The sequence below is a fragment of the Cytobacillus sp. SAFR-174 genome, from assembly GCF_051964675.1.
Classification (GTDB): Bacteria; Bacillota; Bacilli; order Bacillales; family Cytobacillaceae; genus Cytobacillus.
The window spans coordinates 173,015-229,203 of record NZ_JBQCMZ010000004.1 but is presented as its reverse complement, the minus strand read 5'-3'; the positions used below and the strand labels follow the sequence as shown (position 1 = coordinate 229,203).

The 56,189-nt window shown below is 43.2% G+C and carries 62 protein-coding genes and 1 pseudogene (2 of these 63 running past the window's edge); 49 read left to right on the top strand and 14 right to left on the bottom strand.

Annotated features, from left to right (window positions below):
• Positions 1-7, bottom strand: partial view of a GNAT family N-acetyltransferase gene (locus ACTHRG_RS06445; protein WP_076257759.1) — the beginning only. The gene continues 506 nt to the left of window position 1, outside the view; 7 of the gene's 513 nt are visible here — the first part of the coding sequence; it begins with the start codon at positions 5-7; its stop codon lies off the left edge, out of view.
• A gap of 76 nt (positions 8-83) precedes the next feature.
• Here ACTHRG_RS06445 and ACTHRG_RS06440 point away from each other — a divergent pair, with 76 nt between their 5' ends.
• Both ACTHRG_RS06440 and ACTHRG_RS06435 read left to right on the top strand, forming a co-directional pair.
• The gene (locus tag ACTHRG_RS06440; protein ID WP_076257758.1) at positions 84-680 is read left to right on the top strand and encodes a YitT family protein; all 597 of its coding nucleotides are present in this window, start codon (positions 84-86) and stop codon (positions 678-680) included.
• Positions 681-763: 83 nt separating this feature from the next.
• Positions 764-958: a hypothetical protein gene (locus ACTHRG_RS06435; RefSeq protein ID WP_076257757.1), complete on the top strand. Its 195-nt coding sequence runs from the start codon at positions 764-766 to the stop codon at positions 956-958.
• Positions 959-1,112: 154 nt separating this feature from the next.
• On the opposite strand, the gene ACTHRG_RS06430 is transcribed toward ACTHRG_RS06435, so the two are convergent.
• A complete protein-coding gene (locus ACTHRG_RS06430; RefSeq protein WP_076257756.1) occupies positions 1,113-2,030 on the bottom strand; it encodes a DNA-3-methyladenine glycosylase family protein in 918 nt (305 codons plus the stop codon).
• Between the two features lie 119 nt (positions 2,031-2,149).
• Here ACTHRG_RS06430 and ACTHRG_RS06425 point away from each other — a divergent pair, with 119 nt between their 5' ends.
• The 8 genes from ACTHRG_RS06425 (at position 2,150) to ACTHRG_RS06390 (ending at position 7,096) form a co-directional block, all read left to right on the top strand.
• Complete coding sequence (locus ACTHRG_RS06425; protein ID WP_076257755.1) at positions 2,150-2,725, top strand: bifunctional transcriptional activator/DNA repair enzyme AdaA; 576 nt, start codon at positions 2,150-2,152, stop codon at positions 2,723-2,725.
• Complete coding sequence (locus tag ACTHRG_RS06420; RefSeq protein ID WP_076257754.1) at positions 2,715-3,212, top strand: methylated-DNA--[protein]-cysteine S-methyltransferase; 498 nt, start codon at positions 2,715-2,717, stop codon at positions 3,210-3,212. The genes ACTHRG_RS06425 and ACTHRG_RS06420 overlap by 11 nt, the downstream gene beginning before the upstream one ends.
• Positions 3,213-3,345: 133 nt before the next feature.
• The gene (locus ACTHRG_RS06415; RefSeq protein ID WP_076257753.1) at positions 3,346-3,774 is read left to right on the top strand and encodes a DUF4181 domain-containing protein; all 429 of its coding nucleotides are present in this window, start codon (positions 3,346-3,348) and stop codon (positions 3,772-3,774) included.
• Between the two features lie 92 nt (positions 3,775-3,866).
• The gene (locus tag ACTHRG_RS06410) at positions 3,867-4,352 is read left to right on the top strand and encodes a nitroreductase family protein (RefSeq protein WP_076257752.1); all 486 of its coding nucleotides are present in this window, start codon (positions 3,867-3,869) and stop codon (positions 4,350-4,352) included.
• A gap of 107 nt (positions 4,353-4,459) precedes the next feature.
• Entirely contained in the window at positions 4,460-4,801 is a 342-nt protein-coding gene (locus ACTHRG_RS06405; protein WP_076257751.1) for a hypothetical protein, read from the top strand.
• Positions 4,802-4,816: 15 nt separating this feature from the next.
• Positions 4,817-5,335 (top strand): hypothetical protein, encoded by a 519-nt coding sequence (locus ACTHRG_RS06400; RefSeq protein ID WP_286148207.1) that lies wholly within the window; start codon positions 4,817-4,819, stop codon positions 5,333-5,335.
• A 94-nt stretch (positions 5,336-5,429) separates the two neighbouring features.
• Positions 5,430-6,104, top strand: coding sequence for a response regulator transcription factor (locus ACTHRG_RS06395; RefSeq protein ID WP_440230855.1), 675 nt, complete (start codon positions 5,430-5,432; stop codon positions 6,102-6,104).
• Positions 6,101-7,096, top strand: coding sequence for a sensor histidine kinase (locus tag ACTHRG_RS06390; RefSeq protein WP_076257748.1), 996 nt, complete (start codon positions 6,101-6,103; stop codon positions 7,094-7,096). Before ACTHRG_RS06395 ends, ACTHRG_RS06390 begins: the two co-directional genes overlap by 4 nt.
• A gap of 3 nt (positions 7,097-7,099) precedes the next feature.
• Here the strand turns inward: ACTHRG_RS06390 and ACTHRG_RS06385 are convergent, their stop codons facing one another.
• Positions 7,100-9,055 (bottom strand): ABC transporter permease, encoded by a 1,956-nt coding sequence (locus ACTHRG_RS06385; protein ID WP_076257747.1) that lies wholly within the window; start codon positions 9,053-9,055, stop codon positions 7,100-7,102.
• Positions 9,052-9,798 (bottom strand): ABC transporter ATP-binding protein, encoded by a 747-nt coding sequence (locus tag ACTHRG_RS06380; protein ID WP_076257746.1) that lies wholly within the window; start codon positions 9,796-9,798, stop codon positions 9,052-9,054. The genes ACTHRG_RS06385 and ACTHRG_RS06380 overlap by 4 nt, the downstream gene beginning before the upstream one ends.
• Positions 9,799-10,288: 490 nt before the next feature.
• Here ACTHRG_RS06380 and ACTHRG_RS06375 point away from each other — a divergent pair, with 490 nt between their 5' ends.
• The 6 genes from ACTHRG_RS06375 to ACTHRG_RS06350 all read left to right on the top strand — a co-directional run bounded on the left by ACTHRG_RS06375 (position 10,289) and on the right by ACTHRG_RS06350 (position 15,590).
• The gene (locus ACTHRG_RS06375) at positions 10,289-10,492 is read left to right on the top strand and encodes a hypothetical protein (RefSeq protein ID WP_440230854.1); all 204 of its coding nucleotides are present in this window, start codon (positions 10,289-10,291) and stop codon (positions 10,490-10,492) included.
• 73 nt (positions 10,493-10,565) lie between these two features.
• Complete coding sequence (locus ACTHRG_RS06370) at positions 10,566-11,255, top strand: response regulator transcription factor (protein WP_076257745.1); 690 nt, start codon at positions 10,566-10,568, stop codon at positions 11,253-11,255.
• A 14-nt stretch (positions 11,256-11,269) separates the two neighbouring features.
• Positions 11,270-12,271: a sensor histidine kinase gene (locus ACTHRG_RS06365; protein WP_076257744.1), complete on the top strand. Its 1,002-nt coding sequence runs from the start codon at positions 11,270-11,272 to the stop codon at positions 12,269-12,271.
• 87 nt (positions 12,272-12,358) lie between these two features.
• Positions 12,359-13,123 carry an ABC transporter ATP-binding protein gene (locus tag ACTHRG_RS06360; protein ID WP_076257743.1) on the top strand — a complete coding sequence of 255 codons (765 nt, stop codon included), beginning with the start codon at positions 12,359-12,361 and terminating at the stop codon, positions 13,121-13,123.
• Positions 13,098-14,960: an ABC transporter permease gene (locus tag ACTHRG_RS06355; protein ID WP_076257742.1), complete on the top strand. Its 1,863-nt coding sequence runs from the start codon at positions 13,098-13,100 to the stop codon at positions 14,958-14,960. The genes ACTHRG_RS06360 and ACTHRG_RS06355 overlap by 26 nt, the downstream gene beginning before the upstream one ends.
• Before the next feature lie 429 nt (positions 14,961-15,389).
• Positions 15,390-15,590: a cold-shock protein gene (locus tag ACTHRG_RS06350; protein ID WP_009335135.1), complete on the top strand. Its 201-nt coding sequence runs from the start codon at positions 15,390-15,392 to the stop codon at positions 15,588-15,590.
• 95 nt (positions 15,591-15,685) lie between these two features.
• Here ACTHRG_RS06350 and ACTHRG_RS06345 read toward each other — a convergent pair whose 3' ends face one another.
• Positions 15,686-16,513: a MerR family transcriptional regulator gene (locus ACTHRG_RS06345; protein ID WP_076257741.1), complete on the bottom strand. Its 828-nt coding sequence runs from the start codon at positions 16,511-16,513 to the stop codon at positions 15,686-15,688.
• Between the two features lie 99 nt (positions 16,514-16,612).
• Here ACTHRG_RS06345 and norA point away from each other — a divergent pair, with 99 nt between their 5' ends.
• Complete coding sequence (norA, locus tag ACTHRG_RS06340; protein ID WP_076257740.1) at positions 16,613-17,797, top strand: multidrug efflux MFS transporter NorA; 1,185 nt, start codon at positions 16,613-16,615, stop codon at positions 17,795-17,797.
• Between the two features lie 38 nt (positions 17,798-17,835).
• On the opposite strand, the gene ACTHRG_RS06335 is transcribed toward norA, so the two are convergent.
• Positions 17,836-17,985, bottom strand: a complete 150-nt coding sequence (locus ACTHRG_RS06335; RefSeq protein ID WP_175609073.1) for a hypothetical protein — start codon at positions 17,983-17,985, stop codon at positions 17,836-17,838.
• 339 nt (positions 17,986-18,324) lie between these two features.
• On the opposite strand from ACTHRG_RS06335, the gene ACTHRG_RS06330 reads away from it, so the two are divergent.
• The 6 genes from ACTHRG_RS06330 (at position 18,325) to ACTHRG_RS06305 (ending at position 23,204) form a co-directional block, all read left to right on the top strand.
• Positions 18,325-19,077 carry a GNAT family N-acetyltransferase gene (locus ACTHRG_RS06330; protein ID WP_076257810.1) on the top strand — a complete coding sequence of 251 codons (753 nt, stop codon included), beginning with the start codon at positions 18,325-18,327 and terminating at the stop codon, positions 19,075-19,077.
• A gap of 56 nt (positions 19,078-19,133) precedes the next feature.
• Positions 19,134-19,511: a VOC family protein gene (locus ACTHRG_RS06325; protein ID WP_076257739.1), complete on the top strand. Its 378-nt coding sequence runs from the start codon at positions 19,134-19,136 to the stop codon at positions 19,509-19,511.
• Between the two features lie 180 nt (positions 19,512-19,691).
• Entirely contained in the window at positions 19,692-20,132 is a 441-nt protein-coding gene (locus ACTHRG_RS06320) for a GreA/GreB family elongation factor (RefSeq protein ID WP_076257738.1), read from the top strand.
• Between the two features lie 171 nt (positions 20,133-20,303).
• The gene (locus ACTHRG_RS06315) at positions 20,304-21,425 is read left to right on the top strand and encodes an NADH-dependent flavin oxidoreductase (protein WP_076257737.1); all 1,122 of its coding nucleotides are present in this window, start codon (positions 20,304-20,306) and stop codon (positions 21,423-21,425) included.
• 194 nt (positions 21,426-21,619) lie between these two features.
• A complete protein-coding gene (locus tag ACTHRG_RS06310; protein ID WP_076257736.1) occupies positions 21,620-22,087 on the top strand; it encodes an NUDIX hydrolase in 468 nt (155 codons plus the stop codon).
• Positions 22,088-22,412: 325 nt separating this feature from the next.
• A complete protein-coding gene (locus ACTHRG_RS06305) occupies positions 22,413-23,204 on the top strand; it encodes a phosphotransferase (RefSeq protein WP_076257809.1) in 792 nt (263 codons plus the stop codon).
• A gap of 115 nt (positions 23,205-23,319) precedes the next feature.
• On the opposite strand, the gene ACTHRG_RS06300 is transcribed toward ACTHRG_RS06305, so the two are convergent.
• On the bottom strand, positions 23,320-23,937 hold the full coding sequence (locus ACTHRG_RS06300) for a TetR/AcrR family transcriptional regulator (RefSeq protein WP_076257735.1): 618 nt from the start codon (positions 23,935-23,937) through the stop codon (positions 23,320-23,322).
• A gap of 114 nt (positions 23,938-24,051) precedes the next feature.
• On the opposite strand from ACTHRG_RS06300, the gene kynU reads away from it, so the two are divergent.
• From kynU to ACTHRG_RS06270, 6 genes are all read left to right on the top strand, one after another.
• Entirely contained in the window at positions 24,052-25,320 is a 1,269-nt protein-coding gene (gene kynU / locus ACTHRG_RS06295) for a kynureninase (RefSeq protein ID WP_076257734.1), read from the top strand.
• Positions 25,317-25,946 carry an arylformamidase gene (gene kynB / locus ACTHRG_RS06290; protein WP_076257733.1) on the top strand — a complete coding sequence of 210 codons (630 nt, stop codon included), beginning with the start codon at positions 25,317-25,319 and terminating at the stop codon, positions 25,944-25,946. The genes kynU and kynB overlap by 4 nt, the downstream gene beginning before the upstream one ends.
• A 72-nt stretch (positions 25,947-26,018) precedes the next feature.
• Positions 26,019-26,873: a tryptophan 2,3-dioxygenase gene (gene kynA, locus ACTHRG_RS06285; protein ID WP_175609072.1), complete on the top strand. Its 855-nt coding sequence runs from the start codon at positions 26,019-26,021 to the stop codon at positions 26,871-26,873.
• Between the two features lie 247 nt (positions 26,874-27,120).
• Positions 27,121-28,464, top strand: a complete 1,344-nt coding sequence (locus ACTHRG_RS06280) for a sodium-dependent transporter (RefSeq protein WP_076257732.1) — start codon at positions 27,121-27,123, stop codon at positions 28,462-28,464.
• A 198-nt stretch (positions 28,465-28,662) separates the two neighbouring features.
• Complete coding sequence (locus ACTHRG_RS06275; protein WP_076257807.1) at positions 28,663-29,502, top strand: STAS domain-containing protein; 840 nt, start codon at positions 28,663-28,665, stop codon at positions 29,500-29,502.
• A gap of 67 nt (positions 29,503-29,569) precedes the next feature.
• A complete protein-coding gene (locus ACTHRG_RS06270) occupies positions 29,570-30,157 on the top strand; it encodes a class I SAM-dependent methyltransferase (RefSeq protein WP_076257731.1) in 588 nt (195 codons plus the stop codon).
• 37 nt (positions 30,158-30,194) lie between these two features.
• On the opposite strand, the gene ACTHRG_RS06265 is transcribed toward ACTHRG_RS06270, so the two are convergent.
• Both ACTHRG_RS06265 and htpX read right to left on the bottom strand, forming a co-directional pair.
• Complete coding sequence (locus ACTHRG_RS06265; protein ID WP_076257730.1) at positions 30,195-30,428, bottom strand: DUF378 domain-containing protein; 234 nt, start codon at positions 30,426-30,428, stop codon at positions 30,195-30,197.
• A 283-nt stretch (positions 30,429-30,711) separates the two neighbouring features.
• Positions 30,712-31,593, bottom strand: a complete 882-nt coding sequence (gene htpX / locus ACTHRG_RS06260; protein ID WP_076257729.1) for a protease HtpX — start codon at positions 31,591-31,593, stop codon at positions 30,712-30,714.
• A gap of 178 nt (positions 31,594-31,771) precedes the next feature.
• Between htpX and ACTHRG_RS06255 the strand changes: the two genes are divergently transcribed.
• On the top strand, positions 31,772-32,503 hold the full coding sequence (locus ACTHRG_RS06255) for a DUF1836 domain-containing protein (protein WP_076257728.1): 732 nt from the start codon (positions 31,772-31,774) through the stop codon (positions 32,501-32,503).
• Between the two features lie 172 nt (positions 32,504-32,675).
• A complete protein-coding gene (locus tag ACTHRG_RS06250) occupies positions 32,676-33,983 on the top strand; it encodes a uracil/xanthine transporter (RefSeq protein ID WP_076257727.1) in 1,308 nt (435 codons plus the stop codon).
• A gap of 27 nt (positions 33,984-34,010) precedes the next feature.
• Here the strand turns inward: ACTHRG_RS06250 and ACTHRG_RS06245 are convergent, their stop codons facing one another.
• The 3 genes from ACTHRG_RS06245 to ACTHRG_RS06235 form a co-directional block, all read right to left on the bottom strand.
• A complete protein-coding gene (locus tag ACTHRG_RS06245; RefSeq protein ID WP_076257726.1) occupies positions 34,011-34,889 on the bottom strand; it encodes an aminoglycoside 6-adenylyltransferase in 879 nt (292 codons plus the stop codon).
• A gap of 103 nt (positions 34,890-34,992) precedes the next feature.
• A complete protein-coding gene (locus tag ACTHRG_RS06240; RefSeq protein ID WP_076257725.1) occupies positions 34,993-36,477 on the bottom strand; it encodes a class I adenylate-forming enzyme family protein in 1,485 nt (494 codons plus the stop codon).
• Positions 36,478-36,505: 28 nt separating this feature from the next.
• Positions 36,506-36,895 (bottom strand): MerR family DNA-binding protein, encoded by a 390-nt coding sequence (locus ACTHRG_RS06235; RefSeq protein WP_076257724.1) that lies wholly within the window; start codon positions 36,893-36,895, stop codon positions 36,506-36,508.
• Between the two features lie 92 nt (positions 36,896-36,987).
• Between ACTHRG_RS06235 and ACTHRG_RS06230 the strand changes: the two genes are divergently transcribed.
• From ACTHRG_RS06230 to ACTHRG_RS06215, 4 genes are all read left to right on the top strand, one after another.
• On the top strand, positions 36,988-38,604 hold the full coding sequence (locus tag ACTHRG_RS06230; RefSeq protein WP_076257723.1) for an acyl-CoA dehydrogenase family protein: 1,617 nt from the start codon (positions 36,988-36,990) through the stop codon (positions 38,602-38,604).
• 86 nt (positions 38,605-38,690) lie between these two features.
• On the top strand, positions 38,691-39,068 hold the full coding sequence (locus ACTHRG_RS06225; protein ID WP_076257722.1) for a hypothetical protein: 378 nt from the start codon (positions 38,691-38,693) through the stop codon (positions 39,066-39,068).
• Positions 39,055-39,585, top strand: coding sequence for an RNA polymerase sigma factor (locus tag ACTHRG_RS06220; RefSeq protein ID WP_076257721.1), 531 nt, complete (start codon positions 39,055-39,057; stop codon positions 39,583-39,585). The genes ACTHRG_RS06225 and ACTHRG_RS06220 overlap by 14 nt, the downstream gene beginning before the upstream one ends.
• Positions 39,582-39,836 (top strand): hypothetical protein, encoded by a 255-nt coding sequence (locus ACTHRG_RS06215; protein ID WP_076257720.1) that lies wholly within the window; start codon positions 39,582-39,584, stop codon positions 39,834-39,836. Before ACTHRG_RS06220 ends, ACTHRG_RS06215 begins: the two co-directional genes overlap by 4 nt.
• A gap of 23 nt (positions 39,837-39,859) precedes the next feature.
• Here the strand turns inward: ACTHRG_RS06215 and ACTHRG_RS06210 are convergent, their stop codons facing one another.
• Positions 39,860-40,120, bottom strand: coding sequence for a DUF3949 domain-containing protein (locus ACTHRG_RS06210; protein ID WP_076257719.1), 261 nt, complete (start codon positions 40,118-40,120; stop codon positions 39,860-39,862).
• A gap of 156 nt (positions 40,121-40,276) precedes the next feature.
• Between ACTHRG_RS06210 and ACTHRG_RS06205 the strand changes: the two genes are divergently transcribed.
• Positions 40,277-40,651 (top strand): hypothetical protein, encoded by a 375-nt coding sequence (locus tag ACTHRG_RS06205; protein WP_076257718.1) that lies wholly within the window; start codon positions 40,277-40,279, stop codon positions 40,649-40,651.
• Positions 40,652-40,698: 47 nt separating this feature from the next.
• On the opposite strand, the gene ACTHRG_RS06200 is transcribed toward ACTHRG_RS06205, so the two are convergent.
• Positions 40,699-40,863, bottom strand: coding sequence for a gallidermin family lantibiotic (locus ACTHRG_RS06200; protein WP_206698159.1), 165 nt, complete (start codon positions 40,861-40,863; stop codon positions 40,699-40,701).
• 226 nt (positions 40,864-41,089) lie between these two features.
• On the opposite strand from ACTHRG_RS06200, the gene ACTHRG_RS06195 reads away from it, so the two are divergent.
• The 13 genes and pseudogenes from ACTHRG_RS06195 to ACTHRG_RS06135 all read left to right on the top strand — a co-directional run.
• Positions 41,090-41,302 (top strand): class II lanthipeptide, LchA2/BrtA2 family, encoded by a 213-nt coding sequence (locus tag ACTHRG_RS06195; protein WP_061791363.1) that lies wholly within the window; start codon positions 41,090-41,092, stop codon positions 41,300-41,302.
• A gap of 76 nt (positions 41,303-41,378) precedes the next feature.
• A complete protein-coding gene (locus ACTHRG_RS06190) occupies positions 41,379-44,498 on the top strand; it encodes a type 2 lanthipeptide synthetase LanM family protein (protein ID WP_076257717.1) in 3,120 nt (1,039 codons plus the stop codon).
• Positions 44,495-46,660, top strand: coding sequence for a peptidase domain-containing ABC transporter (locus ACTHRG_RS06185; protein WP_076257716.1), 2,166 nt, complete (start codon positions 44,495-44,497; stop codon positions 46,658-46,660). The genes ACTHRG_RS06190 and ACTHRG_RS06185 overlap by 4 nt, the downstream gene beginning before the upstream one ends.
• 147 nt (positions 46,661-46,807) lie before the next feature.
• A pseudogene (locus ACTHRG_RS06180) lies at positions 46,808-47,488 on the top strand (ABC transporter ATP-binding protein); the annotation flags it as partial.
• A gap of 224 nt (positions 47,489-47,712) precedes the next feature.
• Positions 47,713-48,531 (top strand): hypothetical protein, encoded by an 819-nt coding sequence (locus ACTHRG_RS06175; protein ID WP_076257714.1) that lies wholly within the window; start codon positions 47,713-47,715, stop codon positions 48,529-48,531.
• Between the two features lie 15 nt (positions 48,532-48,546).
• Complete coding sequence (locus ACTHRG_RS06170; protein WP_076257713.1) at positions 48,547-49,308, top strand: ABC transporter permease; 762 nt, start codon at positions 48,547-48,549, stop codon at positions 49,306-49,308.
• Positions 49,309-49,337: 29 nt separating this feature from the next.
• On the top strand, positions 49,338-50,675 hold the full coding sequence (locus ACTHRG_RS06165; protein WP_076257712.1) for a lanthionine synthetase C family protein: 1,338 nt from the start codon (positions 49,338-49,340) through the stop codon (positions 50,673-50,675).
• Between the two features lie 74 nt (positions 50,676-50,749).
• Positions 50,750-51,457, top strand: a complete 708-nt coding sequence (locus ACTHRG_RS06160) for a response regulator transcription factor (RefSeq protein WP_076257711.1) — start codon at positions 50,750-50,752, stop codon at positions 51,455-51,457.
• The gene (locus ACTHRG_RS06155) at positions 51,454-52,380 is read left to right on the top strand and encodes a sensor histidine kinase (RefSeq protein ID WP_083675319.1); all 927 of its coding nucleotides are present in this window, start codon (positions 51,454-51,456) and stop codon (positions 52,378-52,380) included. The genes ACTHRG_RS06160 and ACTHRG_RS06155 overlap by 4 nt, the downstream gene beginning before the upstream one ends.
• Positions 52,381-52,495: 115 nt before the next feature.
• Positions 52,496-53,407, top strand: coding sequence for an ATP-binding cassette domain-containing protein (locus tag ACTHRG_RS06150; RefSeq protein ID WP_076257710.1), 912 nt, complete (start codon positions 52,496-52,498; stop codon positions 53,405-53,407).
• A complete protein-coding gene (locus ACTHRG_RS06145; RefSeq protein WP_076257709.1) occupies positions 53,404-54,150 on the top strand; it encodes an ABC transporter permease in 747 nt (248 codons plus the stop codon). The genes ACTHRG_RS06150 and ACTHRG_RS06145 overlap by 4 nt, the downstream gene beginning before the upstream one ends.
• A 63-nt stretch (positions 54,151-54,213) precedes the next feature.
• Entirely contained in the window at positions 54,214-54,831 is a 618-nt protein-coding gene (locus ACTHRG_RS06140; RefSeq protein ID WP_440230850.1) for a winged helix-turn-helix domain-containing protein, read from the top strand.
• Positions 54,832-54,847: 16 nt separating this feature from the next.
• On the top strand, positions 54,848-56,189 hold the 5' end (the start) of the coding sequence (locus ACTHRG_RS06135; protein ID WP_076257707.1) for a lantibiotic dehydratase. The gene runs 1,898 nt beyond the window's last position; only the first 1,342 of its 3,240 coding nucleotides appear in the window; the start codon lies at positions 54,848-54,850; its stop codon lies beyond the right edge, outside the window.

The window sequence follows — 56,189 nt, the reverse complement described above, 5'->3', positions numbered from 1 at the left end:
GTGGCATATTGAACACCTTTCATTTCGTATTTTGTGAGTTTATTATAAGATAGAGTGAGGAAAAAAGGTTAGGAGAATTTGTTATGTACCTGCTATATAAGTCTATCATTTTGGGAATCGCTGCAGCAATCCAGGGGGCGGCGATGACCTTTTTCTTGTTTCCGCATTTTATCCCGTCCGGCGGCGCGGCGAGTCTGGCGGTCGTATTCAATTACATAGTGGACACGCCTTATTCGGTCACATTGTGGGTTTTGAATGCGGGCCTGCTGCTGGCAGCAGCCAAATGGCTCGGAAAAAGCAGTGTGATCTGGACGCTGTTTTGTGTTTCGGTTACTTCGGTTACGATTGATATTCTGACTCCATACATAACTGAACCGCTGAATCCGGTTCTACTGGATCTTTTGCTTGGAGCTGTAGTCTTTGGAATAGGAGTCGGAATTTTATTCCGGATGGGCGCATCGTCAGGGGGCATGGATATCCTTGCGTTAATCATTTCAAAAGCAAGAGGAAGTGCGCCGGGACGGACATTATTTTACATAAATGGCAGCCTGCTTTTGCTTACAGGGGTTGTCGTGGACTGGAAGGTTATTGTTTATGCGGTGATCTGCCAGATGATCGGGACGCGGATGATTGATCTCATTTACAAGCTTGATGTAAGAATACTTGTGGAGAAGTACTGAAGAAAGGGCCGTGCTGGCCTTTTCTTTTTTATGGAAAATAATTTACTATTATTCTAGGGTAATATCAGGAAAGTGGGGATACTATGATTCAACTGCAGGAAGATAAGGAGAATAGCAAGAAGAATAATGAAGAAGAGGATAATGGCTGGGATGTTGGCGAGAATATGTATGAAGCAGGGGAGCAGCTGGCGGATGAGGGCTGTCTTGGCTGTGCAGGCGGGTGTTTTTTTCAGGCTCTATTTCTTGTAATGACACCACTATATTTTTTCCTGACATAGAAAGGACAGGGGAACCTGTCCTCTATCAGTTATCGGCCAAAAGGGTAAGGGTAGCGGCCGGATTTTTTATTTTATCGGTCATTTTCAAAAGTATATCGGCCAGAAACTAATTTTATCGGTCGCTCCGGGTCACGTCAGCTTTTTGGCAAATAATTTAATATAATACTCTCCACAAATAAAAAGTAGCATATGCTTCCCAATTCTCCCAGCGAGCAGAATATGTCAGAATTTCCTCTCTTGATGGTTTTTTCTCTGAGTCTAAGATCACTTTAATCGCATTATGCAGTCCGACATCATCGATTGGAAAAGCGTTCGGGAAGCGAAGGCACCGCATGAGGACATAGTGTGCGGTCCAGGGGCCGATGCCGCGAATTCTCGTTAGTTTTCTTTCTGCAGCTTTTACATCTCCTTTGAGCAGGTCCTCTTTTGAAAGCTCGCCGTTAGCAATTAAGCATGCCACTTCAGTGAGATATTCACACTTTTTCACCGTCATTTTTAAGTCAGCCAGATCTTCGATGGTTAACCCGGCAATCGTTTCTGCTGCAGGGAAGAGCCAGTATTTACTCCCTCCGTACTCCAGCGCCTCCCCATATATTTCAACGAGCCTCCGCTTCAGTGTATACGCATATGTAAGGTTAATCTGCTGCCCGAGGATTCCCCAGGCAAAAGCCTCGAATAAATCGGGAATTCCCATGACTCTCAGTCCGAAAAATTGCTCTGCAGGCTTTTTCAGCAAGGGATCTGTTTGTGCCATCTCATAAAATGGGGTCAGACTGGCTCCGAGGTCAAACCAATCATGGATATATTCTGCAATCTCCGCTTTCATTTGATGCGTGACAGGCTTATGAATCCTGACGGTCAGGAACTGATCTGACTCACCGCTTATTTCAAGAAGCAGCTTTTCATCTCTGATAGAAATGGCGCGTCTAATTGCCTCGCCGGAAATCTCATAAAGGCATTCATTTGTTGATCGTGACAAGTATCGCAGGTTTTCGGAGAAGCTAAATTCAGACGGAGTGAAAAGCACCAGGCCATTTTCAGCATCTTTCCAGTTAACAGATGGACAGCTCATTTGGATTCCTCCTTTTCTTTATTGTAAGTCCTCAGGATTACGTTATCTTGCGTTTATATTTTGGAAATCGCTGATGATGAATCTTTTTTGTGTATACTTTTTAGCAGAGGTGAGCGCATGTGGATTATGAACAGATTCCGAAAGAATATTGGACTGCAATAAAGGATTGCGACAAATCCTATGATGATCTCTTTCTTTATGGCGTTAAAACGACAGGGATATTCTGCAGGCCATCGTGCCGGTCGAGAGTCCCGAATATCGGCAATGTCGCTATTTTTAAAAATGCGTCTCAAGCACTGGCGCAAAATTTCAGACCGTGCAAGCGCTGTAAACCGGATGGCCTCTGCCTGCCAGCAGAAGAATGGATTAAGCAAATAACCGGGTGGATCGATCAGCATTATAAAGACCCAATTACCTTACATCAATTGGGGGACTTGTTTCATGGAAGTCCCTATCATTTGCAGCGGGTGTTCAAGCGGCTCACCGGGAAGTCGCCTACAGAATATATCCAGGATATTCGGCTCGAAAAAGCCGTTCATCTGCTGAAGTCCGGGGAGCAATCCATAGCCGATGTCGGTGCATCAGCAGGATTCCCCAGCACCCCTTATTTTATCTCTTTATTTAAAAAGAAGCTGGGCACAACACCTGCCGCATATAGAAATAAAACAAGAGAGGAGCGGAAGAATGAACATTGAATGGGCGAACATGCAGGAAGGGGAATGGAGCCTGTACCTGGCGAAAACAGAAAAGGGTCTCTGCTATATTGGATCTGACCCGGAATTTAAGGATTTTGAAAGATCGCTGAAAAAATATATTCCAGCTGCAGTGCTTGTGGAAAATAAAGAAGCATTGCAGCCATACATGATGGAAATACTGGAATTTCTGCTGGGAAGAAGACAAGTTTTTTCAATGAACCTGGATGTGAAAGGCACTCCGTTCCAAGAAGGCGTCTGGGAGGCATTAGCACAGATTCCCTACGGAAAAACAGTCTCTTATTCGGACATTGCAGAGAAAATCAACAGGCCGCAGGCAGTAAGGGCAGCAGGGAAAGCAATCGGTGCCAATCCGCTGTTAATCGCGGTCCCGTGCCATCGTGTCATCGGCAAAAATGGTGCGATAACCGGCTATCGCGGGGGCATTGAAATGAAGCAGGCTCTGCTTGAATTGGAGAAACAAGGCTGAAGAGATTGCCTCTTCGGCTTTTATTTTTTCTGCAGCTGGAACATCAATAGATTAAAGGGAACTTTTTCCTTCTATACCCGTAGAAATAGACAAGAGAACACAGTGTTCGTGCAAAGGCGGAGGAGGGAAGGGTATGTATGTAATGGATCCAATGTTCGGGCCTAAGTTATTGATTTTAGCCACGATTGTCGGAGCATCTATGTATTTCTTCGAATTGGGTTTAAGAAAATGGCTGAGGGTTGAGAAAAAGAAATTTTTTTCTTATAACCATATCAATAATAAACATAAAAAGGTGGATTGGACCATTCGAATAGGGTTTTTAGTGGCTATCCTGGCCGGAGGCATTTTTAACATGACGAGGGATCCGATGGAGTGGCTATGGTTTTTAGAACCATGGTTCCTGCTCTTTGTTTTTATCGGTGTTTCAGAAAGCGCCAGGGCTTTTATGGAGTGGAAATATGCCGAAAACCGCAGGGCTTATATGGTGACCATTATTCATTTGGTCTTTGTTTTAATTTTGTTATTCACAGTTATTAAGACTGATTTTTTCTGGATGTTATAGACTTAGAATGGGATCATCGAATAATTTTCAAAGATGAAATCCAATTAATCTAGTATTATATATAGTAAATAAACAAAAAGGGGAATTACACAGTGGATATACAGAAAATCATTACAACACGACGCAACATTAAAAAGTTCAAATCTGATGAAGTGGATCATAATTTAATTAAAACCTGGCTGGAGGCTGCGACCATGGCACCCAACCATAAAATGACGGAGCCATGGGAAGTATTATTTGCTGGTCCGGAAACAAGGGCTAAGCTGAATCATAAAACCGATTTCGGCGGTGCCCCCGTTGTGCTTGCGATTCTGTCCAAACATGGAGCAACAGCTCTGGAACGAACAGAGAATATGGCTGCCGTATCCTGCTTTATCCAGAACTTTATGCTGATGGCGTGGGAATCAGGCGTGGGAACTTTCTGGTCTTCTCTTGGGACTTCTGCGAAAGCCAGACTGACGTTAAATGTCCCTGAAGATTACGATGTCGTTGGTATTTTCGGCGTAGGGTATCCTGAAGAAGTGCCGGAAGCGAAGCCGCGCACACAGATCAATAGCAAAATACGGCATTTATCATAAGTATTTTTTATAGGGCGCCTATCCACTGGAGGGCGCTTTTTTTGTTATTGTTAGAATATGGTATAATTTTGAGGTGTTAGATTAATAGAATGGCGAGAGGAGTTCATATGTTTTTCTTCCAGGCCATAGTAATCATATTTATATGGGTGGCTCCCTTTTTCTTCTTTAAAAATGCTTATAAAAAAATGGACAAAAAGGAACAGCAGGATGTGAAAATAGAGCTGAAGAACCCTTTCTTTTTACTGATTTTTGGAGGCTGCTGCATAGGTTTTCAAGTCTTTATTACCGGCAGCATTTCAGAAATCAAAATCATTCAGCATATAGGTGCAGGCTTAGGGTTCATCGGCTTTGTTTCAGGATGCATGGCGGCTTTCAGACGGAGGCTGGTTATAAAGGGTCTGGCCTTACTGATTGTTGGAATAATTAGCATAATTGTTTATATTATCTAGGCAGAGGTGATGAGTATGACAAGAGAGATTTCTTACATATTGCTAATTTTAACTATTTTACTATCAGCTTGCACTCAAACCCTTGACCTCGAGCCGTATGATGGAAAAGCATTAAGGATTGCGGTCGTTGGAGACCCGCCAAGAGTGGATGCAGACCAAGTGAAGTTTAATGAACTATCTATTGATGAGCTTACAGATGAGGAATTAAGCTCTTATGAAGCAGTTATCATAACCGAAAAAAATCTTGCTCAAGCGGCTGAAGCCAAATATGCAGATACATATGCAGAGTCATCCATTCCGTTCTTTTTTGTATCGGCAAGCAGTCATATCCCGTTTATTGGTGAAGACACAGAATATAGTGATTCATGGAAATGGAAGGCTGGCAAAAGCTATGCTGTGGGAGTTTTAGCATCCGAAGAAAATGATTCCCTTCAAACTTGGGAGTATGGGCTGTATAATGACGAATTGACCGACGAATCCATTCGTGATGTATATTTGAGAATGTTTAAGACTCTTGATGAGCTCAAGCAATAAGGTGATCATTTCAATTCAGGATTACAGTATGGAATAATAGCAGTATCTTAAAAATTTTGAACAAATTCCATTCTTCCAGCAAAGAGGGATAGTAATGTATAGAATCATGATGATCGAAGACGATGAAAAAATAAGACGGATTGTCGCTGATACGCTTAAAAAGTGGCAATATGATGTGGTAGAGGTAACTCAGTTTGATCAAGTGCTGACGGAATTTGAGCAGACAAGTCCACACCTGATTTTATTGGATATCAATCTTCCTGTTTTTGATGGATACTACTGGTGCCAGCAAATACGCTCGGTTTCAAAGGTGCCGATTATTTTCCTTTCCTCCAGAAATCAGAATATGGATATCATAATGGCAATTAATATGGGCGGGGATGATTTTATCCAGAAGCCCTTTGATTTGGATATCCTTCTTGCCAAAATAAGTGCGCTCATCCGCCGGAAGTATACCTATCAGGAAGAGGAGAATATCCGTCTGATCCATCGCGGCCTGAAATTAAATGTAACCAATTCAACGATTGAATTGAATGGGGAAAGCAATGAGCTAAGCCGGAATGAATTTATCCTTTTGCAGCTGATGATGCGGAATATCGGGAAAATTGTGTCCAGGGATGACTTAATGCAGGCGCTGTGGAATGAGGAGCAGTTTGTTGATGATAATACACTTACCGTGAATGTGAATCGGATGCGCAGGAAAATTGCCGCACTTGGACTAGAGGACTTCATTGTCACTCGGAAAGGGTTAGGGTATATAATTGAATGACTTTCCTTCGCTATCTATCCTATGAAAAGCCTTATATCGTCCTCTATCTGATCAGCTTCCTGGTTTCAGCCGCCATCTTTTTTACTGATATCCATGGCAGGCTGGCATGGGGGACATTCCTCTATGCCTTTACCTTATCTTCGATTGTCTTAATCGGGTTTTTATTATACCGGTATCAGCAAAATCTGCGTGTGATCCGGCAAATGGAAAAGGCCGATTATGACAGCCTGTCTCTGGAAGGGGAATTTGCAAAGGCCCACATCGATGAGCTGAGGCGGGAACATATCCGGGAGATGAATCGGATTCAGGACAGACAGAAGGAACATTATGATTTTATTGTCAGCTGGTTTCATGAAATCAAAACACCGATTGCGGTTCTTCGCCTGCTGCAGCAGACTGATATGGATGCAGACAGTTTAAGGGAAGAAATCGCCAAAGTTGAAAATTATGTTGATCAAGCACTCTATTACGCTAAACTGGACAGCTTTAATCAGGATTACGATATCCGGAAATGCGATATAATCAAGATTACGAAGGATATTGTAAAGTCCCACTCCATAACGTTTATTTCAAAAAACATCCGCCTGCACATACAGGCAGATAAGCTTGAAGTTCAAAGTGATCCTAAATGGCTCCATTTCATTGTCAATCAGTTTCTGACAAACAGTTTGAAATATACGGAACCTGGTGGAGAAATCACCATTTCCGTTGTGGAAACCCCGCAGGAAAAACAGCTCGTGATTCGCGATAATGGGATTGGCATCAGCGGGAAAGATCTTCCGAGAGTATTTAATCGCGGTTTTACAGGAGAAACGGGGCGGCTGCATTCGAAGTCAACCGGGATGGGTTTATATTTAGCCCAGCAGCTGTGCAACAAACTGGGACATTATATTAGCTGCACGTCGAAAGTGAATGAATACACCCAATTTATCGTTCACTTCCCGCTTGATAGCGATCCCTTTTTACTAATAAAAAAAACACACGATGAGTAAAGCTCATCGTGTGTTTTTTTCGCTGACAATTTTGTAGTAAATAGATACAGATGATGCGTAAAAGATTAAATATGTTAGCACATATAATCCCATGACGGAAAAAATAATGGTCGTTAAAGAAGGCAAATCTTTGATAACCAGGATGACGGTGTAATATAAAAGGAACCAGCTGTGCAGCAATCCCAGCAGGAGCGGAGGCAAAAATACGAACAGCAATTGCTTGCGGATAATTTTTTTCATGTCTTTGTCGTCCACACCGATTTTTCGCAGAATGGCGTAGTGTTCCCGTTCTTCTGTAGCTTCTCGCAGCTGTTTAAAATAAATGACACTCCCTAAAGCAAACAACGCAATAACAGCAAAAAAGGCAACGGAGAATAAGATTAAAGAAGATGACTCCGTATCTATGGAATACATATCAATATAGGCCGAATAATAGGCTCCTTCTGTTTTCATCACGATGTCATGGATTTCCCGTGATACATCATTGGATGTTTTTGGATCTTCAATTTGATAAATTTCAAATGAAGAAAGGGTGCGTCCTTTTCTTAGTTCCTCAAAAGCCTCGTCTGAAACAATGAGTACTGAAGGCTGGGGATCGGTTTTTCCGCCAGGCATCGTTGGGATGGTTAACAGCGGGTACCGTATTTTTTCCGCTATACGAAATGTATGGTCTTTCAAAACGGTTATTTCAGGCTGAGAACCTTTATATTTTACCGGTTCATCAATCCCCCTTGTTAATAGGATGGCCTCCTCCCCGGCAATTTCTACTTTTTCTCCAGTTCCTCTCAAATCAACAATGGCATTTAATTGGGACTCCGGGAAAAGGTGAAATTCCTCGGTGTAATATTCAGGATAGCTAAAGAATGCCTTTCTGTTTTGGATCTTTTCTGTTTGAATTCCTGTAAGGGTTTCATGAGCAAGGATGGGATGTGACTCATTCATCATTTTTTCAATATGTCTTTGAGTTTCATCATCCTGGGTCGAAAAGGCAAAATGATTCGGGTATTCTTTTTTTACCACTTCGCTTTTCATGGCATAGTCAACAGCAAGAAATCCGACTGTAAAGATGACAATCGCACTAATCAGTGAATTGAAGGTGAAATTGACTGTATTTCCTCGAATGGAAAAACGGAGAGAAGAGATCCATAACATTTTACTGCCCATAAAATAGTTTTTCTGCTGGCTCAGCTTTTGGAGCATCCATCCAGAGAACTGCCGGAAAAATAAATAGGTCCCGGCAATCAAAGCTGCCGCTACAGCTGTTAAGGTTTCATTAAAATGATTTTTCCAAATGTCCGTATCTCCTATGGTAATCATATAGTATGATCCGGAAATCAATAGAATGGACAGCAGCGCGAAGGCAAAAGAAAATCTAAATGGCTTTTCTATCTTTTCCTTTGCATGAAACAATTCCACTAACTGGACACGCCGGACAGTTACATAACTTTGAATGGTAATGATGACTATTAATAAGGCAAATAACAGAACAGTTGATCCAATCGCCTCTAATGGAAAAGCAAAAGAAATTTCCTCATTGTAGCGCATTAAGTTCATTAATACTGCACCGAAAAACTTCGATAGCAGTCCACCGATTAAAATCCCGCTGGAAACCGAAATGGCGCTCAAGAATAAGGTTTCAAAGAAGACCATTGCGGCAATTTGTCTCTCCTTCATGCCGTAAAGCAAATACATGCCGAATTCCTTTTTTCGCTGCTTCATGAAAAAAGAGTTCGCATATAAAATAAAGAAGACAATAAACAAAAAGACAATCACCGAAGCCAGGGAAATAACCATTTTGTAGTTTTCCTTATTTTGAATGGCTTCGACTACATCTTTATTAAACATGAGACCCGAGAAAGTAAAGTAAATGACAACGCCGACAAACATCGAGATGAAATAAATGGAATACAAGCGGAAGTTCCGTTTCATATTCCTCCATGATAAATCCACTAAGTTCATCGCCGGTCACTTCCTAAAGCACTTTGAATCGTCAGGATGCGATCAAAGAATTCCTTTTCCGTCTGCTCGCCTTTAAACATTTCATTGACGATTCTTCCATCACGGAGAAAAATAACCCGCTGACAGTAGCTGGCTGCATAGGGGTCATGTGTAATCATCAGAACAGTAGTCCTGAAGGTTTCATTGAGCAATTGAATTTGTTCCAGCAGCTGGGTAGCAGACCGGGAGTCGAGTGCACCCGTTGGTTCATCAGCAAATACAATGGCGGGATTTGTAATGATTGCCCTTGCGGCAGCTGTCCGCTGTTTCTGACCGCCTGATATCTCAGAAGGATATTGATGTAAAATGGATTCAATCGTTAAGGCATCAACCAATCTGGCTAACCGCTTTTCCATTTCATCAACAGGTGTTTTTTGAAGAGAAAGCGGGAGGAGGATGTTCTCCTTCACCGTTAAGGTATCCAGCAGGTTATAATCCTGAAAAATAAATCCCATTCTTTTTTGGCGGAACGACCGCAGATCCTTCTTTTTCATATGTAAAAGGGAACTTCCCTCTATCCATACATTCCCCCCGCTAAAGTCATCAATGGTGGACAGGGTGTTCATTAAGGTGGTTTTTCCGGATCCGGACGGACCCATAATGGCAGTCAATTCCCCTTGTTCAACAGTCAAATCAATATTTTTTAAGACCTGTGTTTTTCCATATGATTTTGATAGGTTTTTGGTTTGTATCATTTTGGTCATGTTTTCGACCTCCTTCACTATCACACTATACCGGCTATACTTCCCGCCAGCCATCGATGTAACAGAATGTAAAGTGACATTTTTGTCATGTTGGGGGAGAACAGTCTAACTTTTCACTATCCATGTTCAATTTGTATATGAGGGAAACTGGTCCCTAAGTGAGCATCAAGAAGGGATTGAATCCCCGCAAACTGCAAATACTATCAAAAAAAGTTCCGGAGTGGAAAATGATTTTACAAATTGCTTCAGTAGTTCTGTTTAATTTGATCATATATAAGACCATTAAAGGAATATCGGCCAATAAAATTGTCCATATCTGGGTTTTTCAATAGCCTTCCAATTATTCTTTGATATTTTTGTGGATTTCAAGTACAAAGGATACTGGTACTTTACTCAAGGAATAGACTGGGAGGCACTTCCGGCCTACACCATTTTAATCCCGCCTGTAAATTTGATGTTTATTAATTGGTATCCTTTTTCGGGCTCTTTCATGAAAAAGGTGGGCTACTTTATTATTTGGGAGATCTTCCTGCTGAGCTATGAAGCGGCAACCCTGCTGCCACATCCATTTGGTTTCTTTCATTATGGATGGTGGAATTTATGGTATTCTGCCTTTGTAAATCCGATTCTATTAATAATCCTAATGGGGTATTACAAATGGATCAGTACATTAGAAAAGAAAGCTTGCATCTAGAAGGGCTGCTGAGGCAGCTCTTTTTTTCCTATAAATCGTATGGCATAATTTTCTAAGACAAAGGAGTGAGAGGATGAAGAAAATATTCATTATTGAGGATGACCCGAAGATCGCAGAGCACCTGAAGTCACACTTAGTGAAGTATGGCTATGAAGCTGCGGCTGCGGAACAATTCGATCATGTGATGGAAGAGTTTCATAAGCATAAACCGGATCTTGTGCTCCTCGATATTAATCTGCCGAGCTTTGATGGGTATTACTGGTGCAGGCAAATCCGGAAGGAATCGATCTGTCCGGTTATTTTCATTTCGGCTCGGGTAGGGGAGATGGATCAGGTAATGGCGCTCGAGAATGGCGGCGATGATTTCATTACTAAGCCGTTTCATCCGGAAATTGTGATGGCGAAAATCCGCAGCCAGCTGCGACGGGCTTACGGGGAATATGCTACACAGGCCCAGGAGAGGGTACTTGAGGCAGAAGGATTAAAGCTGTTTCCGGAAAGAATGGAACTCGCATTTCGTGATAAAACGGTCCAGCTGTCCAAAAAAGAAGCGGACATTATCGAAAGTCTCCTGGAGCGGCACCCGCGTGTGGCCGGGCGTGAGGATCTTCTTGAAAAGCTGTGGGATGAGCTGGTTTATGTGGATGAAAATACACTGAATGTAAATATGGCGAGGGTAAGAAAAAAATTTGAGGCAATCGGGCTTTCAGGAGCGGTCGAAACCGTGAGAGGGGCAGGCTATCGTTTGATTGTTACCTGGTGAAAGGCTGGAGGGACATGAAATTATTTTTTAAAGAGCACGCGCTATTAATTGCTGTACAGATTGTTCAATTTTTTATGGTTCTGGCTATCTACTGGCTTGATGGCTACCAGCGTCTATTGCCGGCTCTCTATGGCATATTTCTCGGCCTATTCTTTCTCAAGGCTTACCTGTCCTACCACTATTTTAGCCGCCGCAAGTTTTATAAAAGGCTGACAAATGAGCTTTCTTCTCTTGACGATTCCTTTCAAACAACAGAAAACTCCCCCATTTCAAGGGCGCTTGATGAACTGCTGAAGAACCAGTATAAACATTATCAAACGAGAATAAAGGCGCTGGAATCCAGGCAGGATGAGCACCTGAAGTTCATGGATCAATGGGTCCATCAGATGAAAACACCGCTTTCTGTCATTGAACTGATTGCGCAAAACCTGGATGAACCGGATTCATCCAGCATCCGGGAAGAAACAGACCGGATGAAAACGGGGCTGAACACGATCCTTTATATGGCGAGACTCCGGACAATCGAACAGGATTTTCATATCAAACCTGTACACTTGTCGAAAATCATTCATGAAGTAAATGGCGAAAACAAACGATTTTATATCCGGAACGGAGTGTATCCGAATCTTCTGCAGGAAATAGAAAACATAATCGTGGAGACAGATGAGAAATGGCTGTTCTTTATGCTTTCTCAGCTGATCCATAATGCGGTCAAGTATTCCAGGGGAAAGAGCAGCCGAGTTGATATTTCCGTCTATGAAAAAGACGGGGAAGCTGTCTTAGAAGTGAAGGATTTTGGCGCCGGGATTCCAGAGGCGGACAAGCGCCGTGTGTTTGAACCTTTTTATACCGGTGAAAATGGGCGGAAATTCAGAGAGTCCACAGGTATGGGGCTGTACTTGACGAAGGAGGCGGCCGACTACCTTGGCCATCGGATTGAACTGGAATCCGCGCTTGGGGAAGGGTCCCTTTTCCGGCTGACTTTCGGTAAATCACAGAACCTTACAATCTTGTAAGGTAAGTGAAAGAAAAATCGATTTTTGGAATAGCTAATAGAGGATATACTGATCACAAGTCAACTGACTGTGAAAGGAGAACTTGTGATGCTAAAAGTGAAACAGGTAAGCAAGATTTATGAAGGAAAGATCGCCTATCGAGCGTTAACGGATATTAACTTAACCATTGAAGAAGGTGAGTTTGTCGGAATCATGGGTCCTTCGGGAAGCGGGAAAACGACGCTGCTGAACATGATTGCGACCATTGATGAACCGACAACAGGAGAAATTCTGATCAATGAAAGAAATCCCCATGTCTTAAAAAAAGAGGAGCTGGCTCAATTCCGGCGCCGTGAACTGGGTTTTGTCTTCCAGGACTTCAACCTGCTTCATACCTTGACGGTTGAAGAAAATATGGTCCTGCCGTTAACTTTGGATGGGAAAAAAGTGAAGGAAATGAAAGACAAGGCATACGAAATCGCTGAAAAACTGGGGATTACAGAAATTATGAAAAAGCGGACGTATGAAATATCAGGCGGACAGGCGCAAAGAGCTGCTGTGGCAAGAGCAATGATTCATACGCCTAAGCTGCTTTTGGCGGACGAGCCGACAGGAAATCTGGATTCAAAGTCTTCCAAGGATGTTATGGAGATGCTTGAATCAATCAATCAAACCGAGAAGACAACCATGATGCTTGTCACGCATGATGCGCAGGCAGCGAGCTATTGCAACCGGGTCATTTTCATCCGGGACGGAAAATTCTATTCGGAGATACACCGCGGCGATAACCGCCAGGCCTTTTTCCAAAAGATCATCGATACACTTTCGCTGCTGGGAGGGGATGCACATGACCTTTCGTCAGTTCGCGTTTAATAACGTAATACGGAACAAACGCTTATATGCGGCCTACTTCCTCAGCAGTTTATTTACGGTCATGGTCTTCTTTACCTTTTCGACTTTTGCGAATCACCCTTCCTTAAGCGGTGATGGCATGAACTCTGTTGTTACAAAGGGAATGAACGCGGCAGCAGGTATTATCTACGTATTTTCGTTCTTTTTTGTTTTATATTCGATGAGTTCTTTTCTGCAGTCCCGGAAAAAAGAATTTGGGTTATTAATGATCCAGGGCATGAGCATGAAACAGATCCGTCTTATGGTTTTTTTGGAAAATATGCTGATTGGCTTTCTGGCAACCCTAAGCGGAATTCTCCTCGGCGTTGTATTTGCAAAGGCGATTTTGCTGCTTGCGGAAAATGTGCTGATAATTGAGCAGACTCTGTCTTTTTATTTTCCAGTGAAGGCCATCCTGATCACCTTCTTTTCTTTTATTATTTTATTTTTCTTTATCTCCTTATTTGTGACGTATGTTCTGCGCAGCAAAAAGCTGATTGAATTAATTAAAGGAAATAAGATGTCAAAGGGTGAGCCAAAAGCAAATCTTTTCTTAACGGTGCTGGCGGTCCTTTTATTAGGTGCGGGGTATGCAGTCGCTCTACTCACAAAAGGTGTGATGGTAGTAGCGGTCATGGTGCCGGTGATCATCGTTGTCTGCATTGGGACCTATCTGTTATTTACGCAATTAAGCGTGTTTATCATTAGACGATTAAAGAAGAATGAGCGGGTTTTCTGGTTTAAGACGAATATGCTGCTGTTTTCAGATTTGGCCTTTCGCATGAAGGATAATGCTCGGACATTCTTCATGGTTGCGATGGTTTCAACGGTTGCCTTCAGTGCAATTGGTTCTTTATTCGGATTTCAAACCGTGCTGACTTCAAACATAAAAAATATCAATGCTACAACGTTTTCCTATAAAACATCTGAAGAAAATGAAGTGAAGAATGTTGAATTTATCAATCAGACGTTAAAGGAAGAAAAAATTGAAGCGGATTCGGAGCATACTGTTTTACGCTACTTTGAAGTTGGCGGGGATACCATTCTGATTGCGCGTCAATCCGATTTTAACCGCTTTGCATCGCTCATTGACGAAGATCCGGTTGACCTAAAAGACGGTCAAGTAATGACAGTGGAGTTTAAAGGGACCAACTTCGGGCAAACGAAGGAGCTCCTGAGTGAAACCATTACACTGACGTCCGGCACAATTTTGAAGCCAAAGGAAGTCATTCATTCGAAGGCACTGCCGGCTACAGATTCGTATTTTGTTGTATCAGATGATGACTACCGAAAGCTTCCTGAACCAGAGTTCCAGGAAAGCTATTATGCCTGGCAGGCAACAGATGGAGAGGAAAGGGTAATGGCTGCCTCTGAAAAGCTGTACAAAGAGCTGCCAAGATATGAAATTACATCGGCAGAATACGAAATATATGAAATAATGAAAGGCTACGGGCCCATTTTATTTGTCGGGCTGTTTATCGGGATTGTCTTTTTCGTCTCTGCCGGCAGCTTCCTGTATTTCCGCCTTTACATGGACCTGGATGAAGATAAACAAAAATTCAGGTCGATTTCCAAAATGGGTCTGACCGGTAGAGAGCTGAAAAAGGTCTTAAACAGACAGACGATGATTCTGTTTTTCGCGCCGATCCTTGTTGCTCTAATCCATGGAGCTGTTGCCCTGACTGCGTTATCGAACCTGTTCTACTTTAACCTGTTTAAAGAATCAGTTGCTGTTCTGAGTGTTTTCCTGGCCATCCAGATTGTTTACTTCTTCATTGTCCGCTTTTTCTATACGAAGCAGATACAGTCGGCGATTTAATATCTAGGGTCAGATTAAATCTGGCCCTTTGTTTTTTGGAGAATTTTTTGCCTCATGAGCTGATTCAGACAGAAAAGGAAGAAATACCGTCAGCAGAGTCCGAACTTGGAGTAACTTCAGACAGAGAAAGCAGGAAAGCGCGAGTTAGAGTCAGAACCTGGAGCAAGTTCAGACACAGAAAGCGGGAACCGAGGATTTTAAGTATCAACCAAAACCTGCGTCACACCAGGGGTGAATGCCGGATTCGAGTGTTCTAAATTAAATAAATTATTGTGTTCCTTGCATATAATTCTGAAAAGTGGTATGCTTATTAAGAATTATTTTTGTTCGGTGTAAAGGATAGTTTGAGTAATAACTTTACGTCTTGATGATCACTGAGAGCAAGGATAGTAACACAATGTGTGGTTTACACACAAGGAGGCAACAAAAATGGAAAACGGTAAAGTAAAATGGTTTAACAGTGAAAAAGGATTCGGATTCATCGAGCGTGAAGGTGGAGAAGACGTATTCGTTCATTTCTCAGCTATCCAAGGCGAAGGCTACAAATCTCTAGAAGAAGGTCAAGAAGTGACTTTCGACGTTGAGCAAGGCCAGCGTGGAGCTCAAGCAGCTAACGTTCGCAAAGCTTAATTTTAAACCAACTCAGAGCAGGCCCTTTATGGGCCTGTTTTTTTGTGAACTTATGAGACCCCGCTCACTGATGAGCAGGGCAAATGTTTAGTATCCTACACCCGGTCCACCTCCATCATAATTTTCGTAACATAATGCTCCTTATCATTCCGGACAACAGTATCATAAATGTACTCTTCAAATACATGCTCTCCCAAGGTTAAACCAAGCCGGTCCATCTCTGAAAACATCAGCTTATACGTATCGCCGATCGTTTTTTCGCTCCCAACATGATAGCCGATGAGGAAATCCCCTTTAACGGCCCGGAAATAGGGATGGCCTTCCTTTGGATTGGGCTGCTCGATATACAAATAGCTGTAATTGGCGTATTCCCCCTTCAGCACCTGCTCACGCTTCGTTATGGACCCGATCGGATAGCCTGAATCAATCTGCGAGATCTGCAATTCATTAATAAAATCCGAGATGACCTCTAAAAATCCTTCGTCCGATATATTTTGAATGTTTCTGCTTAAATAAAGGATTGCTTCCGGCAAACGCTGAAGTGTAATCCGGTTAAAATTAAGGTGGGAGGCTTCTTCCATTATGGCTATTTTGGCTTCAATCATTTTCTCCTTCATTTCGATTTCCTGACGCTTCTTTACAATCTCTTCTTTTTTCCTGTACATGATGGATAAAAAGCTTTCGGGCGATTTATTTTGCATGTACTGCTGTATATCGTTTAGCGACATGCCAAGATCCTTCAATAAATCAATCACAAAAAACAACTCTAATTGATGAATGGAATAATAGCGGTATCCTTTTTCATTTTTCATAACCGGGGACAAAATCCCAATCTGATCGTAATAAAAAATGGTCTGCTTGTTAACTTTGCAAAGCTTTGCGAATTCACCTGTCGTTAGATATTTGCCGTCTTTTTTACTCATTTTTTACATCACTGCCCTTGACTATATAGTTACTATATACACTAGGATAGATCGTATATATAAATCAAGTTTGACTGTTTTGTAAGGAGCCTGATATAGATGAAAACACAAAAAATCACATTAGGATTATTATTGACGAATTTATTCATTGCCTTTCTGGGAATCGGCCTGGTCATTCCTGTCCTGCCAACGCTGATGAATGATTTGGGCATAACGGGCACAACGATCGGCTATTTGACAGCCGCATTTGCATTGGCCCAGCTGATTGTTTCCCCGTTTGCAGGGAGGGCAGCCGATAAATGGGGCAGGAAAATCATGATTGTCACCGGCCTGTTTATTTTCGGCCTATCAGAATTCTTATTCGGGATCGGCAAAGAAATCGAGGTTCTGTTCTTTTCTCGCATCTTAGGCGGAATTAGTGCGGCCTTTATTATGCCGGCCGTTACAGCGTTTATTGCGGATATTACCACGACTGAAACCCGCCCGAAGGCACTCGGGTATATGTCAGCGGCCATCAGCACCGGATTTATCATCGGCCCAGGCATCGGTGGATTTTTAGCAGAGTTCGGAACGCGGATGCCATTTTTCTTTGCAGGGGGACTTGGTGCACTTGCAGCGGTGCTTTCCCTAATTTTATTAACAGAGCCTGAGCGCAATGAGGAATATAATGAAGGAGCCGAAGCAGGAAAGAGCGGCTTCAGGCGTGTAATGGAGCCAAAGTATCTCCTTGCCTTTATTCTGATTTTTATTGCCTCATTCGGGCTTGCCGCTTTTGAATCCTTCTTTAGTTTATTTGTGGATCACAAGTTTGCGTTCAAACCATCGGATATTGCTATTGTTATAACGGGCGGAGCCATTTTTGGCGCAGTATCGCAAATCCTGCTATTTGACCGCCTTACCCGCATCTGGGGCGAAATCAAACTGATCCGCTACAGCTTACTATTATCCGGCCTGCTTGTGTTTTTAATGACCGTTGTTCATTCCTATTTTGCGATCCTGCTTGTAACCTTCATTGTTTTTGTGGGATTTGATTTATTCCGTCCGGCTATCACTTCCTATCTTTCCAATATCGCCGGCAATGAACAGGGCTTTGTGGGCGGAATGAATTCGATGTTTACAAGCCTCGCGAATATCAGCGGACCTATTATAGGAGGGATGCTGTTTGATATCGATATTAACTACCCTTACTATTTCGCAGCTATCGTCACCGCATTGGGGATCGGTCTAACCCTGATGTGGAAAAAGCCTGCAGAAAAGGCATCCAAAGTGGTGAAGGCAATCTAAAAAGAGTGAATTAACGTCTAATTCACTCTTGCCCGTCATTATTGTTTAGCTTCATTTTCCGGGTAGGGCTGACCGTACCCTTCCACATGCCCGGCACGTTCTTTTTCATATTCTGATCCTGAACCCTGCCGGTTGACTGCTGCGGAATTTGTTTTCTGTTTCTCTGATTTATTGTTCTGACGCGTCAAATCCTTCACCTCCCATACACAATTAGAGTGCTTAAAATTTGGAAAAGTATTCATAGCGGGCCCGCTCTCCCTGTTCGGACAGTACAAAGGGAAATCGGTGTGTGTCCGAAGCCAAACTAAAAGAGGGAAAGCAGTGGGAAGAGTCTGAACATGGATCAACTTCGGACACAAGAAGCGCGAATACAAGAGAACAACCAGTCTAAATCTAACGTTCCTGCAAAAACAGGAGCGTTTTTTCTTGCAGAAAGAGCAGATAGTCTGAATTTGAAAAGGAAAAATAATACAAAAGGGAGAAGTAATAGGATAGAAAAGGGAGTGGTTGTATTGGCAGATGTACGAATGGCTGAGTGCGATGCCGAAATCTTGGAAGGGGCGGGGAGCTTTTGTCTTAGAAGCAAAAAGAATTCGCTGGGGTACATAAATAAAAATAAATGGCTGAACGACCGGTTCGAGGAAGGACTAAAGTATGTACAGCTTTTCGAAGGGGATAAACAGGCAGGCTTTATTGAATACACGGACGCTGCGTTTTCTTCAAGAGTTGTTCATGCGGATAACTATCTGGTCATTCATTGCCTGTGGGTAAGTGAGACAGGAAAAGGGTACGGCTCCAGACTGATCCGCAAATGTCTAGAAGATGCGCAAATTAATGCGAAGCAGGGTGTGCTGGTGGTGACAAATCCAGATACCTCGTGGACACCCGGCAAAGAGATTTTTCTCAAGAATGGGTTTCGATTGGCGGATACAGCACCTTATCAGTTTGAGCTGCTTGTTTATCAATTTGATCCCGGCAGACTGCTGCCGCTCTTTCCTGACAACTGGGATGAAAGAATAAATAAATTCCACGGCCTGACCATCCTGCGTTCTTTTCAGTGCCCTTACGTTGACATTGCAGCAGAAAATATCATTGAAGCAGCCGATAAATTAGGCATCCCTGTTAGTATCATTAATTTTAAAAACAGAAAAGAATTAATGGACTTATCACCGACTCCTTATGGTGTCTATTCAGTTGTCTTTAAGGGGAAACTCGTCTCCTTCCATCGGTTGACGGTTCACTCGGCCATGAAGCGGCTGAAGGAATTAATGCAGCACTAATAATAAGCATGAGTATTGATGGTAAATATCATTCAAATTTAAAAGGAGAGATTCTAATGAGCAAACCGCTGCTAAAAGGCGTGGAAGGAATTTTTATACCGGTAAAAAACCCTGAGCATTCAGCAGGCTGGTATGAAGAAATACTGGGATTTCAGCTGATTTACATGGAAAAAGAGGCAGCTGTCATGCGGATTGGGGAACAGGCGCAAACTGTCGTCTGCCTTGTCAGAACCAGTCCTCATCAGCCGATGAAGTTTCCGGAAAATCAGTTTGGCGTGGGGAAATATTATAACTTCATTCCGGAAGATATTGAAGAAACTCATAAGCTTTTACTTGAGAAAGGTGTAAACGTGAATCCAATTGGCGGAGAAGGGACTACGAAATTTTTTACATTCTTTGATCCTGATGGGAATCCGCTCGGGGTTTGCCAATGATCGCATAAGTTAGCTGGCTTTTCAGGTATCTATATGCTATGTTGTAAATATATAGTAGACCTTTCTTTTTCAAATGGGAAAGGTCTGCTTTTTATATATTCAAAAAGGATGGTGCATGGAAAATGACAGAAAAATTGATGTTTTGCAGGGTGTTTGATCCGAGCAGGGGGGTTATCTATTATGAACCATAGTCTTGAAGCTCTCACTGAAAAAGAATTCTTTATTAAACAGCTGACGTATATTGATGAAAATCATCAGGACTTGAATGGCCTTTACCTTTCTTCCACTCCGCTGAAGGAGAGAAGAAGGGATTTTCTCAGTATTTATGTAAGGGAAGTAGAGCAATACCTTGCTCTTTGTAATCAGGCGCCGGCGGAACAGCCTTTGCGGAAAGTATTGATTGGTACAAAGGTAACCGTATTGTTTGACGGGGAGGATGATCGGGAAGTTTATCATATTTGCCTCCCGGAAGAGTCAGACCCTGATAATGGCTGTATTTCGTTCCTGTCTCCGGTTGGCAGACAGCTTCTGTTGAAAAATTTGGGAGAGAAAACGTCACTCATGATCCCAAGCGGCCAACTGGATGTGATCATCGAGAATATATCCTGGGACCAGGAATAAGTCTTTAGCAGAGGGACAAGGGACCTGTCCCTCTGTTCCTTTGGGAACGCTGCGATTCAAATAATTGACTGCCTTAACTGTAACTTATAGTATTACAGTAAGTTTGATGCCAGTTTATTTTGTGTAAACATTAAACAAACTAGGTGTGAACGAAAAAAAGGAGTGACTTATATGAATCCAAGCTATAAACCACTAGTAGAATCATTGGAGTTAAAAAATAAGGTCGAAATAAAAAACAGGGTGGTCCTGGCGCCGATGACGAATTTCGCTTCCCATCCGGATGGAACCGTGTCAGATGCCGAGATCGATTATTATGTACGCCGCTCCAAAGGGGCCGGAATGGTGATTACGGCCTGTACAAATGTGACAGCCAACGGAAAAGGATTCCATGGTGAATTCGGCGGCGATCATGACGGGATGATTCCAAGTCTTTCAAGGCTGGCATCAAGCATTAAAGAGCAGGGTGCCAAAGCCATTTTGCAGATTTTCCATGGCGGGAGAGAATGTCCGCCAGAGCTCGTTCCAAATGGCGAAACAGTCAGTGCCAGTACGGTTGCATCTGAAGGAAGCAGCAATACGCCAAGAGCACTGACGGAAAAAGAAGTGGAGGAAATCATTGCCGCTTTCGGCGAGACTACCCGCCGGGCCATCGAGGCAGGCTATGATGGCGTTGAAATCCATGGCGCCAATGGCTACTTAATTCAGCAGTTCTTTTCTCCGCATTCAAATCGCCGTGAGGACCGATTCGGAGGCAGCCTTGAGAAACGCATGACGTTTCCTCTTGCTGTGGTAGATGCAGTCCAAAAAGCGGTAAAAGAGCATGCAAAGGAGCCATTCATTGTAGGATACCGTTTTTCTCCGGAAGAACCGACCGATCCAGGAATCACCATGGACGATACTCTTCAACTGGTGGATGTCCTGTCAGATAAAGGGCTGGACTACCTTCATGTCTCCCTGATGGACTTCTGGTCCAAACCGAGACGCGGGGCTGATGAAGCTAAGCCGAGAATACAGCATCTATTAGAAAAAATCAATAATCGCCTTCCGCTTATCGGAGTAGGGGCGATCCATACTCCTGATGAAGCTGTGAAAGCACTGGAAACAGGAGTGGCCATGGTCGCCCTTGGCCGCGAGCTGATTATGGAGCCGGATTGGGTGCTGAAGGTACAGGAAGGAAAAGAATCTGAAATTGCCGTCACATTATCTAAAAAGGACCAGGAAAAACTGGTTATCCCGGATCCGCTCTGGCAGGCAATTGTGAACACTCCGGGGTGGTTTCCGGTTGTGGATTAAGTAATTCGCATTTCGCGAGAGAAACAAAAGAGGGACTGCCATTTGCATATGGCAGTCCTTTTTGTGATAATGCTGCGGACCGCAGGGATTTTGCAGATGAAAAAAGGTATCCAGCACAAATTTCAAGAATATGTAAGGTGGGAGAAGGCGACAGGTTTATTGGCCTGTCATTGGAACAGAGGGGGCTAAGGAAAGTGGAATACTATAAATATCTCAGACAGTATGTAGGGCATAGACCCATTATTCTGCCGGGTTCAGTGGTCATTATTTTAAATGAGCGAAATGAAGTGTTATTGCAAAAAAGGCATGATGGCTGCTGGGGGCTGCCAGGCGGGCTGATGGATTTGGGGGAAAGCTTTGAAGAAACAGCAAAAAGAGAAGTCTTTGAAGAGACAGGATTGGCAGTGGAAAACCTGAAGCTGCTGAATGTATTTTCCGGTTCCGAGTACTACTTGAAAGTTCAAAATGGTGACGAACTTTATTCTGCAACAGCCCTATATTTTACGAAAAAAGTAAGTGGAGAGCTGAAGGCAGATTATAACGAGTCGTTAGAATTGCAGTATTTTGGGCTGTGTAACTTGCCGGATGGATTAACAGGTGAATACAGGGGTTTTATTGAGGAATATATTGATTATGAGAAAAGGATATCAGAATCGACCTGAAATAATTGAATAATCATAAAAGCAGATACCATTAGATTCCATTCTATGGTAAAGTCTATTCAAGAGATGTAAAGAAAGGGGAATCTATTTTACACATGTGGAATAACTTGAAATGATTCATTAATTGGATAGAGACAGGCGGCGGTCCTTGATTTGTAAGGGTGCGTTTATTTGTCTATCTGAAATCATTCAAGGGATACATGGTGTGGACAATTAAATTCCCATTGCCAAGCAGATGCCTTTCGCAGCTCTGCTTTTATTTTTGGGTAAAAATACATCTCTATTGACACAGCTGCTGGGTCCCTATATTATTGGGGGAATTTTAATGAAGAATCAAAACGAAGAGCTGCTGACAGGAGGGAATGTCTCTCGTGTCTATCGTTCCGGAGATACTGTCCGGCGTGAACTGAAGCCGGACAGTCCCAGAATTCACCGTTTATTAAAGCATTTGGAAAGCAAAGGTTTCAACTTTGCGCCAAAGTTTCTAGGAATGGATGACAAAGGCAGAGAAATTTTATCCTATATTGAAGGGGAAGCGGGCAATTACCCTTTAAAAGAATACATGTGGTCCAATGATGTTTTAAAACAAATAGCGAAGATGCTCCGGCACTATCATGATGCGGTGAGTGATTTTCCTATACCGAGTGAATGGAAGCCATTAGACAATACTCCAGATAACCAGGAGGTTGTCTGTCACAATGATTTTGCCATTTACAACATTATTTTTAATCACGAAAAGCCGGCAGGCATTATCGATTTTGACCTTGCGGCTCCCGGACCAAGACTATGGGACATAGCGTATGCTCTTTATACCTGCGTTCCATTAAGCAGGCATTATCATACCGAAACAGGCGAAGCCGTTCATTATAATCCACCTCTTGATGCCAGCCGCATAAGACAAAGAGTTAAGTTGTTTTTTGAATCCTACGGTATGGCGGAAATGGAAGAAGACTATGTGGAGATGGTATTGCTCCGGTTAGAAGGATTATGTCAGTACATGAAAAGAAAAGCCGGTGAGGGTGACGCTGCCTTTCAAAAAATGCTGGATGAAGGCCATTATGAACACTATCAAAAAGATATTGAATTCATTCGTCAGCACGGGAAAGAGTGGATCTAAGAAGCGGGACACGAAGCCTGTCCCTTCCGAAACGTTCGGAAGTAGTTTTGAAATTGAAAAAAGGTGTCTTTCCTAAGGGAGAGGCACCTTTTTTGCGTTGTCATTAATCCTCGCTTTATTCGTACAATCCGCCTGTATACATCCTCGTCAAGTTCACAATCACATCATCCATCTGATACTTCTCCTTGTTCATCACCAGCTCCCACATGAACATTTCATTCGAATAGAACCAGCCTCTCGCGGTGAGGGCCGGGTTAAGGTTCTCTTTGGCAAGCTTTTGTGACTGAGCGTAGCGGATGTCGACTGAAATCCGTTCGATGAAGCGTTCACGGATTCCGTACCATTTTTCCTCTATCTCAGGTGAGACGCCGATTGCCTCTTTTACGACCTTCATCATGTCCCGCTCATCCAAAGCCAACTGCAGGAACAGCCTCACCTGCTTTTTAATATTTTCATAGGCCTCTTCTTTGGCCTGCGGCTTAAAGGGCATCTCTGCCACTTCGTAAAACTGGTTCATAAGATCTTCCATTAATGTAATGAAAAGCTCGTCTTTATTTTTAAAATAGACGTATGCCGTACCATAGCCTGTTTTTGCTTTTTTGATCACTTGGGAGATGGTCGCTTTTTGAAATCCGTTTTCGAGAAAAACTTCTTTACCGGCCTGGAGAAGCTTTTGGCGTGTTTTCAGGGCCTGCTGCTGCCTCGCCGGCAATTGATCTATGGAATTATTCATCTATTTCATTCCCTTGTTTATTTTCTAATATTACTGACATTATATCATTGACATAGTGTCAATCAAACAATATAATTTTCGTAAATAATAAATATTCTGAAAGGTTGGAAATCTATGGATATAACAAAAGAGTATGCAGTCAGACTTGATGAACAAAATGACCTGTCCTGCCGGGAAGAGTTTTATATAAAAGAAGATGGAATTTATCTGGATGGCAATTCACTTGGCCTGCTTTCAAAACGTGCGGAGAAATCACTCCTTGACCTGCTGGATTCCTGGAAGAACCATGCCATTGACGGGTGGACAGAAGGGGATAATCCCTGGTTTTATCTATCTGAAAAACTGGGTAAAGAGCTTGCGCCAATCGTAGGGGCAAATCCGGAGGAAGTAGTTGTAAGCGGTTCCACAACCGTTAACCTTCACCAGCTAGTCTCCACTTTTTACAAGCCGGAAGGAAAAAGAACAAAGATACTGGCAGACGAGCTTAATTTTCCAAGTGATATTTATGCGCTGCAAAGCCAGGTGAAGCTGAAGGGCTATGATCCTGATGAGCATCTTGTCCGGGTGAAAAGTGCGGATGGACATACATTGAGAGAAGAAGACATTGTCGCGGCCATGACGGATGAAATCGCGCTGATTGTCCTGCCGGGTGTTTTATATCGAAGTGGCCAGGTGCTGGATATGGAGTATTTGACTGCTGAGGCTCATAAGCGCGGGATTGAAATTGGCTTTGATCTATGCCACTCGGTTGGATCTGTCCCCCATTCCCTGAGTGATTGGGATGTCGATTTCGCGTTCTGGTGCAACTATAAGCATCTGAATGGCGGTCCTGGTTCAACTGGCGGGCTGTTTGTGAACAAGCGCCACTTTGGACAGGTTCCGGGACTGGCAGGCTGGTTCAGCTCCCGCAAGGATAAGCAGTTTGATATGGAACATGTGCTGACTGCGGCTGAGGATGCAGGCGCCTACCAGATCGGTACGCCGAATATTTTCAGCATGGCGCCGATTATTGGCTCACTAAGCATGTTTAATGAAGTAGGCATGGAACGAATCCGTGAAAAATCTCTTCAGCTGACAGGCTATATGATCGAACTGATTCAGCAAGAGCTTGAAGGACATGGCCTTGTCCTGCGCAATCCGCTTGATGAAAAGAAGCGGGGCGGCCATATTTATCTGGAGCACCCGGAAGCAGCAAGGATCTGCAAGGCGCTGAAGGCAGAGGGAGTCATCCCGGATTTCCGGGCGCCGAATGGAATCCGACTGGCGCCGGTTGCGCTATACAACACGTTTGAAGATGTGTGGAAAACCGTGCAAATTCTAAAAGGCATCATGGAAGAGGAAAAATATAAGCAATTCGAAAATAAGCGGGGAGTTGTAGCATGACGAAAAAAGGGTGGATCGATATATCTCAGCCGCTCACAAACGGCATTGCCCATTGGCCGGGTGATACCCCTTTCAGCTATGAAACAGCTTTTACAAAAGAACAAACTGGCTCTGTCAATATCGGCCGGATTACGACCAGCCTGCATACGGGCACCCATGTCGATGCGCCGTTCCATTTTAATGATGAAGGCGAAAAAATCCTGGATCTGGACATTGAGCTGTATGTCGGACCAGCGAGGGTGATCGATGTATCTGGGTATGAAAAGGTGGACTCGGAGGTTCTGAAAAAGTTTGATCTCGAAGGCGCAGAACGTGTGCTGCTTAGGACCTCGGTTCCGAATGATTCGGAAGTGTTTCCGAATCGGATTCCTGAATTGACGGAGGATTTGGCAGACCACCTTGGCAGCAAAGGGGTGCGCCTGCTCGGAGTGGATGTGCCATCTGTCGATCAGCTCGACAGCAAAGAGATGGAAACGCATCATGCCTTATATCGGAATGGCATTCATATACTGGAAAACATCATGCTGGATGAGGTAGAAGAAGGAAATTATGAACTAATTGCCTTGCCGCTCCCGATCAAAGACGGAGACGGCAGCCCGGTGCGGGCGGTTATTCGCCCGATTTAGCCGACAGCATAACAGGTATCAATTTGTCCCGGAACTGGCTAATCAAATAACTAATTTCAAGGAGGAACCAACATGATCAACGAAAAACATCAGGACGTAAACGCAACAACCTCTGAAAAGAGCATCCATACAGACTTTACCAATAACATGACATACGGTGAATACCTTCAGCTTGATAAAATTCTATCCGCGCAAAACAGGCTTTCGGGCCATCATGATGAGATGCTGTTCATCGTCATCCACCAGGTGAGCGAGCTGTGGATGAAGCTGATTCTTCACGAAATGGGCGCAGCCATCCATTCAATTGAAAACAATGATTTATCCACAGCACAGAAAAGATTGTCGCGCGTTTCAAAGACGCAGTCGCAGATTATTCAGGCATGGGATGTACTGTCTACCATGACGCCGTCCGAATATATGGAGTTCCGCGATTCCCTTGGCCAGGCATCTGGCTTTCAATCCTACCAGTATCGTATGGTAGAATTTGCGTTAGGCTACAAAACCGAGCATGTCTTGAAAATCTATCAAAAAGATCCCGAGCTGCATGCGAGATTAACAGAAGCATTTGAAAGACCGGGCCTCTACGATGTAGCGATCCGCGCGCTTCATAAAGCCGGATTGCCAATTGATGAAGACATTCTGAACAGAGATGTAACCAGAACCTACAAAGAAAATGATTCTGTCCGCGACGCCTGGATGACTGTGTATAAAAATCCTGAAAAGTACTGGGAGTTATACGAGCTTGCGGAAAAACTTGTGGATATCGAAGACTGGCTCCAGCAGTGGCGCTTCCGCCATATGAAAACGGTCGAACGAATCATCGGCTTCAAAATGGGCACAGGCGGTTCATCCGGTGTCGGCTATCTGAAAAAAGTCCTGGACCAGCGCTTCTTCCCTGAACTTTGGGATATCCGTACAGAGCTGTAATCTCACGGGTAACTTCGTACACAACCAGCGAAAAAACGGTTGATAGAGTCAGAACCTGGTACAACTTCAGACACAGCCAGCGAAAAAACCGTTGGTAGAGTCAGAACTTGGTTTAACTTCGGACACAACCAGCGAGAAAACCGCGGTCAGAGTCAGAACCTGGTCCAAGTTCAGACACGACCAACGAAAAAACCGCAGTCAGAGTCCGAACCACCTATATAAATAGAAACTAAACAGGGGGGAAACTATGAGTACAAATCGAGAGCAATGGTCATCTAAATTCGGCTTTATCATGTCCTCGGCCGGTGCGGCGATTGGCCTGGGGGCCATCTGGAAGTTCCCATATGTAGCCGGTACAAGCGGCGGGGGCGCCTTTTTGCTGATGTTTATCGCATTTACAATTCTGGTGGGGCTGCCGATGCTCATTTCAGAATTTATTATCGGGCGGGGCGCACAGAAGGAAGCGGTGTCTGCCTATTATAAACTGGCGCCAAACAGCAAGTGGACGATTACCGGGAAGCTTGGGGTGATCGGCTGCTTCCTGCTGCTGAGCTTTTACTCAGTTGTTGGGGGCTGGGTACTGATTTACACAGTTCTGTCGATCGGCGGCCAAATCATCAAGCCGGGTGCAGCCTATCCGGAACTATTTGGCATGATCACTTCGACGCCAAGCTGGACACTAATGGGGCTGGCTGTGTTTCTTCTTATTAATATTGTCGTCATTACATTCGGAATTCAAAACGGGATTGAAGCTGCAAGTAAATACATGATGCCGCTATTATTCATCTTTTTTATCGTGCTTGTCATACGCGCTTTGACGCTGGATGGAGCAATGGAAGGGGTCAAGTTCTTCCTGAACCCGGACTTCAGTAAAATCACAGGCGAATCGGCACTCTATGCATTGGGACAATCATTCTTTGCATTAGCAGTCGGCTTTTCTTGTATGGTCACGTATAGCTCATACCTGGATAAGAAAGTCAGCATTCCATCATCAGCTGGATCTGTTGTCATTATGAACATCATCATCTCGGTCCTGGCTGGATTGGCGATTTTCCCGGTTGTCTTTGCATTCGGATTTGAACCGGCGGAAGGCCCGGGTCTGCTGTTCATGGTCCTGCCTGCTGTCTTTTCACAGATCCCATTAGGAGAAGTGTTCCTGGCGATCTTCCTGCTGCTTTTCTTATTTGCAACGCTGACATCATCGTTCAGCATGCTGGAAATCATCGTCTCCGCCTTCATCGAGAACGGAAAGCATTCACGGAAAAAAATCTCCTGGATCTCCGGCATAGTCATGTTTGCCGCCGGTATCCCTGCTGCGCTTTCATTCAGCCTGCTTGGAGACTTCACGATTTTCGGGAAAAATATTTTTGATTCAACCGACTACCTGGTCAGCAACATCCTGCTTCCGCTGGGCTGCCTGCTGATTGCCTTGTTTATTTCTTTTAGAATGGACAAAGGGCTTGTCAAAGAAGAGTTTCTGCTTGGCAGCGACATTTCGCCAGCCATGTACACCGCGTGGAGCATCCTGATGAAAGTAGTTGTTCCTGTTACGATTTTGGTTGTGTTCTTGAGCACATTAGGAGTTATTTAAAGAAGCGCCTATCCGGCGCTTTTTTACTTTTTTATGAAAAATTTAAATTTATGGTTTATGGGTAAAATAAAAAGGGTATTAACATTTAGGACTCTGCCATAAATAATAATGTGATCTTCACTATCAAATTCAATAGAAGGATTTTATTCGATTTAAACGAATTGTATAATATATAAGACAAGGGGGCGTATGTTTAAAATGGAAGCAACCTACAAAGAAACAAGCGATATTGCAGGATTTATTGTTGCGAATCGTGAAAACTTTCAGCACAAATTATTGTCAGAGGCTGTGAATGTAGCCTCTAAGATCAATGAAATTCTGCAAAGAGGGAATATTGATCTCTTAAAAAATGCCGAAAGATTGGCTTTATATGTTGCTGAAAATAGAGAAGATGAGCTGATTGCTTTTGCCAGGCAGGAAGGCGTGGCCTGGGCTGAGCATTCCCTGACGCTCTCTTTTAAACTGGAATGGGTGCAGGCGATCCGCCGGACTTTGTGGCACTTCCTGTTCCAGTATGACAGGATTAAAGGGCAGGACAAAGTGGCTGAAGATTTCTATGTTATGGAAAAAGAAGTCAATGATCATGTGGACCAATTTTTAAATAACTTCTTTATCAGCTACTCTGATTATAAAGATGAAATGCTTAAATCGCAGCGCAAACTGGTGGAGCATTTGTCCGTGCCGATTATTCCGGTCAGCACATCTGTCGCTGTACTGCCGCTGATTGGCATGATTGATTCATACCGGATTCAGACGATTGAAGAAAAAGTTCTCATGGATATCTCATCCATTAAAATCCAAACCTTAATCATGGACCTTTCCGGAATTGCCGACATGGAAGTTGATGTCATTGTCCACTTCAAAAAGATTTTGAGCGGAATACGAATGATGGGCTGTGATGCCGTCATTACCGGTCTGCGGGCAGAGCTTGTCCGCAAAATGATTCATGCTGGAGTTTCATTCCAAAAGCAGGCGGAAACAAAGGGAACTTTACAGCAGACCTTACGGGAATACTTAGTGATTGAACCTAAAAAATAGTACATATCTAACTGCCTGTTGCTGTCCTCATTGGATGGCAGCAGGCATTTTTTAAAAGGAGCCCGCTATGAAAGATTTTGATGAACGGCTGAATATCCATACACACGGCGACCAAAAAGGGTTCCATCATTCCTTACACTATCACCGCTATGAACCTACACCTTATGAGGGGCTGGAAAAACTGTTCAGTGAATACACGCTGAAAAGCAGTGACCGTCTCGTGGACTTCGGCTGCGGCAAGGGCCGGCTTCCGTTTTACATATACCATACCTTTCGGGCTTCCGCTGCAGGTGTGGAAATGAGTGAAGACTTTTACCGTGAGGCAATGAAAAATCTCCGGACTTACAAAGGGGAAAAAGCAGGAATCAGCTTTCATTGCATCCTGGCTCAGAAGTATGAAATCACTCCGCAGGACACTCATTTTTACTTTTTCAATCCATTTTCGGTGCAGATCTTTATGAAAGTTGTCAACAACATTCTCCGCTCAGCAGAAGAGAACCCGCGTGAAATGGATATTATTCTTTACTACCCTTCAGAAGATTATCTATTTTATCTGGAAAACAGCACCCCATTTGAGCTGATCAAAGAGGTGGTACTTATGGGTGATGAAAACGAGCGTTTTTTGGTCTATCGTTTCAATCAAACGTTTGATTGAAAAATCCCCCTTGCCTAAAGGCTGGAGGATTTTGATTTTATCGCACAGGCCTTGATTCTGGTTCTGTTTCATATTCACGATTTGGTTTAAAGAGGAGACCGAGATTGATCAAACCGGCGATTCCCACTAATCCATAGACTATTCTTGATAACACTGCATCCTGTCCTCCGAATAAGCTGGCAACTAAATCAAATTGGAAAAATCCAATTAATCCCCAATTAATGGCTCCTATAATCGTTAGTACAAGTGCAATACGCTGGAAACCGTTCATGTTCTTGTCCTCCTCAAAGTGAGTAATCATACAGCGTGCCAGCATCGGTACAAACCGTCACAGCCTTACTCCGATGCTTTTTCTGCTATATATTAGGGAGTTACCCTTTTATTGGGGGGGCAAACAACTTTTAGAGAGTTGGAGACCTAAATGAGGAAAAGACTCAGCGGGATACAGCCCTCCAGTTTGAGGAAAACATTCACAAAAATAAGGAAAAGCTATCCCGCAATAGGATAGCTTTGTTTTTTTGCGCTATGGAAAATCTGTTTAAGGCGCTTTTTAATTACTTCGCACTCAATCGTCTAATTCGCTCATCCAAATCAGGATGGGTCGAAAACAAGGAAGCTTTGCTTCTGTTATTAATTTTCAAAGTGGAAATCGCCGTCTGCTCTTCACCCTTGATGCGGCTGGAGTAGGCTTTCAGCTTCTGCAGGGCATGTGTCATTTTGTCTTTGCCGGCCAGGTCAGCACCGCCCCGATCCGCATGGAACTCACGGTGGCGGGAGTAGGCGAAGACGACAAGACTTCCAAGGATAGAAAAGGCGATCTGGAACACGATTACTGCGATGAAATGCACAATTGGCGCCATTTCTTCTCTGACAAAACGGGATGCCACCCAGGCTGCGATTCGAGCAAGGAAGACAACGAATGTGTTGACAACCCCCTGAAGAAGGGTCATGGTGACCATGTCTCCGTTCGCAATATGTGCCACCTCATGGGCGATGACCCCTTCAATGGCATCGTCGTCCATTTCCTGCAGCAATCCAGTTGAAACTGCCACAAGCGAGCGTTTTTTCGAAGGACCTGTCGCAAAAGCGTTCACTTCAGGAGAGTGATAAATTCCGACTTCCGGCATATGTGTTAAGCCTGCCGCTCTTGAAAGGCGGTGAACTTTCTCCACGATGTCCCGTTCAGCTCCTGAAAGGGCACCGTTCGGATCCAGCACCTGGACATTCATCATTTTCTTAGCCATCCAGCGGGACATCCACAAAGAAATGAAGGAGCCGGAGAAGCCAATGACCGCACTGAATACCAGCAATGCCCCGAAATCAATGCCGCCCTGGGCATTAATGTAATTACCTCCGCCAATCAGCGAGAAAATTATGCTGATTGTCAAAAGAACAAGCACGTTCGTCAATAAAAAGTAAAAAATACGTTTACCCATTTCCTCACCCTTTTTTATCTATTTTGAGTTCATATGAACTTTTCATCTGACTATATAATATAATTTTTCTATGAAAATGGCAAGCCATAACCAGGGCGAAACGGAAATAGACATTGACTGTCACCATGGAAACGATTAGGATGAAAGCATTGAATAGAGAACGCAGGGGCTGATTACCTTGGAATTATTCCAGCTATCAAGGAAAAGCATGGCTGATTTCCTGCTGTCGCTGAAGGGAGAAGGGGAGCTTTCGCCCAAACAAATCCTTCAGCAGGCATGGGCAGCCGCTCATGAAAAAAGAGGAGTTTCAACGGAAGCTTTTCTCGATACGAAAATGCCGGCGATATTTGAAAAATTGCTGCGGGCAGACTTGCAGAACATCGGTTTTTCCATCAATGAAATTGTCGCACTGGGAAACCAGATTGAATTTACCCATTTATCTTCTACGGCGGTGCAGAATTGGGTGAAGCGGGATGTGAAGAACCTGATTGGCAGTCCGCAGCTCGGCAAAAAATATTCAGTCGACCAGGCTGCCATGCTTTTTATCGTGGAGGATCTGAAAGCGACGCTCGATTTCGATTCTATCCGAAAGATTCTGGCTCTCCTTTTTAATGATCTCGATGACCGGTCAGACGATTTGATTGAGCCGATCCCATTTTATTCTGCTTACGCGGCTATTTTTGAACAAGCCCATCATCATAATATATTAGGCGAAAACATGCATGATGGCATTGAGAGATGTATCAAGCAGGAAGCTTTGCAGACATTGGAGAGCTTTCAGGATTTTACGGAGCAGCAGAAAGACATCGTCTCGAATATTCTTGTAACGGCCTCCCTCACCGTATTATCGGCCTACTACAAGTCGCTGACCAAGAAATATGTAACGGCTACCTTGTTTTTAAATGGGTAAGTCCGGAAAGAAAGCCCGCAATGGATTTGCGGGCTTTTCCTATTCGCTGCCGCTTTCTCCCAATTTCCACTTTTTCTCAAGACAAACTCAAAGAAATTTATAGGAATTTATACTATAATAATAGCTAGTTTATTTTTAGAGAAACGAAATAATAGAAAGAAGTGTTGGCAACTTGGATAAACGGTTTGGTACCGTGACGATATTTTCTTCTGTTCAATGGCTATTTTTCATTTTTGCAAATACCGTGATGGTCCCGATTTCAGTAGGAACCGTCTTCGGTCTTCCGGGTGAAACAATTGCGATGATGCTGAGAGCCTCGCTTATTTTTACGGGGCTGGCGACCATTTTTCAAGGCTGGAAAGGGCATCGCTATCCTCTCATGGAAGGCCATTCCGGCTTGCTGTGGGGTGTCATCCTGAACCTTGGCCTATCCGCATCTTCCCTTGGCATGAGTTTTACAGAAATCGGAGGCGGAATTGCGACAGGGGTGATGCTCGCTTCGGGTGTCACGCTGATTCTCGCAGCATTCAACGGCATTTCACTGCTGAAGTCAATCTTCAGTCCGATGGTGATGTCCGTTTATTTGTTTCTATTAACCTTCCAGCTGATTTTCATCTTTTTTAAAGGCATGATGAAGGTCGGCGAGCAGGGCACCATTGATGTGCCGATTACGCTTTATTCCTTCGCCCTCGTCATTTTTGTGAGTTTATTAAAATTAAAAGGGAACGCCCTCATCAGTAATTTTTCTATTTTAATAGGATTGCTGGCAGGCTGGATTGGCTATGATCTCCTGTTTCCCGGCGAAGCAGTACAGGGAACGGCATCCGGAGGTGTGAGCTTTACACTCTTTCCGCTGGGACAGCCTAACCTGGAAATCGGAATTGTGGCAGTAGCCTTCTTTGCGTGTCTGATGAACCTGAGCAACACAGTCGCTTCGATCAGTTCCGGGGACCGCCTGTTTAAAAAGGAATCCGGGAAACGCGAGTACCGCGGGTCGATTTTTATCACCTCGGTCTTCACCGTGATTGGAAGCGGTTTTGGTCTTGTACCTTATACACCATTCACCTCATCGATCGGGTTCCTGCAGAGTACGCGCGTATTGATGAGAACACCCTTCTTCATTGGGGGAGCGCTATTAACTGTAATTGGCCTGGTCCCGCACTTGGGCTCATGGCTCGCGGGCATGCCGGTAACAGTCGGGAACGCCGTGCTGTTTGTCGCGTATCTGCAGCTGTTCGGGACTGCTTTCAACAGCTTAAGCGGAAAAGTGTTCAACTCAGACACCATCTTCCGTTTAGCCGCACCCGTCCTGATCGGCATCAGTCTGATGAATACACCGTCTGCCGTGTTCGCGGAATTTCCTGTACTGATTCAGCCATTCATCTCAAACGGGCTGCTGATGGGCGTTCTGATCTCCATTCTGTTGGAAAAAATGGTGAACTGGTCTGCGTTTGAACAGCTGGAATTAAAGAACAACTAGAAAATCCCCTGAGCCCAGGGGATTTTTTTAATAGATGGATTGGGCGTCTGCAGGCAGACTGCGGACATGCTTTATGAATCCGGCCACACGCTTATCATCTTCAAAGGGGTACTCAAAGCCAAGTTTCTCCGCGACCTCAACAGCTGTATTTCTGAAAAGGGAGCACATGGTAAAAAGGGCATCCCAGATGTGTTCAAATTCGGCGTCTGAGTATGTAGCCTGAAACTGTTCCCATTCCCCGGCAGAAAGATAATCGGGCAGATACTTGCCGGCTTTGCCTGCGCTCTTTGTAAAATCGGCTGCGATGCCGGCCTTCCATTCCAGCATGGTTATCAGCACATTGCGGTTGATCTGCTCATGCATAAACATTGCGTAAGTCAGCTCCCTGCGCCAAAGCCCTTTGCTGATATTCATCGTAATCCACCAAAACTCATTGCACAGATCAGCAAACTCCTTCGCATCCGGCTTCTTAATGTGATAATCCCGATCACTGGCTGGCGGCAGGGGCCCAATCAGCCCATCCTTATCAAGAAGCAGCACACTCAGGCTGTCAGGCTCCAGCAGCTCATCCATCCTTTCAGCCGGAATCAGCGTCAGATCGATCCTGTTCCCGTCCACAAACTGCATCAGATAGGGGAAGCGGCCATGCCCATCGGCAGGCGGCAGCACCTTCTCCTCCGGCAACTGCATCATCACCCGCTCGCCAAACACATCCACCCAGCTATGATCACAGGTGAAGGACTCCATTTCCCTCACGATGTACACAATATCATAATCCTGAAAGATATCTTTCTTTACATTAGGATTCGCACGGGATCCATTCAAAATTACCGCGCGGACGCGCTCATCACCCTTGGCAGCTGTTAAAATCAGATTCATCATCTCGGTTTCGGTTCTTGACTTCATGGGGCCTCCTGATTGTTTGGTTAAGTTACCTTTTTAGGGGCGGATTCCTGCTGGTGACTCTAAAAAATCAGGTGCTATCCTAAGCACCTGATTTTCGCCGCAATTAAGCATGCACCAATTTCACCTGCTGCTTCAAAATCTTCCCGCTCGCATTCCGCGGCAGTTTATCCACAAAGGAATAGATCCTCGGGCACTTAAATTCTGCGAGATATTCGGCTGCAAACGCCCGCAATTCTTCCTCAGACACCTGGCCCTTCAGCACAACGACCGCTTTAACGGTCTCACCCCATTCTTCATGAGGCACACCGACGACACAGGATTCCAAAACCGCGTCATGCTTCGCGAGGACTTCTTCAATTTCACGCGGATAAATGTTCACGCCTCCTGATATAATGACATCCTTTTTACGGTCCACGATGTAAAAGTAGCCATCCTCATCCCGATAGGCAATGTCGCCGGTATAGAGCCAGCCGCCTTTCAGCACAGCGTTCGTTTCATCCGGATTATTGTCATAACCAAGCATGAGGCTGTCGCCAGTCAGAAGAATCTCGCCGTATTCATTTGGAGCCGTATCGGTGCCATCCGGCCGGACGACCCGGATCTCCATGTTCACCGTCGGATTTTTGCCGATGCTTCCGGCCTTCTCCAGATGCTCTTCCGGGTATAAGAGAATGCCATTAGGTCCCGCTTCCGTCAGTCCGTATACCTGATAGAAGTTTTCGTTTCGGAACGCCTTTTTCACATGGTGATAGGAGGCAAGAGCCAGCGGGCCGCCGCCATAGGCAAAGACACGCATGCTGGACAAATCATAGGAAGCTAAATCCGGATCCTTGGCCGCAAGCAAATAGGCGACAGGTGCCGCAAATGAGAAGGTCGTCTTTTCCTGCTGAATCCAGTTCAGGAAGCCCTTTGGAGTAAAGTCGCCGATCACATGAGATGCTCCGCAATAAAGCCCGCTCATGAAAAAGGTATTTAAAGGAGCAGAGTGGGAGAGCGGCATCAGGGTGAGCATGGAATCATTATGCGACAAGCTGAAATTAACCGAAACCGCGGCGGCGATCGCCAGAATGCGTTCATGGCTGAATACAACTCCCTTTGGCATCCCGGTTGTTCCGGATGTAAAAAGAATCTCACAGATGTCCCGCGAATCAATCGGCACATCAAGATTGCCGGCAGAAAAATGAGAAGAAGCCTCCACTGCATCCTGAATCGAAAAATAGAAATTTACATTCTCTTTTAACGCCGCAGCCGTTTCAGCAAGCTCAAACTCATACAGAATTCCTGCAGCATTCGCACTTTGAAAAATAGCAGACAATTCTTTCGGTGTCAGGCGGATATTCACCGGCATCGGAATCGCGCCAATCTTCATGCAGGCAAAAAAAGCATAAAAGAAGTGCTCCGTATTGCGGGACATTACCGCAACCCGATCGCCCCGCCGGACTCCTTCATTCTGAAGATATCGTGCCAGCCTGTTGCATAGGCGGTTCATGTCTCCATATGTCAGTCGGTTCGATGCCGTTATAAAAGCATCTTTTTCAGGAAACTTCCTTGCGTTTCTTTCCAATACTCCATGAATCGTTGCTCCCACTATACTCAGCCCCTTATTAAAAATGAATTTATGTCTTCACCCGGCTGTTTTCATACTTTTCTTTGTACGTCAAAATGTCTTCCCGCAGCATTTGCAGCTGCATAATCTGCTCTTCGATTTCTCTCAGCTTGCTGTCAGCAAATGCAATAATCCTGCTTTTCTCCGCTTCGCCTTCCGGGTTCGATTCATACAGATCAATCATTTCTCTGATTTCCTGAAGACTGAAGCCGAGTTTTTTTCCCCGCAGGATCATCTTCAGGCGCCGTCGTTCCCGGTTCGTATAGGTGCGCTGCTTGGTCAGGCTGTCGCGGTTTTCCGAAGTCAGCATGCCAATTTCTTCGTAATAGCGGATCGTCCTGGAGCTGATGTCAAACATCGCCGCAAGCTCGCTGATGGTAAAAACCTTTTCTTCTGCCATTATGTATCCTCCTAGTTGACGTTAACGTTAGCTTAGTTTTATAATAATTCTGAAAATTAGTATTTGTCAATCAAAAAAGGAGTGATTTTTCCATGACGATAACTTCCCGGGACCAGCAGATAAAAGGCAGGAATTCATACACATTTGATGAGTTTTTAGATCGGCGTGCCAACCAGGATTGGTATAAGCATGATCCCTTTTTGAAAATGGCCTTAAAAAAATATGCAGGCTCGCAATATGAACAGATACATAATAAACTGCAGGATTTTTCGCCGGCTGTTTCGTCCAAATGGAACACGCTTGCAGAAAGTGCAGCAAGGCCTGAATCCCGTCCGTATATGCTTCATTTTGATGCCTTCAATCACCGCATTGACCGTGTCGTCCGACCATTGGAAACGCATCAGCTGGAAAAAGAAGTGTTTGGGGAGGGGCTTTTTTCAAGCCGCATGCCGTCCTGGGAAAGTTTCGCGAAGCGGATGCTGATTCACCAGCTGGGGGAAGCGGGTGTAGCCTGTCCGCTGACATGCACGATTGGATTAATTGCACTCCTTGAACAATATCCGAATGAAGATATTCCTGAGCTGGAGCAAATTTTACAGCATACGAAAGAGGGACTGGACGGGGATTTTGCCATCGGTGCGCAGTTCATGACGGAGATCCAGGGAGGATCCGATTTGCCTGCCAATGTGCTTGAGGCGGTCCCAGATGGTAAAAACTACCGCATTTATGGCAATAAATTTTTCTGCTCGGTTGCACATGCTGACTATTCCGTGGTCACTGCGAAGATTTCCGGCACTGATAAAGTGTCCACGTTCATTGTGCCCTCCTGGCTGCCTGGTGAGAAGGAGAAGGAAAAGCGCAATAGCTATGAAATCAACCGGATCAAGTGGAAAATGGGCACGGCCGAGCTGCCTACAGGGGAATTTCAGTATAATGGGGCTCTTGCTTACCCGGTTGGCCCGGCAGGAAAAGGGGTGGCCGTTGCAGTCGGCATCGTTCTGACACTATCCCGCCTTGAAATCGGCATCGCCTGTGCCGCCTTTATGCTCCGTGCAGCCCGGGAAGCCAATCTTTATGGTGATTTCCGGATTGTTTTTGGCAAAAAGGTAAAAGATTACCCGCTATCAGCGAGAACGCTGAAAAAAATTGAAAACGCCGCCCACCGTACAGCTGCAGGCGCTTTTAAAATCTATGATCTATTCTTGCGCCTTGACCAGCCGCTGAATGCCGGGATTCCGGTTGATCAGCCGATCGAACTGAGAAAACAGCTGTTTAACCTAAGGGAGCTTGTGCTGCTGCAGAAAATCTGTGCAACGAACGAAGGAGCAGAGGTACTGCGTGATGCCATCTCCGTCTTTGCCGGCCATGGCGTCATGGAGGAATTCTCGTCATTGCCGCGCATCTTCCGGGATGTCGTCGTCAATGAGCAGTGGGAAGGCCCGCGCAATCTGCTGCTGACGCAAATTTACCGGGATATTCAGAGAGTGGCAGACTGGTACCCGCCGGCTGAATTCGTGTCAAATGTGCTTGCAGGTGCACCTCAGAAAACAATTGATCGATTTGCGGAGCAGCTGACAGATCTCCTGCAGCGCCCGGTGTGCGGGGAAGTGAGCGAAGCTTCCATGGAAGCGGCTGAAGAGTGGGATATGTTCTGCGATTCCTTTTTTAAAGGGTACCAGACGATTGCACTTGAGGAATTGGAGTGTTAAAAGAAATTTTAAAAAATTCCGCTATCCAGTGAACCTTTTTCCCTCCCGGACAGTATAAAAAGTAAACAGCCTGAGGAGGGAATCATATGACTTCTGTTATCGGATGGATTATTAGCGGCATCTTTTCAATAGTGGTCGGAATGACGTTTGCTATGATTATTGCGACATTGAATAAGAAAGTTGTTCGTGACAAGTGGGGAAAAATAGATTTTAAGAAAACGGATATTTATTTTTATTGGACCCGCTGGGATACAATCATGGTGATTTCCGCCGTTTACACCTTTTTGTGCATTACAGGGCTACTGGTATTTCTTTTGCGAGGAGATACGATTCAAAGCCCATTTATTCAATTTTTTATCCATCAATCTTTTGTTTTTGGGCTGATCACCTTTATTTGGCTGATTACAAAGCTTGCCTATGTCTACAAAGGAATTCAGAAACGGTGGTCGGATGAGTTTGAATAATCCGGAAGAAGAGGTTATCCGGTTTCAGTCGGGAGACATCACTGCGCTGGAAGAGATCTATCAATACTACAAGCAGCCATTGTATCGTTTTATTTACCGATTAACTGCGAATCAGCAGCTTAGTATTGATGTAGTTCAGGATACATTTGAAAAGCTTCAGCGAAAAAAGCATCAATATGATCCTGCAAAGGGAAAATTCAACACATATTTATACCAGATTGCCTACAATACGGTGATGACAAAACTGAAAAGGGAAAGACGCTTCGAAGCTTTTTTTCCCTTTCTGGTACAAAAGCATCCTCCGCCTTCGATTTCTCAGGAAGACAAATTAACCATACAGGAAGCTGTTCAAAAGCTGCCGGAGGATTTGCGCGCCGTAATCGTCTTAACGTATTATCATGATTTACCTCAAAAAGAAATTGCCTGCATTATGGGAATTCCGGCTGGAACAGTCAAATCGAGATTATTCCGAGCATTACGGAAACTAAAAAAAGATCTGGGAGTGGAAGAAGCTTGAAAAAACATAATGAGCTTTGGAAAAATGAAAAGGTGCTTATGGAAAAGCTGGATGAATATAAAGTGGATGTTCCTGATTTCCCTATCCATAAATCCACCCAAGACCGCATCGCAAACTGGATGTTTGCACCTGCTGATATTCCTTTGCCCGAAATGGACACCATGGTAAAATCAGCAGCGATCACAGTATATTTTCCTATTTTGGCAGCTGCTTTCACAACCCTCCCAATATTGCTATTTTTGGTAATGTAAAAAGGACCCAGAAAGGTCCTTTTTTACTTCGGGTGCCTCATCCGATAGATAACCGATGCCAGCAAATTGGCCAGAAAAAAGATCGGGTTTCCCTGCATGTTCTCATGGAGAACCAGTTCATCCACTCTCATGCTGTCATACATTTCTCCCTGTGTTTTCCCCTTCGCTTTATTTTGGGCCTCCATTTCTTTAAGGTTAACCAAAAAACGATATTGCATGGGCAGGATGATGAGAGAAAGCAAAACATATAGCCCGAGAACCACTCCAAAAATAGTTAAAAGCATCTTATCCCCCCCCAGCTTGATTAATTCCATTTTACACCAAATGGTGACTATTCGCATTCAAGGACCAAACAAGAACAAGTGTTCCTGTTTTTAGGCATAAATCCGCCGCTTCCAAAATAAGATGAAGTATCATCCAAGAAAAGAGGCGATGCAACCATGATTACAAAAGAGATGCTGGTCCGTTTTGATGAGCTGAACCGCAGGAAAAAGGACCTGGAAGCAGAATTGGATAAATTGAAAAACCTTTTTCATCAGTATTTTGATACAGCAGTGGGACAGAATGAAAAAGGAGAAGTCAAGATTGACAGCTACAAATTGCAGAGGCAGATTAGAAGGACGGAGAAGTTTGACACCGAAGAAACCGTAAAACGATTAGAGGAATTGAATTTACCGGAATTAATCCAGAAAAAACCTGATGAACGTAAAATAAAATCAGCATTGGACCTGCAGATTATCAAGGAAAAGGATCTGGAAGGATGCTTATCAGAGAAAGTGACTGCAGCCATACTGGTTAAAAAAATCGAAGCTTGAGTATAAAAAAGGCTAATGAGGTGATCCTCATTAGCCCTTTTTTCTGCTTACCAGCAAGACATATTGCTATTGCAAAGAGATGTTTTACATTTTAAGCAGCAGCTTGTTTTCGTTGTCTGGTCTACACATCCAGGAGTACAGAAAAGCTTGCTCTTAATATCAGGCTGTTCTCCGCTAGCCGCCTTTAATACTTGTACATCCAGATCAAACATATTCTCTTTCACAAAAATCCCTCCAAAAAAGTATTAGTAGTGATGGGTTGTGCTCGCAAAGAATTCGACTGCATTTATCACTCTACTAACATAATAGTAAATATTTTCTATCTAATCCTTAAATTAACATTATTTTAATCTTAAGAATATTTATGATTTCTTAAGAGATTTAGATGGTAGTATGAAGTTGTCTTAAGACAATGACCATTATTTAGGAGGAGTTAGAATGTCAAAAGAATTAGTTGTTAGAGCTTTAAGGAATCCTGAATTTCGTAATGAAGTTGATTTTGAGCACCCGGTGTCTCAGGTAGATGCTGAAGAACTTAAGAACATTTCTGGCGGAGCGGATGTACAGCCTCAAACTGCTTGGGTTTGCCGCACGATCCTAATCACAATTAGAAATTGTCCATCAGTAGTGAGATGCTATCCTGGAGATTGATTCAAATGCTGTAAATCGGATGTCAGGCAATTTTTTGCCTGACATTTTTATTAACATTCATTAAGGGGGTTTTAGGATGCACAATGGAAAGGCCCAATATTTTACTGAAAGACAAATAAGCAGCAGCGAACAGAATACGGACCACACACTATTGTCAAAATGGAAAACAAAATCTGGAATCGTTTATCCAGAACAATTCGAGCTATGCTTGAACACTTTAAATTTAACTAAAGACGAATTTGCCGCTCTCATAATGAAAAAAGAAGAATCCGCCAAATGCAATGAAGAATGGTGCAATTATTATGAGAGTATACTTGCCAATGAGGCTGAATATTCAATCGCATATGACATAGACAGTGATATAAGCAAGGTATTCAGCCCTTTTGTAAGGCCTTTTATAAGTTGGGCTCAGACGAAAACACTACATTACATAAACAATAGGAATGAGGATAACTATCTTGATGTAAAAGGCGTAATTGCCTCCTTCAGCCGATACCTCCATGAACATTTATCATTTATTGCTTTAAAAACCTTAATTTTAGAATTGAATATTTCATCATACCTTGAGCAATTGCAGGGAGAAACGAAAAAAGAAAGATATCAATATTTTGTTGAGAATTCTTTAACCAATAATGAAGACATAAAAAAGCTTTTCAGTCATTATCCTGTTTTAGCAAGGGTTATGACTGAAAGAACGCTTATGCTTATTAAAACCTTTAATCAAATGATTAGGAGATTCATTGATGACTATCAAGGATTAACCATTTTCTCACAAGGCAGTGTAATCAAAACAATTGAATTTGGCATGGGAGATACACATAAGAACGGGGAAGCAGTACATATCATTCAGTTTCAAAATGGTAAACAGGCGGTTTATAAACCAAGGTCTATTGCAGTTGATGAATCCTTTCAAAACCTTTTGTCCTGGATAAATCAGAAAGGGCTGAAGCACCCGCTGAAAACCTTAAGCGTAATTTCCAGAAAGAATTATGGATGGATGGAATTCATTGATTATAAAGATTGTGAATCGATTGAAGAATTGGAGCGGTTTTATTACAGACAGGGAGCGTTAATTGGGCTTCTATACATACTTAATGCCGGGGACTTTCATTATGAAAATATCATTGCAAATGGCGAACACCCAATGCTGGTTGACCTGGAAGTATTATTTCAGAATGAAGTAACGATACCTGCCAGAAAAACCGCTGTACACGAGGCAATTAAGAATTTATCCAGTTCAGTATTGAAAACAATGATGCTTCCTGTTCAATTTTCTGCCGATAAAGTCCAGGATGGTGTGGATGTAAGCGGGATAGGCGGCAGAGGCGGGCAGGAAGTTACACACAATGTATTTATGATCAAAGATATTTATACAGATCAAATGAAGCTGGTAAAAGGAAAAGGGCAAACTTCCTCTGGCAAAAATGTCCCCCGCTTAAAAACAAAAAAACCGAGTTTAGGAGATTATAAGGATTCATTGCAGCAAGGATTTAACGATCTCTATACCATAATGCTGGAACATAAAGATGTATTGCTTTCGGCAAATGGACCGCTTCAAGCATTTAACCATGCAGAAGTACGTGTTGTGCTCAGGTCAACCCAAATCTATCATACGTTTCTGGAAACCAGCTTTCATCCTGATTATCTGCAAAATGGCCTTGATCGGGAATGGTTATTTATGCCGCTTTGGAATACAGGGGAAGTGAACCAAATGTTCAATCTTGTCATACCTTATGAGCTGCAGGATCTTTTAGCCGGGGATATACCTTACTTTACGGCAAAGCCAAGTTCAACAAGTATATGGACCAGTCAACAAGAAGAAATAAAAAATTTCTACCAGACTGCAGGCAGGAACTTAGTTGACCAAAATATAAGAAAACTCTCTTTGAAAGATTTGAATACTCAGCTGGAATACATAGAAATGTCACTGGCTACTCTGGAAAAGGATAAAGCAGAAGATACTCCTATTGATCCGGTTCTTCTGGAAAAGGGACAGGTCAGCAAAGAAAGGTTTAAAGAAGAGGCCATTGAAATAGGAAATCTATTATGCAAGCGGGCTATTTACGGAGAAGGACAGAAAGATGCAACCTGGATTGGGATAAGCAAAGAGCATGGGGCAGATGCCCGGCTGTCTCCGTTACATTACGGTCTATACGATGGAATTCTTGGTATCAGCTTGTTTTTAGGTTATCTGGGACGTTCAGCAAAGAATGAGAAATATACAGATGCGGCCAAGAGAGCGTTTCAGATGGTTAAGGACAGGATTAAGCATCCTGCAAACGATGATGGTATCTCGGTATTTACCGGATGGGGATCCATTCTCCTTTCTCTCTGTCACTTTCAAAAACTATGGAACCTTGATAATTTCGAGGAACTTGCCTGTGAGGTAATAGGCCATATTGAAAAACAGATTGATTATGACAGGCGCTACGATATCATGTCTGGCAGTGCTGGTGTCATTTTTGCCCTGCTGAATTTTTATGATCTGACAAAGTCAATGCATGCGCTTCAAACAGCGATAAAATGCGGAAATCATCTAATGAAGCATAAAACCGAATATCCTGAAGGGATAGGGTGGGTTATTCCGGGATTTGACCGGCCATTAAACGGACTGTCTCACGGAGGAGCCGGCATTGCGTGGGCGCTACAAGTATTAGCTGACAAAGCGGGGAGACCAGACTTTCAGGAAGCATCCCTGCAAGCGGTTCAGTACGAAAATAGCTGGTATAGCACTGAAGACGAAAATTGGAGTGACCACAGGGAAGGGCCCAATGATATTCCTGTTTTTTGGTGTAACGGAGCAGCGGGAATTGGCATCAGCCGATTAATGATGAAGGGGCAGGGGAATCCCCTTTTTGAAAGAGATATTCAAAGAGCGATTAATAAAACACTGAAGGACGGTTTTGGCAGAGGAATCAATCTCTGTCATGGAGATATGGGGAATATCGAACTGCTGCTGCTGGCTGCAGAAAAAGAAAACAGACAAGACCTTCGGGAAATAGCAGAGAATATGGCAGCTTCCGTTCTAGAACAGAAAAGGAAATCTGCTGATTCATTAATCTGGGCCGGACATATACCCGGATTTATGACAGGACTCTCCGGAATAGGCTACCAATTATTGAGGCTGCATGATCCGGATTCTGTTCCTTCACTGCTCTCCCTGCAGCTTGGACATCTTGAGGTGATCCATAAATGACAAGGAAAAAAACGATGCGCACTGTCCCGTTTATGGAACAAATGGAACGGTCGGAATGTGGGATCTGCTGCCTGAAGATGCTGGCTAAGTATTACAGAAGTTCAGTCTCCTTTTACGAATTGCAGGAAAGGCTATCCGTAGGAAGAGACGGCATCTCCATGTACAACTTAGCCTCAACAGCGGAATCGGCCGGATTTACATGCAGCGCCGTTAAGGTATCGATAGACGGGCTCGAATCGGTTTCGCTCCCTGCCATCCTTCATTGGGAACAAAACCATTATGTAATCCTGGAAAAAATCAAAAATGGAACGTATTTTATCGTCGATCCTGCTAAAGGGAAAATCAGGCTGTCAGTAACTGAAATGGAAAAAGGATTTAGCGGCTATGCTTTGCTTTGCGAGCCGCAGGACAAATTATGGGCTGTGAAAAAGGACAGCAGCACTAAAGTCTGGAGCCAATATGCTTACTTGCTGAAAAAAAATAGGAAACTGATTCTGTCTGTCTTATTCATGTCAGGGTTTCTTCAGATTTTCACTCTGGGCTTGCCCATCCTGACAAAATTTATTATTGATGCACTGGATGAAAAAAATGTTCATCTGTTTTCTCTGCTGGGGGCGGCGACGTTTTTTCTGATCCTGTTTCAAACCTGTTTCTCTTATTTAAGGACAAAGGTTTTGATCAGGCTGAAAAACACGCTGGATTTGCAGATGATGAGCAGGTTTATCCAGCACTTTCTCTCCTTGCCTTATAAGTTTTTTCAGCTTAGGACTTTTGGAGACCTTATCTTCAGGGCCAACAGCAATGTTCACATTCGGGAAATCCTTTCTGCCAATGTGATCACTAGCATTTTTGATTCCTTATTAATTGTTGCGATGTTTTCCTTTGCCGCTTATTTTTCAATGACAATGGGGATATCCGTTCTTTTATTAATTTTGCTCTCGGCAGCGACCGTTTTGATTTTTAACCCCAAATTAAAACATCTGTCTAAAGAAACAGTAATGGCACAGACGGCGGTGCAGGGAGCCATGAGTGAAATGATTTACCATATTGCGGCCATCAAAACCACCGGAACGGAAGAAAGGATATACAGAAATTGGAATTCTTTGTTTGTCGAGTATCTCCGAAAGGTTAAATCCAGAGATGCTGCCATGAACTGGCTTGACAGTATGAATGCAGGCATACAGACAATAGCGCCATTTATCATTTTATGGATAGGTGTAATGGAGATGCTGAACGGCCGATTATCACTTGGGACGCTGGTAGCCATTTTTACAATGGCCGGAAGCCTGTTTTTATTAGTCGAGAATTTGGTGAGATCTGTGAGCCAGCTGATAATGCTTAAGGCTTATTTAATGAGGGCTGGGGATATTCTGCATGCCAGGCCGGAACAGGATCAGTCTAAACAATTAAAAAAGCTGGATAAGCTATCGGGCAGTATTGAATTAAAAGATGTCACCTTTAAATATTCCGAATTCAGCGAGCCAAGTCTTCAGAGTATCAGTGTGAGCATTCAGCCAGGTCAAAAAGTTGCGATTGTAGGACCATCCGGATCAGGAAAAAGCACGCTGGCACGGCTTATGATTGGACTGCACCAGCCGAACGCAGGAACCATATGCTTTGATGGCATATCAATCCGGGAGCTGGATTTGCCGTCTTTACGAAAGCAGATTGGAGTTGTGTCCCAGGAGACACCGATATTTAATAAAACGATTCTTGAAAATGTGTCGCTTTATCATGAAGATGCTACGGAAGAAGAGATCGTCAAAGCTTGTAAAAGGTCTGGAATCCATAATGAAATCATGGCAATGCCAATGCATTATTTTACTCCTGTTGCAGAAGGAGGCGCAGATATTTCCGGCGGCCAGCGCCAGCGGATCGCAATTGCGAGGGCACTCCTCAAGGAGCCGCAGATTCTTTTGCTGGATGAAGCAACTAGTGCCGTTGATAATCAGAATGAGCGCCATATCCATGACCAGGTCCGAAGTATTGCCTGCACCCAGATCATTATTGCACACAGGCTGAATACCATAAAGGATGCGGATGTGATCATTGTTCTCGAGAAGGGCAGAATTGTCCAGGCGGGCAGACATGAGGAACTGCTGGCAGCGGATGGACTGTATAAAGAGATGTATGGCCAAGAGCCTGCCGTGAAGGCAGTGTAAGAGGTACCCCTGGCACGATTGAGGGGTATTTTTTTAGGCTTAAGAAAAATGTAAGAATTAAGAAAAAGATTCTTAAATAGATCATGATACTATTTTTACAAATAGTCCGCTTTTTCCTGAGGAGGAGAAGCTGAGTGAGGTGCTGACATGGAACCGAAGGTATTGGAAGTGCGAAGTGTTTCCAAAAAGATAAAAACAAGAAAATTGCTTCATGAGGTTACTTTTGATATAGAGCAGGGGGATATTTGCGGGTTCCTTGGACCGAATGGCGCGGGAAAGACGACACTGATCCGGGTAATGATGGGGCTTGTAAAGCCATCTGCGGGAGATGTGCTGGTGCTTGGGAACTCTGTATCAAAGAATCGGAAGCAGGCATTAAGCCGGGTGGGTGCCATCGTTGAAACGCCGATCTTTTTCGGACATATGTCCGGGAGGGGGAATTTAAGAAACTTGATTAAGCTGCATCCCCATATCCCCAGGTCAGAACATAACAGGAAAGTGGAGGAATTGCTCGAGCTGGTCGGATTAAAAGATAGAGGCAATGATAAAGTTTCCTCTTATTCCCTCGGTATGAAGCAGCGGCTGGGGATTGCCCAGGCGCTATTGGGCGACCCTGAAGTGATTATTCTGGATGAGCCGGCCAATGGGCTCGATCCGATGGGGATGAAATTCCTGAGAGAACTGATATTGCGATTAAGAAATGAAAAAGGCCTGACATTTTTAATATCCAGTCATTTGCTTGATGAACTTCAGCATATCTGCAATAAAATCGTCATGATTCATGAAGGTGAGCTTAAATGGACAGGAAGACTTGATGATCTCATTGGAAAAGCCAGGTGGGAAATCAGCTGTGCACAGCCTGATAAAGCCTTATCCCTGTTAAAGGGAAAACTTCAGATCAAAAGGCTTGATTCCAGGACACTTCAGGCTATATGTACAGAAGATGAGCTTCAGTATCTCCGAAGAATACTAGCTGAAGAAAACATTGGGATAACGGGCATTGAGAAATCTGAAAGAAACCTGGAAGAAATCTTTATTGAGCTGATGGCGCAATGAGATCTATATTCCTTTGTGAATGGGAACGTCTCTGGAGCAAAAAAAGTTCCATTCTTTTTTTTATCCTCATTCCCTTCCTAGTGCTCGTTACGGCCCTTCAATCAAGAGAAAACAATGAAGTACTCGAGAAGACGGACCCGCAGTACTCGTTCTGGTCCAATTTCCCTGTTATGAGTATTGCGGAAGTCTTTATGCTCTATTTCAATATCGTGGCTGTTCTGATCATTATCATGAGCTTCACGCATGAATACAGAACCGGCGAGCTTCGAATGGTCCTGCAAAGAAGCTTTCGTTTTTCAAGCGTTTTTTGGGCGAAGTATTTTTCCGTTTTGCTTTATCTCTTTTTGCTCGTGGCTGCCTATTTTATCTGTTCGGCAGCTGCGGGATGGCTTTTTTTCGAAAGTGCAGAAGAAGTCTACTTATTTTTTCAGCCAGAGCCTGTTTCCCCCTTTGACTCTTTAGGCTATAGTGCGGCTTATTATCTGCTTTCCTATCTGTCGCTTGCAGCGGTGGCCAGTGTTGCGGTTCTGGTGGGGGTCATAAGCAGATCATCCACAACGGCATTTGCGATAACAGCCGGTTTTTTGCTGGCTTCCATGCTTTTTCCAGTACTGCTTGGAATGTTTGGAGAGTCCATTGGCTATTCACAGTACGTCTACTTTTCTTTAATTGAGATTCAGTTTAGCGGAATTGTTCAGATGCTTACAGATCAAGTGTTTTTAAAGGGATGGATATTGGCTGTTATGATGGCTTATATACTTGTGGGGACTGCAGTTTCACTAATCATATTCTCCAGAAGAGATTCCTTACATTAGAAGGAGGGAGACAAAATGAATCCATTGCTTACCAGTGAATGGCAAAGAATGTTCAGTCGAAAAAAAAACATCTTGTTCTTTTCCATTTTCATGATTTATATTCTTGTTCAGTCTTTGCTGGCAGAAAACCTGTTTTTTACAATGGAAGAAAGTGCACCGCTCAACTCACTGAATTACTCTATTTTTCTGCTGAAGAAAATCTATTATTTGATGGTCCTCATCATACTGCCTGTACTGTGCATCGACAGCATTAATGGCGAGTACCAGTCGGGAGGCCTTCGCCTGGTGGCGATCAGACCTCTCTCATTAAAAGACATTTTATTAGCAAAATGGTTTCTGCTGATTATGCTGGTGGCTGTCATGATGGCAATCACCTTTGCAGTGGGCACGGCTGCGGGATACTTATTTTATCCGAAGGCGGATTCGGTTAGTTTTTATTATGAAAATGCACCTGTAATGGGAGTGGCGGAAGCCTATATATATCAGGTGAAATATTATCTTGGTGTATTCATTATTTTTGTTGCCCTGATAGGTGTAGCCAGTTTATTAAGTGTCACACTGCCGAATACGATCATTACTGTTATCACTTACTTGTTCTTACTCTTCATTTCTGTGTATCTCAGTGATTTATTTGATATTCTGCTGTTTGGCAGCCAGGAATTGTTTGTGTTCCTGCTAGAGGCAGACCTCTCGTATTTATGGTTTCTTTTGCTTGTTATCGTTCCCACCTATTCTTTTACACTATTGCGGTGGAATCGCAGAGATTGGGTCAAATAGAAGCAGAAAGAGTGTTAGGAGGAGGAATTATGGTCAAACTGGAAGGTTCATCCACTGTCATGAATATGAAGCAGATCGTCCATGACATTGCATACAAATTAAAAGATCCTGCACAGGTTAAAGCCGCCGCTTGTGCAGCCTCCAACCGAAATTCAGAGGGGAGGAGCCCTTGGGATAGCTGTTCTTTATCTCAGGGATATCCAGGCCTTATTCTTTTTTATTCGAAGCTGGACATGCTTTATCCTGAGGAAGGCTGGGATGAGGTTATACATGACTATTTAATGGCTTTGCATGAAGAAATGAATGGGAAAAGCCTTGATGATGTATCTCTATATAGCGGATTAACGGGAATCGCTTACGCTGTTTTGCATGCTTCCAGAGGAGGGACGCGCTACTCGGGATTCCTGCAGCAATTAAACAGTTTAGCTTTTAAAAGAATCGAACAATTTTTAAGGGAAGGGTCCGAAACTTTCAGCGAAGCTAAAGGCGTTTCCCCTTTTTGGTATGATCCCATGTCAGGGCTTTCAGGTTTGGCAGTATATTTGCGGGAGCTGCCTGAGAATGAAACGGCCCAGTGTCTGTATAAGGAAGTAATGAAAAATCAAGTCCGTCTGGCAGATAAAATAAGTATTGATGGAGAAGTGGTTCCAGGCTGGTATATTCCGGGACACTATCAATTCAATCAGGACTATCAAACGATGTATCCCAATGGATGCTTTAATAGTGGAATGTCCCATGGCATTGCGGGTACGCTTGCAGGTTTGGCCCGGTCCAGCCTTGACGGGTACGAAGTAAAGGGGCAAAAGGAAGCGATATGGGAGATCTCCCAATGGTTAGTAAACAAGAAAAGAGTGAAGGGAGAAAGCATTTCCTGGCCGGATATTATCTCATTTGAACATGAAGTATTTGGGAAGCCGAATTACAATGAAGACCATCCGGATGCCTGGTGCTACGGACTGCCTGGAATTGCCTATTCGTTATATCTTGCTGGAAAAGCGCTGAATGAAAAAAGCTTAATAAGAGAGGCGTTGGAGGCGTATACTTCACTTATCGCTAAGGAATTAAAAGATACGAGCGTGAACGGACTCAGTTTTTGTCATGGCGTTTCAGGTAACATGCATATCCTGCATAAAATGGTGAGAAAAGAAGAAGAGCATTTTTCCATATATAAAGAGAAACTGAAAGACTATGCAAATAAGCTAATAGACAGCTATAATCCGGAGGCCCCATTTGGATATACTGATGCGGAAAATAAAATGCTGCATAAACCAGGGCTTTTGGAAGGAAGCGCCGGAATTTGTCTGTCTATGCTGGAAATGATTCATGGAGCTGACTTGAAATGGGATAGCCCTTTCTTATTATTTTGAGAGAAATGTTAAAATTTACAAAAACAATGTGTTAGAATCAAAGTGTATCTAAATAATCACTAGAGGTGATACACATGAGCCTTTCGAAGATCTTAGTTGCCGAAGATGACAAAGAAATCAGCCATCTAATTCAAAGAACACTGCAAAATGAAGGGTATGATACACAGCTGGTCGATAATGGAAAAGAGGCGCTGGATTTTATAAACAGTTTTCATTATGATTTGATTATCTTGGATATTATGCTCCCGCAGATGGATGGATTGGAAGTTCTTCAGCACGTCAGACAACATAAAAATACACCCGTGATGATCTTAAGCGCCAAAGGGGGAGAACAGGATAAAGTGCTGGGTTTAGGGCTTGGAGCTGATGATTATATTTCTAAGCCTTTTTTTATTGGAGAATTTCTTGCCAGAGTGAAAGCTCAGCTTAGACGCTACCTCTATCTTAATGAAACAAAAAAAGAAGATTCGCAGAAGTTATTGAAATTTAATGATCTGGAATTAAACCGTGATACATATGAAGTCAAAATTAAAAATAATAAAATCATGTTAACAGCTAAGGAGTTTGCCATTCTGGAGCTTCTTCTTACCCATCCGGCAAAAGTATTCAGCAAATCACAAATCTTTTCACACATCTGGAAAGAGGATTTCCATACCGATGATAATACAGTAATGGTTCATATAAATCGCCTGCGAAATAAAATTGAAACAGACCCATCTGCACCAGAATATATACAGACTGTCTGGGGAATCGGCTACCGGTTTGCAGGTGAACGAAAATGATGAGGACGATGATTATTCTGTTAACCATTATTGTGCTGGGACTCCTGTATGATAGGATTTCCCTCAATAAACAATTCAAAAAAATAAAAGGAGATTTGGATGAATCTATTTCAAATAACTCTGTGACTCATTTACGGATTCACTATTCCAGCTCACCATTAATAAGTCTGATCGATTCGATTAATCGTTTTATGGAAAAATATCATCACAACAGAGAGAAAACTAATTTTCTTGAATTAGAAAGAAAGAAAATGATTACCAATATCTCGCATGATATTCGCACCCCTCTAACCTCCATATTAGGATATATGGAGGTTATTTACCGGGAAAACAGCAGAATGACTGAAGAAGAGAGGCTGAAGTATCTGGAAGTGGTCTATCAGAAGGCCCAGAAGTTAACGGCGATCACTGAATCATTTTTTGAACTTGCTCAGCTTGAAGCCGGAGAAATTGATATAAAGCTTCAAAGAGAAAATATTGTGGAAATCATCATGGATGTATTTGTGGCCTTTTTTGTCGAGTTTGAAAGAAGAGGCCTAACTCCGGAAATTGATTTGCCAGATGAACCATTATATGTAAGATGTGACAGAGGCTCTGTTGAGAGAATCTTAAATAACCTGATCCAAAATGCTGTTAAATATGGAGCGGAAGGTAAAGTAATAGGAGTGAATATCGAGCAAGCTGATAAGCTCTGCTGGATTGAGATCTGGGATAAAGGTGAGGGGATAATGGAAAAAGATTTACCTCATGTATTCAATCGGCTGTTTCAAGCCGAGAAATCCCGCACCATTGCCGGGAATGGGCTTGGTCTATCCATTACAAAGAAATTAGTAGAAAAACAAAATGGACAAATCCATGTTACAAGCAAGCCTTACGATAGAACGTGTTTCTCCTTTTCTTTAATAGCCGAAGAGCAGATGTAAGGAAAATGTAAGAAATTGTTTAGGAATACTTAAAAAAAGTATAGTAATATTTTAATTGTTAGTTAATATTTACCTTATTTGGTGAATAAATGCCATAAATGAGAGGAGGGCGAGAATGGATGTATTAAGGACATTTGGTCTGACAAAAATCTATCAGAATAAACAAGTGGTGCAAAATATAGATATGACAATCAAAAAGGGGGAAATATACGGTTTAATCGGGAAAAATGGAGCCGGCAAGACTACTACCCTGAAAATGATCCTGCACTTAATCAAGCCAACAAAGGGCAAGGTTGAACTATTTGGAAAAAATCCGGCTAAAAACCAATCCATCTTTGAGAAAATCGGTTCTTTTATTGGCCACTCCAACTTTTATCATAACCTGACTGCAGAAGAAAACCTGGAAATACACAGGCGGCTAATGGGAGTCACTTCAAAAAAACGCACCGAGGAAATGCTGAGGAAGTTAAACCTCATGCAATACAAAGACAAGAAGGTGGAAGACTTTTCAGTCGGGATGAAGCAAAGACTTGGGATTGCAAGGTCAATGCTGCATTATCCGGAGTTTCTTATTCTGGATGAACCGACCAATGGCCTGGATCCACAGGTCATGAAAGACCTGAGACAAACCCTGCTGAAACTGGCTAACGACTATGAGGTTGCTATTTTGCTATCAAGTCATATTTTATCTGAGATCGATCATTTGTCCAATGTTCTCGGAATTATACATAGGGGAAGATTAATTGAAGAACTCAATTATGAAGCCTTGCAGGAAAAGAAAAAAAGATACTTGCAAATCTCGGTAAATAATGTGAATAAAGCTTCGTTCATCCTGGAGAATGAGTTGAAAATCTCAGACTATGTCATATGTAATAAGGGTCTAATCAAGATCTATAACAGTGTTCAGGCAGCTGAGTTAAATGCAAGAATGGTTGATGGTTTTGTGGAGGTATATGAAATGGTTAATGCCCGCGATTCCCTCGAAAACTACTTTTTATCCATCACGAAGGAGGAGGATCTTTCATGATCACGATCCTGCAGACTGAGCTGCTGAAATTGCGAAGGACAATTGTTCAATGGATGATATTGGGCGTTATTCTCATACCCATTGTTTTTAATCTTATTTATGTCATGCTATCCGGATTATTGGAAGACTCAGCCTTTAATTGGAACACATCTTTGGTTTTTGTGAATTTCCTGCTGGCGGTTATCATAGCGCCGATTTTCTATGCAGGCATTGCAAGTTTTATTTTCTCAAGGGAATACCGTGAAGGCACTGCAGAAGCCCATTTTACCTATCCGCATTCAAGAGCATCTTTTTTTACAGGTAAAGTGTTCATTATTTTCTTGTTTATCCTGACTTCTTGTTTGCTGATTTTTTGTGTAAATCTGATCATATGTCTTATCTTTGCTGATATCCCGCCGCCACAGAATTTCATAAAGTCAGAGATTCTGGGCAGTTTGAAAATAGCTTTTACTCAGTGTGGGCTTGTATGCATCACAATACTGGCCAGCATTGCTTTTAGAAATATCGTTGCAGGAATCCTTACAGCTGTAATAGGCTGTACAACATCTATTGCAATGCTTTTCTCATCTTTAGGAGACTGGCAGCTGTTAAATCCCTATTTTTTCAGCCTGGTAGTCACGGATCTGACAAATTATAAGCTGAAAAACATTTTTTCTGGAATAGCATCCATCACGGTTGTTAGTGTATTGGCCATAATTTACGCCCTTCATTTATATAAGAATAATGACGTTGCCAATAAATAAAACTTTTCTGCGAAGGAGGAGTGAGCCATAAATATTCTGATTATTTCAAATTGTAAAGATACATTGGAGAAGCATGGTCTTATAGGTGAAATAGCTGATTTTCAAGTTCTCCACTTGCGAAACTGGAGAGACATTTCCTTTGGTTTACTTAAACAATGTTTTGCCATTGTCATCGATGAGAGCATGCTTGAGAAGGATATTATTGGCTTTTTCAAGCGAGTCACAATTTATAATGGGATTTCAATTATTGTGACAAGCTTTAATAAGAATTATAAAAACTTGCTGGAAACGATTACTCTGCGGAACATCCATGAAAAAAGTAAGCCTTCCGAGGCAAAGAAGGATCATGTGCTGGTAAAGCTCACTGAGGATACCGTGCTTGATACAGAGGATCGGGTTTTAATAAAGGAAGGCAGGGTAATTGTCCTTTCTTCGCTGGAATTCCGAATATTAAAAACGCTCATTGAACATTCAGGAAAAATATGCAGCTCGGAAAAGCTGATTGATCTAGTGTGGGGCTTTGATGAAACAGTAGGCACGGATAATTTATATGTCTATATTCACAAATTGCGCGAGAAGATAGAGGCAAACCCCAATAAACCTAAGATCATTAAAACCAGAAGGGGTCAAGGTTACTTTCTGTGCCTGGAAAGACAAGTTGAAGTGGAAATGACAGACTAAAAAGGAGTGAGAAGCAATGATCGTGAAAGAAAGAAATAAAATAAAAAAGAACAATAATAAGGAAGAGCCGCTGTACTCCTTACTGGATTATTTCATGCTCAGATCTCCTCTTATGCCCTTTCAGGTCTACTCAGAGATGAGCAGCCTTGAGGGCGAACAAGCGGAAGAACAGCTCTTTCAATTAATGAAGAATCGGGAAATCAGGGAAGCCATCTATGTTTCCAGTCCGAGCCTCTACCATTCTCTAATAAAGCTGGAGAAGTTCAGTGATTCGCCAAAGAAGAATCAGCTGATCAAGTCAGCCCTGAAATATCTGATCAGGATGTCCACTCGCCCAACACCGTTTGGTTTATGCTCTGGTGTAGAAGCTGGCAGGATTGGAGACAAAACAGATTTAGTCATCCCGGATAACAGACAGTTTAAGAAGAGGGCCAGGCCTGATATGGAATGGCTTTTAAAGGCAATCAGCATTCTGGAAGAAGAGGATGAGGTCCTCTTACGCCTCCAGGTTATGCGCAATCATTCACTCTACTTTAATGGAACGCGGGTAAAGCTCCTTTTTCATACTGGCTTTGGACAGTTATTCAAAGATGGGGACAATTATAATAAACAGCCAACGATTCGCTTCACTCAAGTGGTTGAGGACGTATTCAGGCTGGCTGATAAACCGATTGCTTTTTCCGTTCTTGTCCATACCATTAAAGAACGTTATCCTCAGGCAGATACTGATACCATTACCCAATTTATAAAAGAGCTGCTGAAACAGGAATTCCTGATCAGCGAGATACGACCTTCTCTTATGGATGTAAACCCTTTAAGTAATCTGATTAATAAAATCATCAAGAATCAAATACATCACCCCATTCTAAGTGATCTGAAGAATGCAGAGGCCCTGTTCAATGAATATAACCTCACCTCAGTGGGGCAGGGAGAGGAAATATTCACTGACTTAAAAAACTCCATGAAAAAAGTGACAGATGCAGAAAACTTAATTCAAGTTGATTTAGCCATGAACACCCGTGCATTAACCCTAAGTGAAAACGTGAAGGACACGGTCGAACTGGCTGCAGAGACTCTCTGGAAGCTATCTCCTCCGCACAGCGGATTTGAGCACATTGACCGTTACAGGGAAGACTTTGTAGAGCGTTATGGAACCTATCAGGAAGTACCGCTTTTGACCCTGTTGGATGAAGATATGGGCCTTGGTTATCCTGCTACCTATGAATTTCCGCCTTCTTCCAGGTCTATGAAAAAGACAAGAGATAAATTCACACCATACCGGACCAAGGTTTTACTCGAACTCATGACAAAGGCAATTAAAGATGGAAGCATGGAAATTAAACTAACGGATCAGGATA

What these genes read in the sequence shown, in the direction of transcription:
- ACTHRG_RS06150 (WP_076257710.1), top strand. Translation starts at nt 52,496, where the DNA reads ATGGATGTATTAAGGACATTTGGTCTGACAAAAATCTATCAGAATAAA.
- ACTHRG_RS06205 (WP_076257718.1), top strand. Translation starts at nt 40,277, where the DNA reads ATGATTACAAAAGAGATGCTGGTCCGTTTTGATGAGCTGAACCGCAGG.
- ACTHRG_RS06220 (WP_076257721.1), top strand. Translation starts at nt 39,055, where the DNA reads ATGAGTTTGAATAATCCGGAAGAAGAGGTTATCCGGTTTCAGTCGGGA.
- ACTHRG_RS06435 (WP_076257757.1), top strand. Translation starts at nt 764, where the DNA reads ATGATTCAACTGCAGGAAGATAAGGAGAATAGCAAGAAGAATAATGAA.
- ACTHRG_RS06390 (WP_076257748.1), top strand. Translation starts at nt 6,101, where the DNA reads ATGACTTTCCTTCGCTATCTATCCTATGAAAAGCCTTATATCGTCCTC.
- ACTHRG_RS06175 (WP_076257714.1), top strand. Translation starts at nt 47,713, where the DNA reads ATGAGATCTATATTCCTTTGTGAATGGGAACGTCTCTGGAGCAAAAAA.
- ACTHRG_RS06400 (WP_286148207.1), top strand. Translation starts at nt 4,817, where the DNA reads ATGACAAGAGAGATTTCTTACATATTGCTAATTTTAACTATTTTACTA.
- ACTHRG_RS06355 (WP_076257742.1), top strand. Translation starts at nt 13,098, where the DNA reads ATGACCTTTCGTCAGTTCGCGTTTAATAACGTAATACGGAACAAACGC.
- ACTHRG_RS06370 (WP_076257745.1), top strand. Translation starts at nt 10,566, where the DNA reads ATGAAGAAAATATTCATTATTGAGGATGACCCGAAGATCGCAGAGCAC.
- ACTHRG_RS06245 (WP_076257726.1), bottom strand. Translation starts at nt 34,889, where the DNA reads ATGAAGTCAAGAACCGAAACCGAGATGATGAATCTGATTTTAACAGCT.
- ACTHRG_RS06380 (WP_076257746.1), bottom strand. Translation starts at nt 9,798, where the DNA reads ATGACCAAAATGATACAAACCAAAAACCTATCAAAATCATATGGAAAA.
- ACTHRG_RS06275 (WP_076257807.1), top strand. Translation starts at nt 28,663, where the DNA reads ATGGAAGCAACCTACAAAGAAACAAGCGATATTGCAGGATTTATTGTT.
- ACTHRG_RS06235 (WP_076257724.1), bottom strand. Translation starts at nt 36,895, where the DNA reads ATGGCAGAAGAAAAGGTTTTTACCATCAGCGAGCTTGCGGCGATGTTT.
- ACTHRG_RS06375 (WP_440230854.1), top strand. Translation starts at nt 10,289, where the DNA reads ATGAAAAAGGTGGGCTACTTTATTATTTGGGAGATCTTCCTGCTGAGC.
- ACTHRG_RS06405 (WP_076257751.1), top strand. Translation starts at nt 4,460, where the DNA reads ATGTTTTTCTTCCAGGCCATAGTAATCATATTTATATGGGTGGCTCCC.
- kynA (WP_175609072.1), top strand. Translation starts at nt 26,019, where the DNA reads ATGATCAACGAAAAACATCAGGACGTAAACGCAACAACCTCTGAAAAG.
- ACTHRG_RS06365 (WP_076257744.1), top strand. Translation starts at nt 11,270, where the DNA reads ATGAAATTATTTTTTAAAGAGCACGCGCTATTAATTGCTGTACAGATT.
- ACTHRG_RS06185 (WP_076257716.1), top strand. Translation starts at nt 44,495, where the DNA reads ATGACAAGGAAAAAAACGATGCGCACTGTCCCGTTTATGGAACAAATG.
- ACTHRG_RS06415 (WP_076257753.1), top strand. Translation starts at nt 3,346, where the DNA reads ATGTATGTAATGGATCCAATGTTCGGGCCTAAGTTATTGATTTTAGCC.
- kynU (WP_076257734.1), top strand. Translation starts at nt 24,052, where the DNA reads ATGGATATAACAAAAGAGTATGCAGTCAGACTTGATGAACAAAATGAC.
- ACTHRG_RS06200 (WP_206698159.1), bottom strand. Translation starts at nt 40,863, where the DNA reads ATGTTTGATCTGGATGTACAAGTATTAAAGGCGGCTAGCGGAGAACAG.
- ACTHRG_RS06230 (WP_076257723.1), top strand. Translation starts at nt 36,988, where the DNA reads ATGACGATAACTTCCCGGGACCAGCAGATAAAAGGCAGGAATTCATAC.
- ACTHRG_RS06330 (WP_076257810.1), top strand. Translation starts at nt 18,325, where the DNA reads ATGGCTGAGTGCGATGCCGAAATCTTGGAAGGGGCGGGGAGCTTTTGT.
- ACTHRG_RS06160 (WP_076257711.1), top strand. Translation starts at nt 50,750, where the DNA reads ATGAGCCTTTCGAAGATCTTAGTTGCCGAAGATGACAAAGAAATCAGC.
- ACTHRG_RS06305 (WP_076257809.1), top strand. Translation starts at nt 22,413, where the DNA reads ATGAAGAATCAAAACGAAGAGCTGCTGACAGGAGGGAATGTCTCTCGT.
- ACTHRG_RS06300 (WP_076257735.1), bottom strand. Translation starts at nt 23,937, where the DNA reads ATGAATAATTCCATAGATCAATTGCCGGCGAGGCAGCAGCAGGCCCTG.
- ACTHRG_RS06145 (WP_076257709.1), top strand. Translation starts at nt 53,404, where the DNA reads ATGATCACGATCCTGCAGACTGAGCTGCTGAAATTGCGAAGGACAATT.
- ACTHRG_RS06280 (WP_076257732.1), top strand. Translation starts at nt 27,121, where the DNA reads ATGAGTACAAATCGAGAGCAATGGTCATCTAAATTCGGCTTTATCATG.
- ACTHRG_RS06385 (WP_076257747.1), bottom strand. Translation starts at nt 9,055, where the DNA reads ATGAACTTAGTGGATTTATCATGGAGGAATATGAAACGGAACTTCCGC.
- ACTHRG_RS06420 (WP_076257754.1), top strand. Translation starts at nt 2,715, where the DNA reads ATGAACATTGAATGGGCGAACATGCAGGAAGGGGAATGGAGCCTGTAC.
- htpX (WP_076257729.1), bottom strand. Translation starts at nt 31,593, where the DNA reads ATGGGTAAACGTATTTTTTACTTTTTATTGACGAACGTGCTTGTTCTT.
- norA (WP_076257740.1), top strand. Translation starts at nt 16,613, where the DNA reads ATGAAAACACAAAAAATCACATTAGGATTATTATTGACGAATTTATTC.
- ACTHRG_RS06155 (WP_083675319.1), top strand. Translation starts at nt 51,454, where the DNA reads ATGATGAGGACGATGATTATTCTGTTAACCATTATTGTGCTGGGACTC.
- ACTHRG_RS06350 (WP_009335135.1), top strand. Translation starts at nt 15,390, where the DNA reads ATGGAAAACGGTAAAGTAAAATGGTTTAACAGTGAAAAAGGATTCGGA.
- ACTHRG_RS06315 (WP_076257737.1), top strand. Translation starts at nt 20,304, where the DNA reads ATGAATCCAAGCTATAAACCACTAGTAGAATCATTGGAGTTAAAAAAT.
- ACTHRG_RS06320 (WP_076257738.1), top strand. Translation starts at nt 19,692, where the DNA reads ATGAACCATAGTCTTGAAGCTCTCACTGAAAAAGAATTCTTTATTAAA.
- ACTHRG_RS06195 (WP_061791363.1), top strand. Translation starts at nt 41,090, where the DNA reads ATGTCAAAAGAATTAGTTGTTAGAGCTTTAAGGAATCCTGAATTTCGT.
- ACTHRG_RS06265 (WP_076257730.1), bottom strand. Translation starts at nt 30,428, where the DNA reads ATGAACGGTTTCCAGCGTATTGCACTTGTACTAACGATTATAGGAGCC.
- ACTHRG_RS06440 (WP_076257758.1), top strand. Translation starts at nt 84, where the DNA reads ATGTACCTGCTATATAAGTCTATCATTTTGGGAATCGCTGCAGCAATC.
- kynB (WP_076257733.1), top strand. Translation starts at nt 25,317, where the DNA reads ATGACGAAAAAAGGGTGGATCGATATATCTCAGCCGCTCACAAACGGC.
- ACTHRG_RS06210 (WP_076257719.1), bottom strand. Translation starts at nt 40,120, where the DNA reads ATGCTTTTAACTATTTTTGGAGTGGTTCTCGGGCTATATGTTTTGCTT.
- ACTHRG_RS06345 (WP_076257741.1), bottom strand. Translation starts at nt 16,513, where the DNA reads ATGAGTAAAAAAGACGGCAAATATCTAACGACAGGTGAATTCGCAAAG.
- ACTHRG_RS06325 (WP_076257739.1), top strand. Translation starts at nt 19,134, where the DNA reads ATGAGCAAACCGCTGCTAAAAGGCGTGGAAGGAATTTTTATACCGGTA.
- ACTHRG_RS06170 (WP_076257713.1), top strand. Translation starts at nt 48,547, where the DNA reads ATGAATCCATTGCTTACCAGTGAATGGCAAAGAATGTTCAGTCGAAAA.
- ACTHRG_RS06270 (WP_076257731.1), top strand. Translation starts at nt 29,570, where the DNA reads ATGAAAGATTTTGATGAACGGCTGAATATCCATACACACGGCGACCAA.
- ACTHRG_RS06225 (WP_076257722.1), top strand. Translation starts at nt 38,691, where the DNA reads ATGACTTCTGTTATCGGATGGATTATTAGCGGCATCTTTTCAATAGTG.
- ACTHRG_RS06430 (WP_076257756.1), bottom strand. Translation starts at nt 2,030, where the DNA reads ATGAGCTGTCCATCTGTTAACTGGAAAGATGCTGAAAATGGCCTGGTG.
- ACTHRG_RS06190 (WP_076257717.1), top strand. Translation starts at nt 41,379, where the DNA reads ATGCACAATGGAAAGGCCCAATATTTTACTGAAAGACAAATAAGCAGC.
- ACTHRG_RS06360 (WP_076257743.1), top strand. Translation starts at nt 12,359, where the DNA reads ATGCTAAAAGTGAAACAGGTAAGCAAGATTTATGAAGGAAAGATCGCC.
- ACTHRG_RS06165 (WP_076257712.1), top strand. Translation starts at nt 49,338, where the DNA reads ATGGTCAAACTGGAAGGTTCATCCACTGTCATGAATATGAAGCAGATC.
- ACTHRG_RS06395 (WP_440230855.1), top strand. Translation starts at nt 5,430, where the DNA reads ATGTATAGAATCATGATGATCGAAGACGATGAAAAAATAAGACGGATT.